Here is a 54,499-nt window from a genome sequence, read left to right as displayed (position 1 = left end):
TTTTTATGCCTGCCGTTTCGGTTGCAAGGAAATACTTATCAATTCAATACAATTTGCCCATTAGAACCTTTTAATAAGATTCGGTATCTTTCTCCCATCGCAAAACGGAGGAAGTACAGATGTCTTTAATTAATACAAAAATCAAACCATTCAAAAACAGCGCTTTTAAAAACGGTGAATTCATTGAAGTTACCGAGAAGGATGTAGAAGGCCGCTGGAGCGTTTTCTTCTTCTATCCAGCTGACTTTACTTTTGTTTGCCCAACCGAACTGGGCGATGTGGCTGACCACTACGAAGAATTCCAGAAACTGGGCGTGGATATCTACTCTGTTTCCACAGATACCCATTTCACTCACAAAGCGTGGCACAGCAGCTCTGACACCATCGCAAAAATCAAATATGCAATGATCGGTGACCCGACTGGCGCACTGACTCGTAACTTCGAGAACATGCGTGAAGACGAAGGCCTGGCAGACCGCGGTACCTTTATCGTTGACCCACAGGGCATCATTCAGGCTATCGAAGTGACTGCTGAAGGTATCGGCCGTGACGCATCTGACCTGCTGCGTAAAGTGAAAGCCGCTCAGTATGTGGCTTCTCACCCAGGTGAAGTTTGCCCGGCTAAATGGAAAGAAGGCGATGCGACTCTGGCTCCGTCTTTAGACCTGGTCGGTAAAATTTAACATACCCGTCGTATTTCTACTTTATCGGCTGCATTTGCAGCCGATTTTTCTTAAAACTTGCAAAGACTTACGCAATATCATTTAAGTCGCATCGCGGCGGCGACTGAGAGAATCCTCAGGAGCTTACTTAAGTAAGTGACTGGGGTGAACGAAGGCTGCCAACAACGAGGCGGCTTAAATGATGAAGCGTAAAACAGGGAGATTTACACATGCTCGACAACAACATGAAAACCCAGCTCAAAGCTTACCTTGAGAGATTAACCAAACCTGTTGAGTTGATTGCCACGCTGGACGACAGTGCAAAATCAACCGAGATAAAGGAACTGCTGGCAGAGATTGCGGAGTTATCTGACAAAGTTACTTTCAGCATTGATAACGACTTACCGGTGCGAAAACCGTCGTTTTTGATTACAAATCCAGGTTCCGATAAAGGTCCGCGTTTTGCTGGTTCCCCACTCGGCCACGAATTTACTTCTCTGGTACTGGCACTGTTGCAGACCGGGGGACATCCGTCGAAAGAGTCGCAAGATTTGCTTGAGCAGATCCGCGAGATCGACGGCGATTTCCATTTTGAAACCTATTACTCGCTCTCCTGCCACAACTGCCCGGATGTGGTACAGGCGCTGAACCTGATGGCGGTACTGAATCCGCGCATCAGCCACACCGCGATTGACGGTGGCGTTTACCAGAATGAGATTCAGGAACGCAACGTTATGGGCGTGCCTGCGGTATTCCTCAACGGCAAAGAGTTCGGTCAGGGGCGTATGACGCTTGCTGAAATCGTCGGTAAAATTGATACCGGCGCAGAAAAACGCGCGGCAGAAGCACTGAACAAACGTGAAGCTTACGATGTGCTGATTGTCGGCAGCGGCCCAGCGGGTGCGGCGGCGGCAGTTTATTCCGCACGTAAAGGCATTCGTACCGGTTTGATGGGCGAGCGTTTTGGCGGCCAGGTATTAGATACCGTTGATATCGAAAACTACATTTCCGTGCCGAAAACTGAAGGCCAAAAACTGGCGGGCGCACTGAAAGCCCACGTAGATGACTACGACGTGGATGTTATCGACACACAAAGTGCCAGCAAGTTGATTCCGGCTAAGACCGAAGGCGGCCTGCATCAGATTCAAACAGCTTCAGGCGCAACACTTAGCGCACGCAGCATCATCATTGCCACCGGAGCGAAATGGCGCAACATGAATGTGCCGGGCGAAGAACAATATCGCACCAAAGGCGTGACCTACTGCCCACACTGCGACGGCCCGCTGTTTAAAGGCAAACGCGTGGCGGTGATTGGCGGCGGTAACTCCGGTGTCGAAGCAGCAATTGACCTGGCGGGTATCGTAGAACACGTGACTTTGCTGGAGTTTGCTCCAGAAATGAAAGCCGACCAGGTATTGCAGAACAAAGTTCGCAGCCTGAAAAACGTCGACATTATACTTAATGCTCAAACGCTGGAAGTAAAAGGCGACGGCACGAAAGTGACCGGTTTGCAGTATAAAGATCGTGTCACTGAAAGCGTACATGATATTGAACTGGCAGGTATTTTCGTGCAAATCGGTTTGTTGCCAAATACCAACTGGCTGGAAGGCAGCGTTGAACGCAACCGCATGGGTGAAATTATTATTGATGCGAAGTGCGAAACCACAGTGAAAGGCGTATTTGCCGCAGGCGACTGCACAACGGTGCCGTACAAACAAATCATCATTGCGACGGGCGAAGGTGCAAAAGCTTCTCTGAGTGCGTTTGATTATTTGATTCGTAATTCGTAATAGAACCATCCATAAAAATGGCCCATCGCTGCTTGATGGGCCATTTTTAATACTCTTTTGGCAAATGCTTAATACCGATCAGTTTCCCGCGCTTAATCTCAATATAATCACCACGACGTAATTCCCCGAGAATTGCCATAATCGTGCTACGCGCTAATTGCGTACGTTCCTGAATAAAATCTGCCGCATTCATATCACGGCGTATATCAGCAGGTTGCAAATTTAGTTCGAGCAATTTACTGCGAATCATCACGTACGCCGGAACCCCTACCAGATGTTCATCACGTAAAGAGTACATCTGTAAAAACCAGGCAAGAAGAACAGATACGGACTCCCATAATTGCTGTCGGGTGAAGAGTTCAAATGCATGTTCAGCCGGGATAACCCGCGCCTTACATGCCTCTTCTACTTTCAAATACCAGCCGCCACGAGGCCGCAAACATTCAGCAATTCCATAAATAATCTTGCCCCTAACAGATGAAAGCACTAAGCCATCATTTGCACGAACAGCCGTGAAACGCCCCTCGGTGAACAGATACAGGAATTTCTCGTGCTGCTGAACTGCGTGAATTTCATCGTTTTGCTGGAAAGAGCGAACCGTCCCAAGCGTGGAAAGCGCTTCCTGGAGAGCATCTATCTCAGCGACTGGTCTGCATGGATAAAGAGTCGACAGCCCTGATTCACTGTTTTGATCATTTACGGTGGTCATGAATTAATCCTTTTTATTCCTCGCACCACAATCATAGTTGATAAAAAAAGCGGCTTACGCCGCTTTCTGTATAACAGACCGTATAAGGATTACTTTCTACGCCAGGTCGTGCCCTGCGGGCCATCTTCCAGCACGATGCCCATTTCATTCAGACGGTCGCGGGCCTGGTCTGCCAGCGCCCAGTCTTTTGATTGACGGGCATCGTTACGCTGTTTAATCAGCGCTTCGATTTCAGCGACTTCGCCATCATCGGCTTGTACGCTGCTTTGCAGGAAGACTTCGGGTTCTTGCTCAAGCAGGCCCAGGACGGCAGAAAGCTGGCGTAACGCAGCCGCCAGGCCATTTGCAGCAGCCAAATCTTCGGTTTTCAGGCGGTTCACTTCGCGCGCCATATCAAACAGCACGGAGTAAGCTTCTGGCGTGTTGAAGTCATCGTCCATCGCTTCACGGAAACGGGCTTCAAACGCTTCGCCGCCCGCAGGCTGCGCATTAGCGTCTGTGCCGCGCAGTGCTGTATACAAACGTTCCAGCGAAGTACGCGCCTGTTTCAGGTTTTCTTCGCTGTAGTTCAGTTGGCTGCGATAGTGGCCGGACATCAGGAAGTAGCGAATGGTTTCGGCATCGTAATATTTCAGCACGTCACGCACGGTGAAGAAGTTGCCCAGCGATTTAGACATTTTCTCACGGTCGACCATTACCATCCCGGAGTGCATCCAGGTGTTAACGTATTCGCCGCCGTGCGCACAGGTAGACTGGGCGATTTCGTTTTCGTGGTGCGGGAACATCAGGTCTGAACCGCCACCATGAATATCAAAATGGTTACCGAGCTGTTTGCAGTTCATCGCTGAACACTCAATGTGCCATCCTGGACGACCTTCGCCCCATGGGGATGACCAGCTTGGTTCGCCCGGCTTGGACATTTTCCACAGCACGAAATCCATTGGATTGCGCTTAACGTTCGCTTCTACTTCAACACGCGCACCAGCCTGCAATTGCTCCAGATCCTGGCGGGAAAGTTTGCCGTAATCAGCATCGGATTCAACCGAGAACATCACGTCACCATTGCTGGCAACATAGGCGTGGTTACGCTCGATAAGCTGTTCAACAATTTCGATGATATCTGGGATATGTTTGGTCGCACGTGGCTCGCTATCCGGGCGCAAAATATTCAGCGCGTCGAAATCGGTGTGCATTTCAGCCACCATACGGTCAACGAGAGCGACAAAATCTTCGCCGTTTTCGTTGGCGCGTTTGATAATTTTATCGTCGATATCGGTAATATTGCGCACGTACTTCAGGTTATAACCGAGATAACGCAGGTAACGTGCCACTACATCGAAGGCGACAAAAGTACGGCCATGACCGATATGACACAAATCGTAAACGGTGATACCACACACGTACATGCCAACATCCGGGGCATGAATAGGTTTGAATTCCTCTTTTTGGCGACTCATTGTATTAAAGATTTTTAACATCAGGGGATTCCATATAAGCGTGTGTAGTCGATATTGGGCTATATGTTACCTCAAAATTCCGTCAGGAAGCAGCACGCTTTGCAAGGTGATGATCATGCGCAGTTATGCTATAACAACCACCTTGTGTCGCGGCACCGTCTGCCGGAACACTGTCTGACTAATATAGGATGCACAGCATGGTTACTTTTCATACTAATCACGGCGATATCGTAATCAAAACTTTTGATGATAAAGCGCCGATTACTGTTAAAAACTTCCTCGAGTACTGCCGCGAAGGTTTCTACGCCAACACCATTTTCCACCGTGTGATCAATGGCTTTATGATCCAGGGCGGCGGTTTTGAACCGGGTATGAAGCAAAAAGAGACCAAAGACACCATCCAGAACGAAGCGAATAACGGCCTGAAAAACACTAAAGGTACGCTAGCAATGGCACGTACCCAGGCGCCACATTCTGCAAGTTCCCAGTTCTTCATTAACGTGGCTGACAACGATTTCCTGAACTTCAGCAGCGAAAGCATGCAAGGTTGGGGTTACTGCGTATTTGCTGAAGTTGTAGAAGGCATGGACGTTGTTGAGAAAATCAAAGGCGTGTCCACTGGTCGCAGCGGTATGCACCAGGACGTTCCTAAAGAAGACGTGGTTATCACAAGCGTAACCGTCAGCGAATAATTCGCCCCATGGCGACGCTGTTTATCGCAGATTTACATCTGTGTTCAGAAGAACCGGCGATTACCGCCGGTTTTCTGCGTTTTCTGGCGGGCACCGCTCGGGAAGCTGATGCGCTCTATATTCTTGGCGATCTGTTTGAAGCCTGGATTGGCGATGATGACCCCGAACCGCTGCACCGCCAAATCGCTTTAGCTATTAAAGACCTGGTGGATTCTGGTGTTCCCTGCTTCTTTATTCACGGCAACCGCGATTTCCTGCTCGGCAAACGTTTTGCCCGTTTAAGCGGAATGACGTTGCTGCCCGAAGAGCAAGTGCTCAATCTCTACGGCCGCAAAATCCTGGCCCTGCATGGCGACACACTTTGCACCGATGACCATGGTTATCAGGCCTTCCGCAAAAAAGTGCACCAGCCATGGCTTAAATGTTTATTCCTCGCCCTGCCGCTGTTTATCCGCAAACGCGTGGCCGCCAAAATGCGCGCCAACAGCAAAGCCTCTAACAGCAGCAAATCGATGGCGATTATGGATGTGAATCCGCAAGCCGTTATCGACGCTCTCGAACGCCACCAGGTGCAGTGGATGATCCACGGCCACACGCATCGCCCGGAAATTCACTCCCTTTCCGCCAACGGCAAACCGGCGTTTCGCTGCGTGCTGGGAGCGTGGCATACAGAAGGTTCGATGATTAAAGTCACTGCTGAAGACGTCGAACTAATTCCTTTCGAGTTTTAACTCGTCATACTTCGAGCCGCAGGGGTGTTGGCTGCACTCACAAACCCCAGTCACTTACTCAAGTAAGCTCCTGGGGATTTGCTCCCTTGCCGCCTACCTGCAACTCAAATTATTTAGAGTTAATAGCGTATAAAAATGGCTGTTTTCGCTACCAGATTAGCCACGCAACCGTTTTCCTTGCCCTTTCTTCATGCTATTCTCTGAGCCCTTCTGACCGTTCGAGCCACGTTCGGTGATGTTTGCTACCCACAGGAGTTTTGAGACGCATGTCCTCCAACCAGACCCCGGCGCGTATCGCCATTGTCATGGGTTCCAAAAGTGACTGGGCTACCATGCAGTTTGCCGCCGAAATCCTCACCGCACTTGATGTCCCGCACCACGTAGAAGTCGTTTCCGCGCACCGAACTCCCGATAAACTTTTCAGTTTTGCCGAACAGGCAGCCGACAACGGTTATCAGGTGATTATTGCGGGTGCGGGCGGTGCTGCGCATTTGCCAGGTATGATCGCGGCAAAAACCCTGGTTCCCGTGCTGGGTGTGCCAGTCCAGAGTGCTGCGTTAAGCGGCGTGGACAGTCTCTATTCCATCGTACAAATGCCGCGTGGTATTCCGGTTGGTACGCTGGCCATCGGTAAAGCAGGTGCAGCCAACGCCGCTTTGCTGGCAGCGCAAATCCTCGCTTTGCATGATAAAGAACTGAGCCAACGCCTGGAAAACTGGCGTCAGGCACAAACCAATGAAGTGCTGGATAACCCAGATCCTCGGGGTGATGCATGAAACGCGTTTGCGTGCTGGGCAATGGTCAACTTGGCAGAATGCTGCGTCAGGCGGGAGAGCCGTTGGGCATCGCGGTTTATCCAGTTGGTTTAGATGCAGAACCCGAAGCGGTGCCATTTGCACAAAGCGTTATCACCGCTGAAATTGAACGCTGGCCGGAAACGGCCCTCACCCGTGAACTGGCTCGTCACAACGCGTTCGTAAACCGTGACGTCTTCCCAATAATTGCCGACCGTCTGACGCAAAAACAGCTGTTCGATAAACTCGAGCTTGCGACCGCGCCGTGGCAGTTACTTTCCAGTCGCGACAAATGGGCCGGTGTGTTCCAGAACCTGGGCGAACTGGCGATAGTGAAACGCCGCGTCGGTGGCTATGACGGGCGCGGGCAGTGGCGCTTGCGCAGCCAAGAAACCGATCAGTTGCCGGATGAGTGCTACGGTGAGTGTATTGTCGAGCAAGGCATTAATTTTTCCGGTGAAGTATCGCTTGTCGGCGCGCGCGGGCATGACGGTACAACCGTGTTTTACCCGCTGACGCATAACCTGCATCAGGACGGCATTTTGCGTACCAGCGTCGTTTTCCCCCACGCAGACATTGAGCAACAGCAACAGGCAGAAGCGATGCTTTCTGCCATCATGCACGAGCTGAACTATGTCGGTGTGATGGCGATGGAATGCTTTATTACGCCTGAAGGATTGCTGATTAACGAACTCGCGCCACGCGTGCATAACAGCGGACACTGGACGCAAAACGGCGCATCCATCAGCCAGTTCGAATTACATCTGCGCGCGATTGTAGACCTGCCGTTGCCACAACCGGTGGTGAATTCACCCTCAGTCATGATCAACCTTATCGGCACCGATCTGAACTACGACTGGCTGAAACTACCGTTAGTCCATTTGCACTGGTACGACAAAGAGGTGCGTGAAGGTCGCAAAGTGGGCCATCTCAACCTCAACGACAGCGATACTGACCGACTGAGCGCAACACTTGAGGCTATCGTGCCGTTGTTGCCAGCGGATTACGCCAGCGGCATTGCCTGGGCGCAGAGCAAACTCGCTCATTAATCATAGTGGCGGCTCGCGTTTACGCGGGCCCGCCCTACACTCATTCCCCGCATAACTTTCTTTTCTTCGTTGCAAAGCGCACAATCCACGGCGTTTCGGCCACACACGCTCTAAGGTTTATGTATGCAAAACGCTCGTCCTGATACTCAAAATTATGAACATCTGCTGCGCGCCGGTATCCCGCTTATCGACGTGCGTGCTCCGGTGGAATTTAGCCAGGGGGCGATGCCTGCCGCGCTGAATTTGCCGCTGATGTCTGATGATGAGCGCGCGCAAGTGGGTACTTGCTACAAACAGCGTGGGCAGGAAGCGGCAGTGGAATTAGGCCATAGTCTGGTGAACGGCGAAGTTCGTGAAGCCCGTTTGCAAAAGTGGCTTGAGCAATGTCGCCAGAATCCTGAAGGATACCTGTGCTGCGCCAGAGGCGGCATGCGCTCTCACCTCGTTCAGGAATGGCTACGCGACGCGGGCGTTGACTATCCACTGGTCGAAGGTGGTTACAAAGCGCTGCGCCATTACGCGATGGACGTGATCGAATCCCGCTCGCGCTGGCCGATGATCCTCGTCAGCGGCAACACCGGCGGCGGCAAAACCATTCTGATTCGCTCGCTGCCAACCGGCGTCGATCTTGAAGGGCTGGCGCATCATCGCGGCTCGTCATTTGGCCGCACGATTGTGGAACAACCCTCGCAAACTAACTTCGAAAATAATCTGGCCGTAACGCTTTTAAAAAAAAGTGACGGCGCGGAAATGACGTGGGTTGTGGAAGATGAAGGCCGCATGATTGGCTCGCGCCATATTCCGGAATGCTTCAGAGAACAGATGTTACGCTCACCGATTGTGGTGATTGACGATCCGTTCGATCAGCGCTTAGAGCGGCTAAAAACCGAATATTTTGAGCAAATGAGCGCCGCGTTTTTGTCGGTCAGCGATGAAGAAACGGCGTGGCAAAATTACGGCGAGTATTTGCACCACGGCCTGTTCGCCATTCGCCGCCGTTTAGGGATGGAGCGTTTTACACAGTTCGCGGCGCATCTTGATAACGCGCTAGAATTGCAGCGTAAAACCGGTTCAGTCGAAGGCCACCTCGCCTGGCTTGCTCCGCTGCTTGAAGAGTATTACGACCCAATGTATCGCTATCAGCTGAGCAAAAAAGCAGACAACATCGTGTTTCGTGGCGATTACCAGCAGGTGGAGGAATGGCTGCGAAGCAATACCTGATATAGCCAGGCAGAATAGCCTGCTTGATTTCAGACAATATCGACGCTTGCTCACGAGAGTATCCTGGCTTTCATTTTCAGCATGACAAGGCCAATAGCGAAAATATTCTGGTCTTCAGGCATATACCGCGAGTGATCAAACTTTATCAGGAACACTTCAAAATGCGCAGGGAGTATGGTGTGCTCAATCAAAAAGGCGATCTTGCTTAAAACAGATAGATGATTATTTTCTTTGTGACTGCCTCTATGGAGAAAGAGAGGCAGTCAATGCATTGTTAATTTAGGTCATCATTATCCTTCAATCCCAACAATGCAGTTTTTCCCTTTTTGTTTAGCGGCATAGAGTAATTTATCTGCTTTTTCTAAAATTTGTTGTGGGGTTTCTCCGGCTTGCCATGTCGCCAGACCGCAACTGAATGATGTATAAAATTGTTTTTCTCGCCACTTACGGTTGTTGACCTTAAGTCTCCACTGATCCAAATGGTAATAGATTTCAGCATAGCTACCACCAGGGAATATCACTGCGATCTCTTCTCCACCAAACCTATAAAGCGTAGCAAAATGCTCTAGAGATTCTAAGCCGGATTGACTAACAAATTTTAATACTAAATCTCCTGTATGATGACCATACGTATCATTAATGCTCTTAAAGTTATCTAAATCTATCATAGCAAGATGAAAAGAATTATTATTTTCAATAATATCCTCAATGTCTCTATCAAACTTTCGCCGGGTACCGAGACCGGTAAGGCTGTCTGTAAGGGATATATTTTCTGCTATTTGAATTTCTTTATTTTTCTGAAGCATACTGTTTGTAAGACTTTCAAGAGTTGTACTTTCTTTTGATACGTCAATCCCATGAATGTTCATAAATAACATATGAAGCAGTTGTTTAAAATAAATCCTGCAAAGTAACATTATAATCAGGTAAATTACTATGCAAGTAGCAATGGCTGAGAAAAACAATAAAAATGAAGCGTTGAATATTTCATTGTGTGCATCCTGGCTGATCACAGTGAATGCTATCCAGCCTGGATTATTGTAACGCCTATAAAAAACATATTCTTTAGTGTTTTCATCAATAAAGTAACCAGAGGGTCTTATTGCCTTTTTTATCCAGGAGAGTGGAATAGTGTTAATAAATATTTCACTTGGATCTGAGTGCATAATTATGCTGCCATCCCTGGCCACAACTTCAAACACCCCATTGTAAGGGATTACTTTGTGCTGCAATATTTCACTCATTCTTACAAGATCAAGTTTTAAAGCCACATTACCTTTTAACTCACCTACATTATCAAAGATATTCATACTAACCGCGATGGATTTATTCGCTTCACTATTGTGCACATCTTTGGCAACACTTATATATGGGAGTGAAAAATAAAGTTCATCTTTTATTCCATATTTTGGATACCATGGCCTATCAATGGGATTGTAAGTGCTCTGTTCAATCATGTTTGGGTAAGAACGAAACCTGCCATTTAAATCTGAAATTATTGCGCCCTTAAAAAACACCGTTGAATTAACAAGCGAAGGTATGATTGTATTTATTTCATCATGCTTAAATGAAATATATTTATCTATATTATCGCCATCAATACTTGATGCCAGAAATTGAACAATGGACTTTATTTCAGAAACCTGATGCTCCACGCTCCCCTGAGCGGTGTTTTCATTAATGCGCGTAATAGTTGAAATGAAATTTTCTTCAACATTGTTTCTAATGTAGAAAAAAGTACAGGTAGCGAAAAGTAAAAAAGGTATAAGCATAATTAACATTAAAGTTGTTACTGCTTTATTTGTTGTAACTTTCATTAACTTATTTACCAAGAGTTCATGTAAAATTTATTGTGATAATGTTTCTTAATTTAATGCGTCGTGTGTTATTTTTGTGAAAGGCATGTCTTACTGAGTTTTTAGGTTGTGATGTTCCATCATTATACAGGGAGCTATAATGATTAATCTAAATTTATTGCTTATTGAAAATAATTAATTGCACGCGAATTTATTATGCATTTAATTATTAAGAATTTTTAATAAGTTGCTAATATCCCTTCACTCTCAGGTTGGTTGGGGAATTAAAATTTCTTTCCTATTACCTGTAAATTAAAAAGCTGTTTGCAATCCCCTAATCTAACTTAGATGGACTTCAGAATTTGCAGTAAACAGGGCGGAAAGCTCACGCGCTTCCCGCCACAGTTCGATGAAGAATCAGGCCACAAAGTGGCGGAATAGCGCTTTGCCTTTCAGCAAACGCACACCTAACCATCCGCCGCAAATCGACAGCAGCACCGCACCGCTTATCGGCAGAATCACCCACAGGCGCCAGTCTGGTTCCCATGGGAAATCAAACACGCGGGTTTGCAGCAGGCCAAGCGCCGTTTCAGCACCTATCGCGGCGACCAGCCCGGAAACCAGGCCCAGCACCGCAAACTCACACCACAGCGTGGTGCGCAGCAGGCGTTTTCCGGCACCCAGCGTGCGGTACACCACCAGTTCCTGATGCCGTTGCCGCATACCGACCTGAACCTGCGCCAGCAGCAGCAAAACGCCACAAGCGGTAACCAGCACGACCATCACTTCCAGCGCCCGGCTTACCTGCTCCAGCACCTGGCTGACCTGGCGCAAAATCGCGCCAATATCCAGCAAACTCACGGTTGGGAATTCGCGGTTAAGCTGCGTGAGTACGCCGTTTTTACCTTCCAGATGGAAACTGGTTAGCCAGCTTTGCGGCTGGTTATCCAGCGCCCCCGGCGGGAAGATGAAATAGAAGTTCGGGCGCAGGCTTTCCCAGTCGACTTTACGCATACTGGACACTTTTGCCGAGAAATCCTGGGTATCGCCCATAAACGTGACGGTATCGCCCAGTTTTATCTTCAGGCGTTTTGCCACGCCTTCGTCCATCGACACTTCGCCCGCTTTTGGCGGCCAGGTGCCCGCAAGGATTGGGTTATGCGTTGGCTTCTGGCTTTGCCATGTCAGGTTTAGTTCGCGGTTGAGCGCTTCATCCGGATTGCCTTCGGTGGATTTACCGTTTATCGCCGTCATGCGCACGCGCACAATCGGGTAGAAAGATTCCGGGATAATCTGGTGTTCCGCCAAAAACTCTTTCACTGGCTGAACCTGTTCAGTGGCGATGTTCAGCAGGAAATAGTTCGGGCTTTCTGGCGGGAGTTGTTGTTGCCAGCGGTCGAGAAGATCCCCGCGCAGCACCAGCAATAACGCCAGTAACATAAAGGAAAGCGAGAACGCGGCAAGCTGGCTTAGCGTTGCCCATGGCTGGCGCAACAGCCGGTTCACCGCCAGGCGCAGTGCGAGGTTTTTCAGCGTCAGCTTTTTCAGCAGCTTCAGCACGCCCCAGCCGACAACCCCACACAGCACCGCCAGCACCACCGCTCCTGCCAGCACCGCCCACAGCAGCGTGCTTCCGCCCATCAGCAGAGCTAGCAACGCCACCACCACTATCGCGATAATCGGCAGGTAGATTTTCAGCGGCCAGACGTTAGCCACCGCGTCACGACGCAACACGCGCAGCGGTTGAGTTGCCAGTAATAAACGATAAGGTCGTAAACCCACCAGCAGCGAAATCACCACCATCGACCCAACTGCCCAGACCCACGGCCACAGGCTTGCGGGTGGAAGTGCTGCGGGCAGAACCGGTTTTAGCAGGCGCATCAGCACCGCTTCAAATACCAGACCGGCGGCTCCGCCGGTAATTGCCGCCAGTGCCAGAACCATCAACCATTGGCCGATAATCAGCTTGCGCAGCGCGGCTCGCCCTGCCCCCAGCGTTTTTAGGATAGCGACTAAATCGTAGCGGCTGCGGCAATAGTGATTCATCGCCACCGCGACCGCCGCCACCGCCAGAAGCAGCGTCAGCAGTGCGGAAAGCAGCAGGAATTGTTGTGAGCGTTCAAGGGATTTCCCCAGCGCGCCGTCGTCTTGCTCCATGCCGTACCATTTTTGTTCCGGCTTGAGTTTGGGTAGCAGGTAGTTTTCGAATTTTTCGAGCTGCTGCGGCGTGCCGCCAAATTTGTAGCGCCAGGTTATGCGGCTCCCCGGCTGGACCGCACCGGTTTTTTCCACATCCGCCAGGTTCATCATTAAACGTGGGGCCATCTGGAACGGGTTAAACCCAGAATCCGGCTCCTGAACGACTTCGCCTGCAATGAGCAATGTGGTGTCGCCCACATCGAGCGTGTCGCCGACTTTAAGATTGAGCAGCGCCATTAAACGCGGGGCCAACAGCACGCTTCCCGGCTCAGGCTTTAACCCCGGCGGATTCGTGTCGAGCTGGCCGTACATCGGGTAAACGCCATCGACCGCTTTTACCGATGCCAGCTGCGGCGTGTCTCCGGCAAACGTCATGGTGGCGAACGTCAGTTGTTTACCGACTTTCAGGCCCTCTTTTTGCGCTTGATCCAGCCATTCTTGCGGCACTTCTCGCGCACTGCGCAATGCGCGGTCACCCGCCATAAAGTCGCGGCTTTGCTGGTTTAGCCCTTGTTCCATGCGGTCGCTGATATTGCCCAGCGCCAGTACGCATGCCACCGCCAGGCTCAACGCCAGCCAGACAATCAGTAACGATGGCGAGCGCCATTCGCGCCAGAACCAGCGGGCAATCATGCTTCCTCCCACAATTGACCTTCACGCAGACGTAAGCGGCGGTCGCAGCGGGCAGCGAGTTGTTCATCGTGCGTAACGAGGATGAGCGTGGTGGCAAAATCACGATTTAAGGAGAAGAGTAAATCGGCGATGCGATCGCCGGTCTGTCGGTCGAGGTTGCCGGTGGGTTCATCGGCGAATAATACGCCAGGGCGACCGTTAAATGCGCGAGCCAGCGCCACGCGCTGTTGTTCGCCACCCGAAAGCTGCGCCGGAAGGTGATCCAGACGTTTCCCCAAACCAAGCTGTTCAAGCAATGCTTTGGCCTGCGCGCGGCTGGATGAGTCGTTTTCGCCCCGCAGCAAAGCCGGGAGTTCGACGTTTTCCAGCGCGTTGAGCGTGGGAACCAACATGAATGACTGGAACACAAAGCCGACGTTTTTCGCCCGCAGCGCCGCTCGCGCTTCTTCATCCATGCTGTGCAACGGCTGGCCGCAGAGGTGAACTTCCCCTTCGCTGCCATCATCAAGCCCGGCCAGAATCGCCAGTAGTGTAGACTTCCCTGAACCTGATTCACCGATTAGCGCGATGGTCTGCGCCGGTTTGACAACCAGCTCAACTCCGGTAAGGATGGAGAGCTGGTGTTCCCCCGTTCCTACGGACTTACTAAGATGATGAACTTCAACAATGTTTTCCGCTGGCATTTGCCCTTCCTGTTTCTGGCTTTGTTGACCTGTCGCGCCGCTTTTGCGGACACGTTGTTGATTTTGGGCGATAGCCTGAGCGCCGGTTACCGGATGTCGGCAACGGCGGCCTGGCCCGCGTTGCTGGATGCAAAATGGCACCAGCAAAAGACGAAAGTCGTGAACGCCAGTATTAGTGGCGACACCGCGCCACAAGGGCTGGAGCGGTTACCGGCACTGCTGAAACAACATCAGCCTCGCTGGGTATTAATTGAACTGGGTGGCAACGACGGCCTGCGCGGTTTTCAGCCGCAGGCTATCGAAAAAAGTTTGCGCCAGATAATCAACGATGTGAAAGCGGCAAACGCTGAACCCCTGCTAATGCAAATACGTCTGCCCGCAAACTACGGGCGTCGTTATAATGAGGCGTTTAGCGCTATTTATCCGCAACTTGCCAAAGAGTTTTCAATTCCTCTGCTGCCATTTTTTATGGAAGAGGTCTATTTAAAACCGCAATGGATGCAGGATGACGGTATACATCCGAACAGTGATGCTCAACCGTTTATCGCCGACTGGATGTCTTCCCGTCTGGCGCCTTTAGTTAACCATAATAGTTAACCACGACTCATGAACAATCGGGGTCCCTCTCGGGTAAAGTTATGCAAAAATCCGTCTTAATTACAGGTTGTTCCAGCGGAATTGGCCTCGCCTGCGCCGAGGATTTAAAGCGCCAGGGTTATCGCGTGCTGGCTGCGTGTCGCAAGCCTGAAGATGTCGAACGTATGAATCAAAGCGGATTTACCGGCGTGTTGCTCGATCTCGACTCCCCGGAAAGCGTGAAAACCGCAGCGGCATACGTTATCGAGCTGACGGATAATCGCCTTTACGGGCTGTTTAATAATGGCGGATTTGGCGTGTATGGGCCGTTGCAAACGCTGTCCCGCGAACAGCTTGAGCAACAGTTTTCGACCAATTTGTTTGGCACCCACCAGCTCACCATGCTGCTGCTGCCCGCGATGTTGCCGCACCGTGAAGGGCGCATTGTAATGACCAGTTCGGTGATGGGCCTGGTTGCAACGCCAGGGCGCGGGGCTTACGCCGCCAGCAAATACGCGCTGGAAGCCTGGTCCGATGCGCTGCGCATGGAGCTGCATCACAGCGGCATTAAAGTCAGTTTGATTGAACCCGGCCCGATTCGTACGCAGTTTTCTCAAAACGTAAACCAGACGCAGGCAGATAAACCGGTAGAAAATCCGGGGATTGCCGCACGCTTTACGCTCGGCCCGGAAGCGGTAGTGGAAAAAGTGCGCCATGCTTTTGAAAGCCCGAAGCCGAAATTACGCTATCCGGTCACGCTGGTCGCACACGCTTTAAGCTGGTTGCGCCGCCTGTTGCCTGGTCGCATGCTGGATAAAATTTTACGTGGTTAGTTGAAGCGCCTCTGCTTGCCCCCATGTAAAGGCAAATCGTTATAAGGAATTGATTTATGTCTGCCCAATACAATATCGACATTACCGAAGCGAACCTACACCAGACGCTGGAACAGTCCGTTACTACGCCAATTCTGTTCTACTTCTGGTCTGCACGTAGCCAACATTGTGAGCAGTTGACACCGGTTCTGGATAAGCTCGCCGCGCAGTATCAGGGCCAGTTTATTCTTGCCAAAGTGGATTGTGATGCCGAGCAAATGGTCGCGTCACAGTTTGGTTTACGCAGCATTCCAACCGTTTACCTGTTCCAGAACGGGCAGCCAGTGGACGGTTTCCAGGGGCCACAGCCAGAAGAAGCGATTCGCGCGTTGCTGGAAAAGGTTTTGCCGCGTGAAGAAGAGCTGAAAGCGCAAGAAGCCATGATGCTGATGCAAGAAGGTAAACACGCAGAAGCGCTGCCGTTGCTGAAAGACGCGTGGCAACTTTCCAACCAGGCTAGCGAAATCGGCCTGCTGTTGGCGGAAGTGCAAATTGCGCTGAACCGTAGTGAAGATGCTGAAGCGGTACTGAAAACTATTCCGTTGCAGGATCAGGATACGCGTTATTTGGGCCTGGTGGCGCAGATCGATCTGCTCAAGCAAGCGGCTGATACTCCAGAGATCCAGTTGCTGCAACAGCAAGTTGAGCAAGATCCACAAAATGCCCTGTTAGCCAGCCAACTGGCGCTGCAACTGCATCAGGTAGGGCGTAATGAAGAAGCGCTGGAACTGCTGTTTACCCATCTGAAAAAAGATCTGGGTGCGGCAGACGGGCAAGTGCGTAAAATGATGATGGAAATTCTTGCCGCGCTCGGAACGGGCGATGCGTTGGCTTCTAAATATCGCCGCCAGCTTTATTCTTTGCTGTATTGATCTGTCTTTGGGAAGCGTCGGGTGGCGGCTTGCGCCTTACCCGACCTACGCCACGCCGGTTGCCATCCACCGTGTTTGAAATGAATAAATGAAACATTACAGAAAGGGAAGTCACTGAATGTTTCTGCGTTAAGGGGTAGACTTACATCAAATAAACAATGGAGGTTTTTTTGATGCTAATCGTCATTCCCGTACTGATCCTCGTGGCGCTAATTATCGTCGGCGCCGGGGTAAAAATCGTGCCGCAGGGCTACCAATGGACTGTGGAACGCTTCGGCCGTTACACCAAAACTCTGATGCCGGGCTTGAGCCTTGTGGTGCCGTTTATGGACCGCATTGGCCGCAAAATCAATATGATGGAGCAAGTCCTCGACATCCCATCCCAGGAAGTCATCTCTAAAGATAACGCCAACGTCGCCATCGACGCTGTGTGCTTTATTCAAGTCGTTGACGCCCCGCGCGCCGCTTATGAGGTCAGCAATCTTGAGCTGGCCATAATAAACCTCACCATGACGAATATTCGTACCGTTTTGGGCTCAATGGAGCTCGATGAAATGCTTTCGCAGCGCGACAACATCAATACCCGCCTGCTGCATATCGTTGATGAAGCCACCAATCCGTGGGGCATAAAAATCACCCGTATCGAGATTCGTGACGTGCGCCCACCGGCTGAACTGATTGACGCGATGAATGCGCAGATGAAAGCTGAACGTACCAAACGTGCGTATATTCTGGAAGCTGAAGGTATTCGTCAGGCGGAAATCGTCAAAGCCGAAGGCGACAAGCAGTCAAAAATCCTGAAAGCCGAAGGCGAGCGCCAGTCAGCATTCTTACAGGCAGAAGCCCGTGAACGTAGTGCGGAAGCGGAAGCCCGCGCGACGCAAATGGTGTCTGAGGCTATCGCTAAAGGGGATATCCAGGCCATTAACTACTTCGTTGCCCAGAAATATACCGATGCGCTGCAACAGATTGGTTCGGCCAATAACAGCAAAGTGGTGCTGATGCCGCTCGACGCCACCAGCCTGATGGGGTCGATTGCCGGGATTAGCGAACTTATCGCGCAAAGCGGTACCGAGCGTAAAAAATGATAGCCCTGCTGTTTGCTCACGCGCATATCTTCTGGCTGACACTTGGCGGCCTGTTGTTGGCAGCTGAAATGCTCGGTGCCAGCGGTTATTTGTTATGGAGCGGCGTTGCGGCTGTGCTGACGGGTTTGCTGGTGTGGATTGTGCCGTTAGGCTGGGAATGGCAAGGCGTTTGCTTTGCTATTCTGACGCTGGTTGCCGCCTTTTTGTGGTGGCGCTGGCTGTCGACACGCAAGCAGCAGGAACCTGGCGAAGTGCTTAATCAGCGCGGCCACCAGCTTATCGGCAGGCGTTTGCGTCTTGAAGCCCCGTTGGTAAATGGCCGCGGCCATGTGCGGGTTGCGGATAGCTCATGGCCGGTGATGGCAGATATCGATTTAGCGGCAGGTACCGAAGTGGTGGTGCTCGCCGTTGAAGGCATTACCTTGAAGGTGAAGGCACTTTAAACTTGCTACTGGCGGTGACAGCAGCCCGAAAGATTGTCGATGATTGGGCAATCAGAGCTGTCATCTCCGGGGCAAGATTCGGCAAGCGCGAGCAAATGCTGGCGCATCGCCTGCAATTCGCTGATGTGTTTATCAATATCGGCCACTTTTTGCAGCGTTCTGGTTTTCACATCTGCACTGTGTCGCGCCGGGTCATTGAACAAGTTGACCAGTTCGCGGCACTCTTCAAGATTAAACCCGACCTGTCGCGCCTGGCGCAGCAATGTCAGTTCATCAAGATGCTTTTGCGTATAGCTACGGTAGCCGTTTTCAGCACGAAGCGGCGCGGTCACCAGCCCTTTCTCTTCGTAAAAACGAATCGCTTTACTGGTTAAGCCGGTTTTTTTCGCGACATCACTGATGTTCATGTTTCCTCCTGATTTTGTCGGATGTCGCTTCGCTAATCCGACCTGCGAAAGTGGGTCATTCATATTAACGATCCTGACCCCAAAATCATATTAGAAGCGGATCTTCATACCCACCGCCATGCATAGTTTGGGTATGTTCCAGATAACAAACTGCACTGACAACACCTGAATAACTCCCGGCAAGCATCAACGCTGTCGCTAATAGCTTTCTGCTACCTCACCAACTCCTGCTGCCTTTTTTCCCTGCCCGAGAAATTTTGCCACAGCAATAAAACTGTTAGCAACATGGCTCCTCGCCAAGCGATATATATTATTCATAAGCAGTCTCTGCATAGCCAAAATAAGTAATAATGCGCTGATACATAAAGACAACGACAAACACCTGTCGAAAAACCTTGTGTAACATTAGTACATGGCTGTGCATTAAGAAGGGAATGGTAGAAAAGTATTGGTTAACTAATCCCTTTTCACATAATACTTTGAAAAATTAAAAATATTTTAAATGCGACATGGATGAATATTAACATTCTGCAAGTACTGCTAAGGAATTTTTATAAATTAAGAAAATAAACACACTGCAAATAGCAGGGGTAAATATCTCCGCCCAGAACGAACGGAGATATTAAGGTTTAATTATCAGGCATGTGAAGCAGCAAGAGTGCCGTTATTCACGTTGACTGGTAACGCAGCTGTTGTGAGCGCTGCCGAAGGAGGTGTACTCATTGCGGCCATCGCGTGAACGAGTTGCCCGGCAGCGTCAGATGTTCCAGTTGAGTTCACGATCGCAATACCGGTACTGTAGTTTCCTTTCTGCCACATTTGATCCATTGAGGCTTCAAATGTTCCCTGGACGCCGTCATTACGGAAAGCACCCCATGGGTTGGCAAGAATAAAATCATTCGTTACGTCGTCAAAACCGATAATTGCAAATGCGTGCCCATCAACGAGATTAGTTTGCCCAGTAACCGCATTTTGTGAGCTATCCCAACTGGAAAATTGTACAGGCTGACCGTTTAATACCGCGGTTTTCAATAGATCAAAGTCCGTGGTGTTCCATTTTTCCTCAGTTGTATATACCGCTCTGAACGTTGTGTATGCATCACCCGTAATTTCCCCCAGTTTCTCGTAGCCACCAGGCAAACTTGAGTAATCATTCACTTCATTCAAATAAGTCGCTTCAAAACCAACGTTCGCCCGTTCAACAATCGCCGCCCAACTCGAGGTTGCTGAATTTGTGCCACTGCTATAGGCATTGCCATCTACGGTGACCCAATGAGGCACACCGTCTTTGAAGAAACGTACACTGTAAGTATCATTCGGATTCTGAACAATCATCGACTTAATGAAATCAGGTGCAGTTTCTACAACTGCCTGAAGCGCGGAAAGAAGCGAACAATCCCCAATGTTACCTTGAGTGATGTCGTTAATTGACGGGCCACCTTTAGCGAAAAGTGGGCGCCCATCAACATTATCAGATGAGGAAGATTTCGGGTCGTTCGCACCATCAAACCAGGTAGAAATTAGCTGGTTAAATTGCGTGGCTGACGAGCCCTCACTCAAGCTGCCAATTCGCTCCCCGTCACCGGTAGCACTCCAGTAAACAGATGCGCCATTGGTGCCCATCAACCCGTTGAATAGCGAGTAGACTGCCGAGTCAGTCCCACAAACATTGCCAACTTGCTGCACATAATTTTTTATGTCGTTGTACTGGCTTTCGGTAAGATCACCTGTTAATTGAGAGGCTAAATCTTTAAGCACGGACTCAATCGTTGTAAAACTAAACAAAGACGAGTCGTTGGTCACTGCGTTATGCATGCTGGTTTTCAGTATCGGGTCATGCACACCGTCAACCAATGAGAATCCCGCATCCACAGATTTGTTAATTAACGCCTGCTGGCTTTCCGACAGCAGACCCTGTTGCTCGATAGATAGCATCGGAGAAAGCGTTAACAGCTGATCGGATGTGAACGACGACACCATATCAATAAAATCAGAGAAATTATTCAAAGCAAGGAAATGTCGATATTCCAGCCCAATAAATGCAACAGGAGTAAGGGTCTTAAGCTGTGATGGAGTGAGCGCACTCATTGCATCCAGACTCAGATTATTGAGGAATGTCGCGGAAAAACCTGATAAATCATTGCCAAACGCCTGCATTTGGGCGGTTGTAAAACCTTGAGTTGCAGCCGCTGAGATCCAACTAAGGTGCTGCAATCCCTGAATTTGCTCGGCACTTAATGAGCTAATTTGCTGCGCTGTCAGCCCCTGATATTGCGTTTTAGATAATTGCTTAATGGACGAAACTGGCAGTTCGGAAATATTTAAATGCCCAAATTGATCGCTAGTCAGTGCATTCAGATGCGGAGCAAATGCGACTTGTGCTGCCGTTAATGTAGCCAAATGGTCGTTATCCCAATGCTTAAAATTATCCGTCTGAATATGAGTAAACTGATCGGCAGTTATCCCTTTCATCGCATCCGGACTTAAACTGTTAAACCAGTCAGGAGAGAAGAAGTAAAAATTATAGATAATTCCGCCAACCTGGTCCGCGGTTAATTGGGCACGACGTTCAGCGTCCAACCCATTAAAGGCATCAAGGTACACCTGGCCCATCTGCTCAGGTTTGATTGCATGGAATGCTTCAGTCGTCAGGTTATTAAACCAGCCAGGGGAGAACCAGTAGAAATTCTGGGTGCAATTCTTAATCTGATCTGGCGTAAACCCGGAAGCAGCACCATCAGTCATCCATGCGGCATGGCCCATTGCGTTAATTTGTTCAGCGCTTAAGGAGGCAATTTGATTAGCTGTAAGCCCTTTATATTCGGTATCGCTTAAATTACTGATGACTGATGTTTGTATTTTGGAAAGATCTAACAAACCAAATTGCGTACTGTTCAGTTTGTCGAAATTATTCATGCCGCCGATCTGTTCTGCGGTAAAAGCATGCAGGTGCTCATTATCCAGAGCCGCAAGTGTGGTGGCGGAAATCTGGTTTGCCTGAACAGGTGTCATCGCCTGCAATGTTTCAATGCTCAGGTTGTTAAACCATCCTGCGCTAAACCAGTTCATACCGATATTAATGCTTCGTATCTGCTCCGGAGTAAAGGCGCTGGCCGTGGCATCAGATATCCATGACGTGTGGGCCATCGCATGGATTTGCTCAGAGCTTAAAGTAGCAATCTGCTCAGGAGTGAGCTTTTGATAAACCGCCTTACTCATTGCGCCAATAGTTGATGTTGAAAGCCTGGAAAGATTCAGTACATCAAATTTCTCGTTGCTAATCGCATCAAGCTGGCCGGCAGTCAGTGCGGAGTATTCATTTTCAGTCAGTTTTTCAAGCGTCGATACTGACAACGCAGAAATATTTAGTAGTCCAAATTGTGCACTGCTTAATGCACCAAGGTGTGCAATGGCACTGACCTGTTCTGCGGACAATGCTGAAAGATGAGAGTTATTAAGGCTACGGAGATTTTCATCAGTAATACTGGCAATTTGCGTTTTATCCAACGCGCCAAAGTTCGCAACCGTAATCTCATTAAGATGAGCGGCAGTAATGGCCTGAAATGCCTGGGTATTAAGATTGTTCAAGAAGGTTGAAGTTAGCCAATAATAAGTCGTACTCCAACTTGCTACCTGGGTCGCCGTCAATGCAGCGGCATGCGCACTATCGAGTTTAGAAAGATTAGTACTTGTAAGCCCGTTCAGTTGAGTGCCCGTTATCGCCTGTAATGCCGGAATACTCAGATTGTTCAACCATTCGTCGGTGAACCAATAAAAACTGGCCTGTATCGCCGAGACCTGTTCAGGTTTTAAGGCTGATAAATGGTTGGCATCCAGACCGCAAAGAGTCGTCGCAGTGAATTCCCCCATCTGTTTTTGAGTCAGTGCTTGTATTGCAGTTGTACTGAGGTTATTTAGCCATCCAGCACTGAACCAGTACATACTGATATTAATGCTCGTAACCATTTCAGGTGTAAATCCAGCCGCTGTAGCGTCCGGCATCCACGAGGTATGACTCATGGCATGAATTTGGTCTGCAGTCATCTTGCTAACAAAATCTGCGGTCAGTAGTTCGTAATCAGATTTGCTCCATGAACCAATTGAATTAAGGTCAGGCATGGGGGGGGTATTTTGTATGGAATCAGGCACAGTGTAACCTCTTACCGAAATGAATAATATTTATTAGAAATGAATAACCACCTGCAATATAAGTATCGTGGCAGGTAGTTAAAAGTTAATAGCTCACACATTCTTTAAGTGGTTGAAAGAAAAAGATGAGTTCATATAAATATTATCAATCAACATCATTACCAGCAGCTTTTATTTTTGCGGGGAATTTAATCACAACATATTAAATAGTGAAATTTCAAAATATGAAAATACTTACAAGCACTAACTCGCGCTTACCAAAACAAACAACTTTGTGTTTTTTACAACCAATTATCACCAATCAATGAGTTATAACTTCGAAAAATATATATTTATTTATCACTAAAGTTACAAGTAAAGCACTAATTCGCAACGTGCCAGCGGCTCAATAAAATTCTCAAATGTCTAATTTTACTTATTTTTTATGAATGTGGCACTTTGACAACCTTAAATGCCTGTGATATTTAATCGCGCATATTTTATAGCCGTAATACTTCAGGTTGCATGTGCGTTAGCGTTCCAGCAACTCAAGTGATTTTGGGCATATATCCTACAATAATGACTGGTTTGTTAATAAATATGACTTCTTTGCCGTCGGCGGTATCCCATGGATAGCGGTTTTTTTTGTTTGCAGGTAATTGGCTCCTTTCATCAGGTCGCTGTCGACAAAATAAACCTTCAGCATAAATTTGCCGGTCACCTTGAGATATCCCTCGACGGGCAGCCCGTGTTTGGCCAACGAGCAATTTTATTGGCGGCACAGGAGTTAGGACTTAAAACAAAGGTAGTGCGCCAGGATGTACGCCGAATGGATAAAGCTGCATTACCAGCCGTAGGACAGAATCGTGATGGGTGCTATTTTATCCTTGGGAAATATGACCCCGGCAGTAAAAATGGTAATCATATCGTCAAGCCTCGCTTGCTTATTCAATATGAAAACTGCCCTCCTGAGTTTATTTCCATCGATGAGTTAACCGAGGTTTGGACGGGTGAAGTTATTTACTTTGCAAGCAAAGTAAATTTCACAGGAACATTAGCTAAATTCGATTTCACCTGGTTTATTCCGGCATTGATTAAATACCGGCGAATTTTAGGGGAAATAATGCTCATTTCCCTGGTGTTGCAGTTAATCGGCTTAGCCACCCCACTATTCTTTCAGGTGGTGATGGATAAAGTTTTGGTTAACCATGCCATGAAAACCCTGCATGTGGTTGCCATTGGCCTGGTGGCAGCAAATATCTTTGAAGCTTTATTAAGCGGGATCCGCACCTGGGTATTTGCACATACCAGCAGCAAGCTTGATGTCGAACTCGGCGCGCGTCTATTCCGCCATATGCTTAACCTACCGATTGCTTATTTCCAGAGCCGCCGCGTTGGGGATTCGGTAGCGCGTGTGCGAGAGCTGGAAAATATCCGTTCGTTTCTGACGGGCAATGCCATCACAGTCGTACTCGATATTCTTTTCTCATTTGTCTTCCTCGCCGTAATGTTCAGCTACAGCGTTAAGTTGACACTTATCGTGATTGCATCGATCCCGCTCTATGTTTTTTTATCGCTGGTGTTCACACCCGTACTGCGCCGTCGGCTCAATGAAAAATTCAATAAATCGGCGGAAAACCAGTCGTTCCTTGTTGAGACCATCAGCAATATCGACACCGTCAAAGCCATGGCCGTTGAGCCGCGCTGGGTTAAGAACTGGGATGACCAACTGGCGGGTTACGTGACTTCCGGGCTTTCAGCCACCAATATCTCGACCATCGCCAACGGTGGAATTACGTTGATCAGTAAGCTGGTGACCGCCGCTATCATGTGGACAGGTGCAAGCCTGGTTATCGATAACCAACTGACCGTGGGGGCACTCGTAGCATTCAACATGCTCTCCGGCCAGGTGTCACAGCCCATTTTGCGTCTTGCACAGTTATGGAATGATTTTCAGCAAGTCGGTATTTCAATGAGTCGACTTGGCGATATTTTAAACACTCACCCTGAAGTTGTTGATCAGAAATCCCGGCTGCCACGACTGTCCGGGGCTATCGAGTTCGATAAGGTCTCATTCCGCTATCGACCCGATGCATCCGAAGTATTGCGCCAGGTGAGCCTCACGGTTAAACCCGGTGAAGTCATTGGTATTGTCGGCCGTTCAGGTTCAGGGAAGAGCACTCTTACCAAGCTGGTACAACGCTTATACATCCCCGAACGCGGGCGCGTGTTACTGGACGGGCACGATCTCGCAGTGATAAACACCACGTCTCTCCGGCATCAAATTGGTGTGGTGCAGCAAGAAAATAACCTGTTTAACCGCTCGATTCGCGCCAATATCGCGCTGACTAACCCGACGCTGCCGATTGAAGCAGTAATAGAAGCCGCCCAACTTGCCGGAGCACATGAGTTTATTTGTGAGTTACCGGAAGGCTACGACACCATGGTCGGCGAGCACGGCACCGGTTTGTCTGGCGGCCAGCGCCAGCGTATTGCCATTGCCCGCGCCTTAATCTCAAACCCACGTATTTTGATTTTTGATGAAGCCACCAGCGCGCTGGATTATGAGTCCGAAAAAATCATTCAGGATAATATGCGCCGCATCTGTGAAGGCCGAACAGTATTGATCATTGCGCATCGCCTCTCTGCGGTGCGTGAAGCCAACCGCATCGTGGTGATGGAGCGCGGAGAAATTGCCGAAGTCGGTCATCATGATGAACTGGTTCAACACGCCGATGGGATCTACGCGCATTTATATACTCTGCAGCAAGGTCCGGTAAGAGAGGCCTGCGTATGAGCCTCAAACTCCGCTACAGCGCCTGGTGCGAATTGATGAAATGCTACCGTTCTCACTTTGCTTTTTTCTGGAAACAGCGCCACTCACTCACCCCACCTGCTTTGATAGCAGACGAAGCAGAATTTCTTCCGGCGGCCCTGGCATTGCAGCTAGCCCCCATTTCACCAACTGCTCGCTGGACGGCGCGCCTGCTTATGGTGTTAATCGTTTTCCTGGTGCTATGGTCGGTATTGGGTAAGGTCGACATTATTGTTTCCGCCAGCGGGAAAATCATTCCTTCGAGTCACGCGAAAACTATTGCCTCTGTGGAAACCGCACGCGTTCAACATATCTTTGTTACCGATGGGCAAACCGTACATGCAGGTGAACCCCTGCTGCTGCTTGATACGCAAATTATCGACCATGAAATAATACGCGCGGAAGTTGGACAGGATAACGCAGCCTTGCAGGTTGCACGCTCACGTGCCTTGCTGGAATCCATCACCGCTCATCAATTTATTGGACTGAGCGATATAGAAAACATCACGCCAGAAAAGGTCGCTGACGCCCGTGAGCATCTTTCCAGCCAGTGGCAGAATGTAGAAAGCAGGCTAAGAGATCTGGATGGGGAAATTGCCCGTTACAGCCAGCAATTACCGATTGTTCGTGAGCGGGCACAAAATTATAAAGATTTGGCCCAAAACCATGACGTGTCGGTCACTTCATGGCAGGAAAAAGAGCAGGACAAAATTGAGTTGGAAGGCAAACTTGCCGATGCACGCCACCAACGCGATTCATTTATCGCTGATACGCGTAAGAAAACCGAGGATGAGCTCAATGACGGGTTACGCCAGCAGGCCGAAGCACATCAGGATGTGCAACGAGCCGACGCCCATAAAACTCAACTTCAGCTCACCGCCCCAGTTGACGGCACGGTACAACAATTAGTGGTACATACAGTTGGTGGCGTAGTAACGGCTGCCCAGCCGTTGATGGTCATCGTACCCAAGCAAAATCAGGTCGAGATCGAAGCAATCGTTGAAAACAAAGACATCGGTTTTGTACGCAAAGGCCAGCATGCCGCAGTGAAAATCGAGGCATTCGACTACACCAAATACGGCATGATGCAGGGTGAAGTGACTTATGTTTCACGCGATGCGATGAATGCAGGAACCAGCAATGCAGCCGAGAGCGCGCAATCAGGCCATAGCGATAACGCACAGAAACCGCAGAATTCTCAATACGCAATTCACATCAAACTTGACCACAAAACGATGGATATCGATGGAGAACCCTCGACACTGCGGCCGGGCATGATCGCCTCAATTGAAATAAAAACAGGTAGCCGTCGGGTTATTGAGTACTTCCTCTCCCCTCTGATTCAACACACTCATGAGAGCCTGAATGAACGCTAAAAGGTATTTAGTCTCTCTTTGCCTGCTGGCCTTGTGGGCGCAGCCCGCTGCTTTCGCTGAAGATAAAAGTGGTTTACTGGACGATCCGTTACTGGCGCAACCTGTGCAATTGCAGGACGGCGCGACGCTCCCTGATACCAGCCGGATTAATTGTGCAACGGCGGTAGATTTCACCCAACCACTGGCGCTGACCGATGCTGTTGATACTGCGCTGTGTAACAACCCGCAAATCCGCGCCACCTGGGCAGAAATTAAGGTGCAAAGCGGCGTGGTAGGTGAAGCCCGAGCCGCTTATCTGCCAACCATCACCGGCTCGGTTAGCCGACTCAAAGACACCACAACCTATTCCTCTGGTTCACAACAGCCCGCATCCACCAGTATCGGCAACCAGTATTATGGTTCATTAAACTGGCGCTTATTCGATTTTGGGGGACGCGCCGCAAACCGCGAAGTGGCGAATCAAATGCTTTTAGCCGCGATTGCCGGGCATGATGCAGCTTTGCAAAAAACCATGGCATCGGTGATTCAGGTTTACTTTGAGACGATGACCAGCCAGGCCGTAATGGAGGCTCGCATGCAGATTGCGCAGCTTGCCCAACAAACGTTGAGCGTTGCGAAACGGCGTGAGGAAAAAGGCGCAACCACTCAGGACGACACCTTACAGGCTGCAACCGCGCTGGCAAAAGCACAGCTTAATGCGATGCACAGTCGAGGGGATTTTGAAAAGAACCTTGCCCTGCTCAAGCAGGTCATGGGCATCAATCTTGAAATGTCCGTTAATTTACCAGCGCAACCCGACAACGTTATCCCTTCGGACATTCACGACCTAAACCAGTGGCTGAAACAGGCGCAAATCCGCCACCCGGCAATTATGCAGGCGCGGGCAAAATGGCAGGCCGACAAAGATAAAATTATCCAGGTTCGCTCGGATGGTTTACCAACGCTCGATATGACGGCGCATATTTCCCGCAATGGTTTCCCGAATCAGGGTCTATCGACTATTAACCAGACCGATAAAGATGTTGGCCTAACGGTTTCTATTCCATTGTTCGATGGCTTTAGTCGCCACTATAAAATTCTGGAAGCAAGAGCACAGGCCGAACAAAGCGAAGCTCAACTCGAAGATACCACCACACAGATTCTTACTGACGTAGTGAAAGCCTGGGCTGATGCTAAAACGGCGTTGGGTGTGCTGAGCGTAAGCCAACAATTGCTCGACGCCGCACAAGCCAGCGTTAATTCTTCACGCCGCCGTTACGATAAAGATGTGGCCGATATTCTTGAAGTTTTGAATGCTCAATCGGCACTGGCTGATGCACAACAACAACGTATTCAGGCTATTGCTGAATGGCAATCTGCGCGCTTAAGCCTGCTTGCGAATACCGGAATACTGAGTCAACTGCCCACAGGAACTGAATAATCTAACGGAGATATGCCCTAAATAGGTCGATGTGTTGGCTGCGCCGAGAAATATTTAGGGTATAGCTTGACCTTACCCTTGATGGAAGGTTTAGGCTTACCACAATCCCACATAAATGGAGTCTGATGATGTCTCACGTTATAGATTTAAATCTTGATGGCCTGACCTGCGGCCATTGCGTTAAACGCGTTAAAGAAAGCCTGGAGCAACGTCCTGACGTTGATACAGCCGAAGTCACGCAAACTCACGCCAGCGTAACCGGAACTGCTTCAGTTGATGAGTTAATCAACACCGTAAAACAAGCAGGATACGACGCGACGGCAGCCAGCCACCCAAAGTCTGATCCGCTGACAGAGTCATTAACCCCGTCGGAAGCACTGACAGCGGCATCCCCTTCGCTTCCGGCAGCCACCGTTGATGACGACGATAGCCAACAGTTGTTGATCAACGGGATGAGCTGCGCCAGTTGCGTGACCCGGGTACAAAGTGCGTTGCAAAACGTCCCTGGAGTCAGCCTGGCACGGGTAAACCTTGCCGAGCGCAGCGCCCTGATTATGGGCTCTGCCTCTGCCGAATCTTTAGTTAAAGCGGTGGAAAGCGTCGGATACGGGGCGGAAGCCATCGAAGATGATGCGATACGCCGCGAACGTCAGCAAGAGACCGCCAACGCCGCCGTTAAACGCTTCCGCTGGCAGGCGATTTTAGCCCTTGCCGTTGGTATTCCGGTGATGGTATGGGGCATGTTCGGCGACAACATGATGGTCACCGACGACAACCGTTCGTTGTGGCTGGCAATCGGTATTGTCACCCTCGGCGTGATGGTGTTCGCTGGCGGGCATTTCTATCGCAGCGCCTGGCGCAGTTTGCTCAATAAAACCGCCACCATGGATACGCTGGTCGCGCTGGGAACCGGTGCCGCGTGGATTTATTCCATCACCGTGAATATCTGGCCGCAGCACTTCCCGATGGAAGCTCGCCATCTCTATTACGAAGCCAGCGCGATGATTATCGGCCTGATAAATCTCGGGCATATGCTGGAACAACGTGCTCGCCAACGCTCTTCTAAAGCGCTGGAGCGCCTGCTGGATTTAACGCCACCGACTGCACGAGTCGTCACCGAAGAGGGTGAAAAAACGCTGCCGTTGGCTGAAGTGACCGCCGGAATGATCTTGCGTCTAACGACCGGGGATCGCATTCCCGTCGACGGCGAAATCACCCAGGGCGAAGCCTGGTTTGATGAAGCGATGCTGACCGGCGAGCCGGTGCCGCAGCAAAAATCCACTGATGAGCAGATTCATGCAGGGACTGTTGTGCAGGATGGCAGCGTGCTGTTCCGCGCCACAGCAACCGGCAACCACACCACGCTTTCGCGCATTATTCGTATGGTGCGCCAGGCACAAAGCAGCAAGCCTGAAATCGGCCAGCTTGCCGATAAAATTTCGGCGGTGTTTGTGCCGGTAGTGGTTCTGATTGCCCTGTTTAGCGCCGCCATCTGGTACTTCTTCGGCCCCGCGCCGCAAATCGTTTATACGCTGGTGATTGCCACCACGGTGCTGATCATCGCCTGTCCTTGTGCGCTAGGGCTGGCAACGCCGATGTCGATTATTTCTGGCGTGGGTCGCGCCGCTGAGTTTGGCGTATTAGTGCGTGATGCCGACGCACTGCAACGCGCCAGCACGCTTGATACTATTGTGTTTGATAAAACCGGCACGCTGACCGAAGGCAAACCGCAGGTGGTCGCAGTCGTAACCTATAACGACTGGTCCGAGGCTGATGCGTTAAGGCTGGCTGCAGTGCTGGAACAAGGATCAAGCCATCCACTCGCCCGCGCTATTCTTGATAAAGCAGACGGTGCTGAATTGCCGCAGGTGAATGCCTTCCGCACCTTGCGTGGCCTGGGTGTTAGCGGCGAAACCGAGGGCCGTCAATTGCTGCTCGGCAACAAAGCACTGCTTGATGAGCAAAATGTGGATACCGGCCCGATGGCGGCTGAAATAGAAGCGCAGGCAAGCCGTGGCGCAACGCCAGTGCTGCTGGCGGTCGACGGCAAACTGGTCGCCCTGCTCGCCATCCGCGACCCACTGCGTGCCGACAGTATCAGTGCGTTGCAACGCTTGCACCGTAACGGCTACCGTCTGGTGATGTTGACCGGCGATAACCCAACTACCGCAAACGCGATTGCTAAAGAAGCGGGCATCGACGAGGTGATTGCTGGCGTCTTGCCAGATGGCAAAGCCGAAGCGATTAAAAATCTGCAACAACAAGGGCGACAAGTTGCAATGGTTGGCGATGGTATCAACGATGCACCAGCTTTAGCACAAGCTGAAGTGGGTATCGCAATGGGTGGCGGCAGCGATGTTGCTATCGAAACTGCGGCGATTACGCTGATGCGTCACAGCCTGATCGGCGTCGCTGATGCGCTGGCAATATCTAAAGCGACTTTGCGGAACATGAAGCAGAACCTGGTCGGGGCGTTTATCTACAACACGCTGGGGATCCCGATTGCCGCGGGGATTTTATATCCGCTAACCGGAACACTGCTTAACCCAGTGGTTGCCGGGGCTGCGATGGCGCTGTCATCCATTACTGTGGTCAGTAACGCCAACCGTTTATTGCGTTTTAAACCAAAAGACTAACTCACCTTCCCCACGCACTCTCGCGTGGGGAAATTTGCACCAGACTCATCGCAGCGGTAGCATGACTTTTTAGCCAGGGAATCTGCAAATGGGTCTGCTATCGCGAATTACCGCATTATTTTCAAGCCTTTCGAACACCCAATATCCCTGGCCTGCTCTGGATATTGTACTACCCGGAGATCGCCATCTTCATCTTGTCGGCAGCATTCATATGGGTACGCGCGATATGGCGCCGCTGTCGAGCAAGCTTATCGATAAACTTAACAATTCCGATGCGCTTATTGTTGAAGCCGACATATCAGAAGGCGGTTCCCCGTTCCCGAATAATCCCGATGAACTCCCGCTTGAAGAGCGACTTTCCCCTGATAACTGGGCGCAGATTATGTCGTTAATCCAGGAGTTAGGTATTCCCCTGAGCCAAATCGATAATCAACCTGCCTGGCAAATTGCACTGGTGCTACAGGCCTACCAGGCGCAACGACTGGGATTACGAGCCGATTTTGGGATTGATTTTCAGTTGCTGGAAGCCGCGAAGGCGCAGGCAGTACCGATTATTGAACTGGAAGGTGCGCAGCATCAGGTGGATATTCTCACCCGCCTGCCTGATGGCGGCATGCCGTTATTAACCGATACGCTCACCCACTGGCACACCAATGCCCGTTTGCTGCAAACGATGATTAGCTGGTGGCTGGAGTCGCCACCGCAAAGTGGGAAAGTGCAGCTTCCCAATACATTTGGCGATGAGTTATACGATGTTCTTATGCATCAACGTAACCTTCAGTGGCTGCATTTCTTGCAGCAACTTCCAGCCGGACGCTACATTGTGGCAGTCGGAGCACTGCATCTTTACGGTGAGGGAAATTTGCCAGGGCTTCTGAAAAATCCCCCTAAATAATTCCAGTTACACCGAGGCGGCAAGTGAACGAAGCCCGATGAGCTTACTCCCGTAAGTGATTCGGGTGAGTGAGTGTAGCCAACAAATGGGTAACTGAAAGTATGACGGAGGATAAAAAAACGGCCAATATCGCTATTGGCCCGTCAAAGAGGAATTTATATATTGTTGTAATTATTCTGGCCGAATAAACGACCAGATAGAGAATTGTCGCTCAATGTAACGATTAACGCCAACACTATTACGTGTCATTATAATATTAGGAATACATATAACCCTGTTTATTAATTTGTGCGTATATCAGACAAATTCACTAAGAAGGTTCCATGACACCCGCCGTAAAACTTCTCGAAAAAAACCGTGTTCCATTTCAGATACATGCTTACGACCACGACCCAAGCGAAACAAACTTTGGTGATGAAGTGGTGCGCAAACTCGGCCTGAATGCCGAGCAGGTCTACAAAACGCTGCTTGTTGCTATCAACGGGGATATGAAACAGTTGGCGGTTGCTGTTACGCCAGTTTCCGGGCAACTGGACTTGAAAAAAGTGGCAAAAGCATTGGGTGCCAAAAAGGTGGATATGGCCGATCCTATGGTGGCGCAGCGCATTACCGGTTATCTGGTCGGTGGTATTAGTCCACTGGGGCAGAAGAAGCGCCTGCCAACAGTTATCGACGCCCCTGCACAATCGTTCACATCTATATATGTTTCCGGCGGTAAACGCGGGCTGGATATCGAACTGGCCGCCGCAGATCTCGCAAAATTGCTCAATGCCACTTTTGCAGAAATTGCCCGTCGCGATTAACAAAGATCCTTCCAAAAGAGCAATTTCAGTCAGGACTCTCTTTTATGTTACTGGCAAAGTGAAAGCCTTGAGGGAGGAGTGATGACGAGCGCAAGACACCAACTGTATGCCCAACGTTTTGAGCAAGTATTTGCCTGGATTGAACAGCATCTCGATAGCCCATTAACGGTCGAGCAACTGAGTGAAGTCGCCTGTTTTTCGCGTTTTCATTTTCACCGGCAATTTAGTCAGTTTTGCGGAATCAGCGTTAGCCGTTATATCACGCTGATGCGGCTAAAAAGGGCCTCTTTCCAGTTAGTGAAAAACCCGCAGGAAAGAGTGATTAACATTGCCCTGGATGCCGGGTTTGAAAACCCAGAATCATTTTCTCGAGCCTTTAAAAATACCTTCGGCCTGACACCCAGCGAGTTTCGTAAAGATCCTGTTTGGGTTGACTGGCATGTGCATTTTCAATTTCCCGGACGTGAAAACCAGCAGAGGTTAAAAAATATGGATGTGAAAATCATTACTGTCGAACCGATGGAAGTGGCGGTGCTTGAGCATCTTGGCGATCCTATGCTCGTCAATAATACGGTCGCGGCGTTTATTGAATGGCGCAAAGCATCAGGGCTTTCAGATTACAGTACACAAGGGACTTACGGTGTGCCGTGGAATGATCCCCACACGACACCAGGCGATGAATTTCGTTTTGATGTATGCGGTGAGCTAAACCCGGAGGCAAACGGCCAGGTTCCTGAAAACCCTCAGGGCGTTATCAGTAAAACACTACCCGGCGGGCGTTGTGCAGTGGTGCGCCACGTTGGCGCTTATGAACGCATCAGCGATAGCGTTTATTATCTTTACCGCCAGTGGCTACCAAACAGCGGTGAGGAGTTACGCGATTTTCCAGTCTATTTCCGCTACCTCGAGCTTGATAAAAACCACCCCGAGCATGCGCAGCAGACGGATATTTTACTGCCGTTGAAATAAAGAATAATGGATGTCGTTTCCGCTAATCGCCCTACAAAAGCGACCTTGTAGATTAGCGTAACGACATCCGACAAATGCTCTTACTGCCAGCTCACCTCACCTTTCGGTTCATAAGCATTCATATCAAGCGGAGAATTCTTCTCGATATATTGCTTCAGCACTTCTGCATCCACAAAACCAGTGTTCACATATCCCGGTTTTTTATCGATAGCAGGATAGCCATCACCGCCGGAGGCGTTAAAGTTTAACGTGGCCATACGGTAGGTTTTCGCAGGGTCAACCGGCTCACCTTTGATTTTCAGATCCTGCAAGCCGGCAGCTGTTGCCACAAAGCTGACATTCGCAAACTGCGGGTAAGCACCAGAATCTGGTTTCTTCTGCGCTACGGCACTGAGATATTCGGTGACTTCTTTGCCCGTCATATCGCTATAAACCACCGTGTTACCAAACGGCTGAACCTTCAGCACATCTTTGTAAGTGATATCGCCGGTTTCAATCGAATCACGAATACCACCACCGCTCATCACAGCAAAGTCGGCACCGGTCCGGTCCATTTGAGCAGCCAGCAACAGGCGCGCCAGGTTGGTTTGCACGAAGCGCACTTTGCTCCGATCCCCTTCCATGTGGCCATTTACGCTGCCGACTTTCACATTCAGCTGAGCCTGGCCTTTATTCTGGAATGGCGTAAGCAGTGAGAGCATTTGCTGGTTTTCTGGGATCTGTGGCGTGTAAAGTACGCGCTCACTTTCACCGTTATCGTAGGTGATTTTCTTCTTCAGGTTGATGGGGATGAGCTGATAATGCACCAGTTTCATCTCGCCATTACGGAATTCGAAATCAGCGCGGCCGACGTACTTGCCCCACTCATGTGCCTGCACAATCCAGATACCGTTTTGCTGATCCGGCGCACATGGCGTGCCAGGCACGTAATCCACCTGCTTTTTATTTTCTGCCGCCATGCAGACCGGATCTTGCGAGTGCCCGCCGACAATCATCGTCAACGCACCTGCGGGGAGGCTGCGAGCCATTTCCACATCGCCAGGCGCGTTAGAGCCGTGGTCGCCATTGTCATAGTGGCCCATATGGGTTGCCGCGATTAGCACGTCCGGTTTTTCAGTTGTTTGCAGTTCCTGAATCACCAGTTTGGCTTCGTCGGTAGGTTTACGGAATTCGATATCGGTGAAGTTTTCCGGGTTGCCAATTTTCGCGGTGTCGTCAGTGGTTAAACCGATAACCGCAATTTTAATGCCCTGTGGCTTAAAGATGGCCCAAGGCTTAAATAGACGCTCACCGGTGCTTTTCTGGTAAATGTTGGCCGAAAGCAGCGGGAATTTAGCCCACTTTTCTTGCTGGCGTAACACGGTCAGCGGTTTGTCGAATTCGTGGTTGCCGATTGCCATCGCGTCATAACCAATCAGATTCATGCCACGAAAATCAGGTTCTGCATCCTGTAAGTCTGATTCAGGTACACCAGTATTGATGTCGCCACCAGAAAGTAGCAGAACACTTCCGCCCTTTTCGGCAACCTCTTTACGAATGCTATCCACCAGAGTTTTCTGCGCAGCCAGGCCATATTCCGCGTGTTCATTGCGCCAGAAATGACCGTGGTGATCGTTAGTGTGTAGAATGGTGATGTTATAAGTTTTATCTTTTTCCCAGGCCAGCGCCGATGCACTGGTCAGACTGACTGCCATCAGCAGTGCTGTGGTCACCCCTTTCACGGCAAACTTCATTGCAAATCTCCATATTCAAAAAAATACTTCCGCACCAATAGCAGATACCAATTCGCATATACTCTAAATAATTCGAGTTGCAGCCAATGCCCCTGCAGCTTGAAGTATGACGAGTATAGACAAATAACTTTTCATGATTGTGACTTTATTCAACTCTTCCCAGAAGGTATGTTAGCTGGGTAATGATTTCCTACGGTTCCATCAGTGAACTGGGCTAAAAAAACAATCCATCTATTAATTACAGGTATTTATGGCAATCTCGGAACAAACTCTCGCATCGCCGGAGCCCAAAAAGGCTCGCACAGCGTTTGGCATTCTGGGGGCAATTAGCCTCTCCCATTTGCTCAACGATATGATTCAGTCACTTATTCTGGCGCTCTACCCGCTACTCCAGAGCGAGTTCTCTCTGAGCTTTGTGCAGATTGGGATGATAACGCTGACCTTCCAGGTGACCTCATCGCTCCTTCAACCGGTGGTAGGATACTACACCGACAAATACCCGATGCCGTGGTCGTTACCGATTGGTATGTGCTTCACACTTTGCGGGTTAGTTATTCTGGCAATGGCAGGCAGTTTCCCGATGGTGCTGCTGGCTGCCGGGCTTGTGGGAACCGGTTCTTCTGTTTTCCACCCGGAATCATCCCGTGTCGCGCGTATGGCGTCCGGTGGCCGTCACGGCCTGGCGCAGTCGCTGTTCCAGGTTGGTGGCAACTTTGGTAGCTCTTTAGGACCGTTGCTGGCTGCGCTGATTATCGCTCCGTACGGCAAAGGTAATGTCGGCTGGTTTGTGTTGGCCGCTCTGTTGGCAATTATCGTCTTGCTGCAAATTAGCCGTTGGTATGCCGCGCAACATCGCATGGCGAAAGGTAAAACGGCTGCACCTGTCGTTAACCCACTGCCGCGCAAAAAAGTCATTCAGGCGGTATCTGTATTGCTGGTACTCATTTTCTCCAAGTATTTTTATATGGCGAGTATTAGCAGCTATTACACCTTTTACCTGATGCACAAATTCGGTTTATCGGTGCAAAATGCCCAATTCCATCTATTTGCCTTCCTGTTTGCAGTAGCGGCCGGCACAGTAATTGGTGGGCCAGTGGGAGATAAAATTGGTCGCAAATACGTTATCTGGGGGTCAATCCTGGGTGTCGCGCCATTTACCCTTTTCCTGCCGTATGTTTCATTGTACTGGACCGGGATCCTGACCGTGATTATCGGCTTTATCCTTGCCTCCGCGTTTTCAGCGATTTTAGTTTACGCGCAAGAGCTGATGCCAGGGCGTATCGGCATGGTTTCCGGGCTATTTTTCGGTTTCGCCTTTGGGATGGGCGGACTGGGTGCTGCGGTTCTCGGACTCGTGGCTGACCATACAAGTATCGAATTAGTCTATAAAATATGTGCCTTCTTACCTCTACTGGGTATATTGACCATATTCCTCCCTGATAATCGCCACAAATCCTGATTTATCCAGGCCAATGCATTGTATTGGCCTGCTCTCATCCCCATATTCTGCTGCATTAGTTATCCATTAATTGTGTAAAACCCTTCTCAGGACAATTTATTTGTCCAAACGCGCCTTTTATAAAAAATTCACTTATTTTTTCCCCAACCAATTAAAAAATTGTCATAAACTGAAGTAGATAATTTGATTTATTGGACCTATTGCTTACGAAAGGAGACGGAATGCACCACGCCACCCCGCTTATCACCACCATTGTCGGCGGCCTTGTACTGGCCTTTTTGCTCGGTATGCTCGCTAACAAACTTCGCATATCACCCTTGGTGGGCTACTTACTAGCTGGGGTACTTGCCGGCCCTTTTACGCCAGGCTTTGTTGCAGATACTAAACTCGCACCTGAACTGGCAGAACTCGGTGTGATTCTGCTGATGTTTGGCGTAGGTTTGCATTTCTCTCTGAAGGATTTGATGGCGGTAAAGGCCATCGCCATCCCCGGAGCTATCGCCCAGATTGGTGTGGCGACGCTACTGGGAATGGCGCTTTCATCATTGATGGGCTGGTCGCTGATGACCGGCATCGTATTTGGACTATGTCTTTCCACCGCCAGTACCGTGGTGCTGTTACGCGCGCTTGAAGAACGGCAACTCATTGATAGCCAGCGCGGGCAAATCGCCATTGGCTGGCTGATTGTTGAAGACCTGGTAATGGTTTTAACGCTGGTTCTGCTGCCAGCTGTCGCCGGCATGATGGAAAAAGGTGACGTTGGCTTTGCGACTCTGACGCTCGATTTAGGTCTGACTATCGGTAAAGTCGTGGCGTTTATTGCCATTATGCTGATTGTTGGCCGCCGTGTGGTGCCGTGGATTCTGGCGCGTAGTGCCGCAACCGGTTCACGCGAACTATTCACACTGGCTGTTCTTGCGTTAGCGCTGGGCATCGCTTTTGGTGCCGTCGAACTGTTTGATGTTTCCTTTGCTTTAGGTGCGTTCTTTGCTGGCATGGTGCTCAATGAGTCTGAATTAAGCCATCGCGCAGCACACGACACGCTACCACTGCGTGATGCATTTGCCGTGCTGTTCTTTGTCTCCGTCGGCATGTTGTTCGACCCATTAATTCTCATTCAGGAACCGCTCGCGGTACTGGGCACGGTTGCGATCATCGTCTTTGGTAAATCGTTAGCCGCCTTCTTCCTGGTACGCCTGTTTGGCCACTCGCAACGCACGGCATTAACCATCGCCACAAGCCTTGCGCAGATTGGTGAGTTCGCCTTTATTCTTGCAGGTCTCGGCATGGCGCTAAATCTGCTGCCGCAGACCGGGCAAAATCTGGTACTGGCGGGAGCAATTCTGTCGATTATGCTCAATCCAATATTGTTTGCGGTACTTGAGCGCTACCTCGCAAAAACCGAAACGCTGGAAGAGCAGACGCTGGAAGAAGCTATCGAAGACGAGAAGCAAATTCCGGTCGATATTTGCCATCATGCGTTGCTGGTTGGTTTTGGGCGTGTAGGCAGCTTGCTGGGTGAGAAATTGCTGGCCCAGGGCATTCCGCTGGTGGTGATTGAAACATCTCGCAGCAGGGTCGATGAGCTACGTGAACGAGGGATTCGAGCCGTACTCGGCAATGCAGCCAATGAAGAGATCATGAATCTTGCCCACCTGGATTGCGCACGGTGGTTATTGCTAACGATTCCTAATGGCTACGAGGCGGGTGAAATCGTTGCCGCAGCGCGTGCAAAATGCCCGGATATCGAGATTATTGCCCGTGCTCATTATGACGACGAAGTGGAATACATCACCGAACGTGGTGCCAATCGGGTCGTGATGGGTGAACGTGAGATAGCCAATACCATGATGGGGTTGTTGGAAAAGCCAATAGTGCAGGAAACCGTGTCGGGGTAGTTGTTGTAGGGTGGGTTATCCACCCTACAAACTAAAGTTTTAACGCGCCCAATAAGACTCTTCGAGGCTATCTTCGCGTTCTGGCAAGCCACGCGTCAGGCGCGGAGAGTGCTGATTCAACACCTGGTAACTTACGCGGTTTGCGTATTTACACACTTGTGCCAGAGATGAATAGGTCAGCCACGTATGCTGGTGTTTGCTGGAGTTTGGCACGTTAGAACGGTGATAATTGTTCGCCGTAATATCGTGTAGCAATGCCGCCAACGCACCGTCGCCCGCACCATTGGTGTTCATGATTTTTTCAGGCCCGCCCATATATGGCGCGATGTGCGAGAAAATACGCATCGGGTTCTGGCAATCTTTATGGCGCATCGCGCGGCTAAATTCGTACTGGTTAAACTCGGCAATCGCACCCGGCAGCAGCGGATGTTGTGTCGTGCGTTTAGAGGACTCTTCCGTAAAGCCCGCCATATACAAGCCCACAGGCCCTGCGGTACACAGTACTAAATCAACCCAATCTAACGCTTTATCCGCCGCCAGCAATGGATCGCTTTCACCGGTCAGCGCCAGCCCTTCTTCTTCGTTCATCGCAAGAATGGAGACATGTTCTTTCAAGAACGCCTGCCACCATTGTGGGTTTTCTGCGATGACATATTTGGTGCCAAGCGTGAGCACAACAGGAACGTTGTATTTTTTCGCATATGCGATGGCCTGCATGGTCGCTTCTGGCATGGGTTCGCCATCTTTACAGCGCACTAAATATGAAGTCAGAACTAACGCCGAGGCCCCGGCAATCACCTCTTCAGGGATATTTTCGGCTCGTAACTGGTTCATGTGGCCTGGGCTTATCGCAAAGGTACGCTCACCTTGCTCACCAATAAGCGTAAAGCAGCGTCCGATTGGCCCATTAACACCTTGCAGGTAGTTGAGGTCGGTACGGCTGGAGGTATTGCAAAGGTAACGGTAGGCGTAGCTACCAATTTCGATATTGCTGCACATCACACCCAGCAGTACAGAACGGTCATCGGCCAAAACCGAATAGTTGTGCATGGTGTTGCCAATGGTGCCACCGGCAAACTGGTGGGTAATCAGATCTTCTTTCACCAATTCCTGATACAGCGCTTCCGCAACATCATCTTCAATAACCAGAGAGTGCCCGAAACTCAAACCGTAACGATGAACAAATGCATCATCGACTTTGGCTTCGATATCCACCAGCGTCTGGTCGATCCCGACTATCCAGGAAGTTCCTGTCTCGTTTTCAGGCTGAACCTGTTGCAGTAATGGATCACGCGCGTTTACAGGAAAGTAGTGTTTGGATTTTCGTTTGCCGGGAAATTTCATGATGTTGTTCGGAGTTTGCTAATCAGGCCGGAAATGGTAGCACATTAACGGCCCTAAGCGAGATCAGCGATATTTCTGCACCAGGTTCATCATCATTGCAATGTGGGCTGGGTCGTCATTAAGCGCAGGAATGTATTCATATTTTGTGCCACCTGCTTCGATGAAGACTTCACGGTTTTGCACCGCCATTTCTTCTAAAGTTTCGAGACAATCGGCAGAGAATCCTGGGCACATAACCTGAATGTGCTTCACCCCTTTCTCAGCCAACATTTTCAGTGTTTCATCGGTATACGGCATCAGCCATGGTTCGCGGCCAAAACGCGACTGATAAGTCATCATCACTTTTTCAGGAGGCAGCTCAAGCGCTGAAAGCAATTCACGGGTCGTATCACGGCAGCGTTGCGGGTAATCATCACCTTCGTTGGCATAACGCTGCGGAATACCGTGGTAGGAAAGCAGCAGAACGTCCGGCTCACCGTGCTGGGCAAAAGAGTGTTTTACTGAAGCCACCAACGCGTTGATATATGAAGTGTCTTCGGCATAATCGCGAATCAGTGAAATTGACGGCAATGAACGGTAATTGGCAAAAATACGCCCCAATTCATCCCAGACGGCCGCAACCGTTGAGCAAGAAAACTGCGGATAGAGCGGCAGCACCACAATATGGTCTACGTGATGCGTCATCAGTTCTTCCACAGCACTTTTCAGCGAGGGCGAACCATAACTCATCCCGAGTACAACCGGAGTGCCAGGTAACTGGGCAGCAAGTGCGGCCTGTTGACGGCGGCTATAGACCAGTAGCGGAGAACCTTCTTCCATCCATACCGACTGATACAGTTTGGCGACTCGAGCAGAACGCAGCGGCAAAATCACACCACGCAATAGCGGCCACCAAATTAGACGCGGTGTATCAACCACGCGTTTGTCGCTCAAAAACTGGCGTAAATAGCGTTTTACCGCAGCCGGAGTGGGAGCGTCAGGCGTGCCAAGGTTTGCCAGTAAGATACCCACTTTTTCCTGATTCATTTCCACTCCTTATCAACAGATTGCTGATAATTGTAACGTAAAAGTGCCTCAGGAGAACCGATTACAGCGAAAGGGCAAAATTTGGGTAAAAAAATACCAGGAACAAGTCCTGGTATTTTTATATACCCGGTGAATTAGCCGAGGATTTTAGCCAGCTCAGCACTCACTTCGGTCACTTTACGGGTGCCGTCGATTTTCACGTATTTGGTGTTACCGGCTTCTGCTTCTTTGCTGTAATAAGAGATCAGCGGAGCAGTCATCTGATGGTATTCCACCAGGCGCTTACGCACGGTCTCTTCCTGATCGTCTTTACGAGTAGTCAGCTCTTCGCCAGTCGCATCATCTTTGCCTTCCACTTTTGGTGGATTGAAGGTGACGTGATAAACGCGGCCAGATGGCGCGTGTACGCGACGGCCAACGATACGCTCAACAATCAGCTCGTCCGGTACGGCGAATTCCAGAACCACATCCACATTGATGCCCGCTTCTTTCATTGCATCAGCTTGTGGAATAGTGCGAGGGAAACCATCAAGCAGGAAACCGTTACGGCAATCTTCCTGGGTAATACGTTCTTTAACCAGAGCGATAACCAGTTCATCTGTAACCAGTTTACCGGCATCCATGATGTCTTTTGCTTGTTTGCCCAGCTCTGAGCCAGATTTCACTGCAGCACGCAGCATGTCACCAGTGGAGATTTGCGGAATGCCATATTTCTCCATGATGAACTGAGCCTGAGTTCCTTTACCTGCGCCCGGAGCGCCAAGCAGAATAATACGCATTGCGTAATTCCCCATTCGTTTGGATTTTTGATTATTTAAAGCAGAGGCGATGACCTTACCATTAAAGGCGTATTCACCTCAAGAATAGCGGGGCTTGTGAGCGCTGTTAGCGGCGTTTAGATGAAAAAAAACCTGCCGTTTTGGCAGGTTTTTGTCTTTTCTTGATAGTGGATGGCGAGTAAACGTAATCGCTACCCGCCCTCTGTCATTAAGAAACCAGCAACTGGTTCATACGACGAATAAACTGGTTTGGATCTTCCAGCGTACCGCGCTCAGCCAACAGAGCCTGGTCGAGCAGCAGCTCAACCCACTCGCCGAACTGCGCTTCATCTTGAGTATCCGCCACACGTTTTACGAGACCGTGATCCGGGTTCAGCTCAAAGATGTACTTCACTTCAGGCACTTCCTGGCCCGCAGCAGCAAACAGTTTTGCCATTTGCGTGCTCATGTCGTTGCTGTCGGTGGTCACGATAGCTGGCGTATCGGTCAAACGATGCGTCAGACGCACTTCTTTTACACGCTCGCCCAGCAGGGTTTTCACACGGTCAACAAACGGTTCAAGGGCTTTTTCCGCTTCTTTCGCTTCCGGCGTTTCTTCATCGGCCATTTTTTCCAGCGATTCGTCAGTTTTGCTGACTGACTGGAACATTTTGCCATCGAACTCGGTCAGGTAGCTCATCATCCACTCGTCGATGCGGTCAGAAAGCAGCAACACTTCGATGCCTTTCTTACGCAGCAATTCCAGATGCGGGCTGCTCTTCGCGGCTGCATAGCTGTCGGCGGTGATGTAGTAAATCTTCTCCTGCCCTTCTTTCATGCGTGACACGTACTCTTCAAGCGACACGGTTTGTGCAGCAGAATCGGTATGCGTGGTCGCAAAGCGCAGCAGTTTAGCGATAGCTTCCTGGTTTGCATTGTCTTCAGCAGGGCCTTCTTTCAGTACCAGGCCGAAGTTTTTCCAGAAGGTCTGGTATTTTTCACTGTCGTCTTTCGCCAGTTTTTCCAGCATCTGCAATACGCGTTTAGTCAGCGCACTACGCAGGTTCTGCGTTACGCGGCTGTCTTGCAGAATTTCACGCGACACGTTCAGCGGCAGATCGTTGGAATCTATCAGCCCGCGCACGAAACGCAGATAGTTCGGCATAAACTGTTCAGCGTCGTCCATGATGAACACGCGCTGCACGTACAGTTTCAGGCCGTGTTTGTGGTCACGGTTCCACATATCCCACGGTGCCTGAGACGGGATGTACAGCAGGCTGGTGTACTCTTGCTTCCCTTCCACGCGGTTATGGCTATAAGTCAGCGGGTCGGTGAAGTCATGAGCCACATGTTTGTAGAACTCGTTGTACTCTTCATCTTTAATTTCAGACTTGCTGCGGGTCCACAAAGCCTGGGCTTTGTTGATTTTTTCCCAGCCGAGAATGGTTTCACCGTCTTTTTCTTCACGGGTTTCAATCTCAACCGGCAAGGCGATATGGTCAGAGTATTTGCTGATGGTGGAACGCACGCGCCAGTCATCTAAGAACTCATCTTCACCTTCACGCAGGTGCAGAGTGATTTCGGTACCGCGATCGGCTTTGGTGATATCCGCAACGGTATATTCGCCAGCACCTTCAGATTCCCAGAACACAGCCTGATCAGCAGGTACACCTGCAGCACGGGTGCGCACGGTGACTTTGTCTGCCACGATAAACGCAGAGTAGAAGCCCACACCAAACTGGCCGATAAGCTGGCTGTCTTTCGCCTGGTCAGAACCCATAGATTCGAGGAACGCTTTGGTGCCTGATTTTGCAATCGTACCGAGGTGATCAATCGCTTCGTCGCGAGTCATACCGATGCCGTTGTCGGCAATGGTCAAAGTGCGTTTTTCTTTATCAAAAGAGACGCGCACACGCAGCTCACCATCACCTTCGTACAGGTCTGGCTGAGACAATGCGCGGAAGCGCAATTTGTCTGCCGCATCAGAGGCGTTGGAGATCAGCTCACGCAGGAAAATTTCTTTATTTGAATAGAGGGAGTGGATCATCAGGTGCAGAAGTTGTTTCACTTCAGACTGGAAGCCACGAGTCTCTTGTCCTTTCATGGTCATTGATACCTCAACAAAATCAAATTACGCAGGGGATTAAAACGTTGAGGGTGATATGAGGATAAGAAAGCAAGATTTCAAGCGGGGAAATGAATATCTCTTTTTCTTTACCCTAAATAATTGGAGTTGCATCAAGGCGGCAAGGAAGCAAATCTCCAGGAGCTTACTAAAGTAAGTGACTGGGGTTTGTGAGTGCAGCCAACGCAGATGCAGCTTCAAGTATGACGGGTAAAATTAGAAATTAATCTTGTGACGGCCAGCTAAAGAGTGCGAAAGCGTGGTGCCATCAACCATTTCCAGCTCGCCCCCCACCGGCACACCGTGCGCGATGCGGCTGGCATCCACGCCATATTGCCCGCATAGCTCGGCAATATAGTTGGCGGTGGCTTCACCTTCCACGGTAGGATTGGTGGCAAGAATAAGTTCTTTGATTGTCTCGCGCTCAAGACGCTGTTCGAGCCTGTCGAGACCAATATCTTGCGGGCCGATACCGTCAATCGGAGACAAATGCCCCATCAGCACAAAATAGCGCCCGGAAAACTGCCCGGTCGCTTCAATAGCGTGAATATCCGCAGGGGTTTCCACTACACAAATCTGACCGTTTTCCTGACGACGCGGATTGGCGCAGATTGCGCACACTTCCTGTTCGGTAAAGGTACGGCAATCAGCACAGTGGCCGATTTCAGACATCGCGCGGGTTAACGCTTGAGCAAGACGCATCCCACCGCTGCGGTCGCGTTGCAGGAGCGCGAACGCCATACGTTGGGCAGATTTTGGGCCAACACCTGGCAGGCAGCGCAAGGATTCCATAAGGGCGGTAAGTAAAGGACTGGTTTGCATCGCTCAGACTTCTGAAAAAAGAGTGGGCCATAGCCTAACATTAGCCCCGTGGAAGGACATAGAAAATAATCCCCTTGTGCGAGGTGCTGCGCAAGGGGAAAACTTTTAAGCGCGTTGGGAGTCGAGTTGCTCTTGATTGGTCACTACGTCTTGCGCTTTTTGGTAGCTTTCCATCAGCAAGCCATACTCAATAAACACACCACCCCACAGATTTGCCCACTCCATAGCATCGTCACGGTTCCAGGTGTGCTGGACTTCTGCTACTACGGCTGCGGTATCCATCGGTACAACCCCCGCCTGCACCACACGTGCCAAAGTCACTTCCTGGGCCATTTTGGAATAGGTACCTGAGGCATCAATTACCGCAAAGACTTTAAAACCTTCGGCCGCAGCACTGATCGCCGGGAAAGCCATGCATACGCTGGTTACAGTACCGGCAATAATCAGAGTTTTACGCCCGGTAGCTTTTACCGCAGCGACGAAATCGGGGTTGTCCCAGGCATTGATTTCACCTTTGCGCGGCACATATTGAGCATGCGGTGCGTACTGGTGGATTTCAGGGATCAGCGGGCCGTTCGGGCCTTGTGGCACAGAAGCGGTGGTGATCACCGGAATGTTGGCAAGCGTGGCAACTTTAGCAAGCACGGTGGCGTGAGTGCGTAAAGTTGGCATTGGCATATCGTGCACCAGTTGGAACAAACCACTTTGATGGTCGATAAGCAGCATGACCGCGTCGTTAGGGTCAATTGTAGGAATTTGTCCATTAAAGTTTGCAGGTGACATGTTTATATCCTCTTTTATTTACTAAATAAACTACTGAAAATTAACGGCTACCGGGACGATAGCCGTTTATGCTAGTTAAACTTTCTGGCCAAATTTTCCGCTGTTAAAATCGTCAATGGCCTCTTTGATTTCTTCACGAGTGTTCATCACAAATGGCCCATAACCGACCACTGGCTCATTAAGTGGCTCACCGCTCAACACCAACACAACGGCGTCGTTATTGGCTTCAAGCGTTACCGTCTCCCCTTTCGCATCCAGCACGACCAGTTGTGCTTCGCGAGCAATTTCCTGCCCATTGACCTGTACGGTGCCCTTGAGCACCACCAGCGCCGTGTTCCAGCCATCTGGCAGCGTCAGTTGCGTAGAACTGTGCGCATTGAGCCGCATATCCAGCACACGCAGCGGTGAAAACGTATGTGCCGGGCCTTTTGCGCCATCCATTTCGCCAGCGATGACTCGCACCTGGCCTGCGTTATCTGGCAGTGTCACGACCGGAATATCAGTGTCGGTAATGGACTGGTAGTTCGGTGGTGTCGATTTGTCTTTGGCTGGCAAGTTGACCCACAGCTGAACCATTTCAAGCGTACCGCCCTTCTCGCTAAATGCCGGTGAGTGGAACTCTTCATGCAAAATGCCACTACCTGCGGTCATCCACTGCACGTCACCCGGGCCAATCACCCCGCCGCTGCCGGTGGAGTCACGGTGCGCAACTTCACCTTTGTAGACGATGGTGACGGTTTCAAAACCACGGTGCGGGTGTACATCTACGCCACGCTGCCCTTTGTTGCTCGGCTTAAATTCCGCTGGGCCTGCGTAATCGAGCAGCAGGAACGGGCTGAGCTGTTTTTCAAATTTTGAGTAAGAAAACAGTGAGCGAACCGGGAAGCCATCGCCCACCCAGTGGGAAGCAGGTGCTGAATAAACGCCAAGAATTGATTTCATCGTTATCTCCATTGAGTGTCGATTTCTGTTGAGATAAAGCTTACTCATAAGACGAATTAGCCGGTAGACTCTCAAAATGAACTCAGTGTTCCATAAACAGGACAATGAAAATGCAAGACCTCAACGATCTATGGTATTTCGTGCAAGTGGTGGATAACGGAGGGTTTTCTCCTGCAAGCCGCGTTATCGGGATTCCAAAATCACGCTTGAGTCGCCGTATTGCGCTATTGGAAGAGAGCCTGGAGACACGCCTGATTCAACGTTCAACACGCAGTTTCACGGTAACCGAAGCCGGGCAGATTTTTTATCGCCACTGCAAGGCGATGATTATTGAAGCCGAAGCTGCGCAGGAAGCGATTAATTCGTTACGCGCAGAGCCTCGTGGGCTGATTCGCCTGAGCTGCCCAATTGCCCTGCTGCATGTGCATATCGGGGAGATGCTGGCGAAATTTATGGCCCTTTATCCGCAAGTCACCGTGCAGCTTGAAGAGACAAATCGCCAGGTTGATGTGCTCAATGAAAATGTCGACTTAGCGGTGCGGGTACGCCCATTGCCTCTGGACGATAGCGATCTGGTGATGCGTAAACTGGCAGATCGCGGCATGTGCCTGGTTGCCAGCCCCGAACTGGTTGAGCGCTTTACCACCCCAGCGTCACCGGCAGATCTTCAGCATTGGCCCAGCCTTGCGTTATCAAAACCACAGCAAGTTTATCGCTGGTGTCTGTTCGGCCCGGATAATCAGGAAGTGACGCTGCACCACAAACCACGCTTTGTGACCACCGATATGGATGCGCTACGAGCGGCTGCGCTGGCAGGTGTGGGTGTGGTTCAGTTACCAATACTAATGGTTAACAAGCAACTGGCAGACGGAAGCCTGGTACGTTTGTTACCAGAGTGGCGAGCGAGGCGTGAGGTTATTCATTTGGTGTTTCCTTCACGGCGCGGCCAGTTACCGGCGGTCAGGGCATTAATTGATTTTCTGGTGGAGAGTTATGCGGGGTTTGAGGAGGAGTGAGAATGTCATGTCGGGTGACGCTGCGCTTACCCGACCTACAAAAGACAAACAGCGTCAATCGTAGGGCGGATAAACGTATGCGTCATCCGCCAAACTGATCAAAACGGCATTTTGAAGCCTGGTGGCAACTGCATCCCGCTGGAAACACCCGCCATTTTTTCTTTCTGCGCTTCGCCAATACGGCGAGCGGCATCGTTGAAGGCCGCAGCAACCAAGTCTTCAACCATCTCTTTGTCGTCTTCCATCAGGCTTGGATCGATTTCCACGCGACGGCAGTTGTGAGCACCATTGATGGTCACTTTAACCAGACCCGCGCCAGATTCGCCAGTGACTTCCATTTGGGCGATTTCTTCCTGAACCTGGGCCATTTTTTCCTGCATCTGCTGGGCTTGCTTCATGATGTTGCCCAGACCGCCTTTTCCAAACATAGTCTTCTCTCTTTTGCTCGGGCCGACTAACCGCATCTACCCATCATCCTTCAAGCTGCCGGGGTGTTGGCTGCAGACGCTCACTCCAGTCACTTACTCAAGTAAGCTCCTGGAGATTCTCGTTCTGGCCGCCTACCCGCAACTCGAATGCTAGTGGGTATAACAATTAACGGCTATCAGGGTTTACAACAAACCAGCGTGGCTGGTCTGTCAAATAGGTCGAATACTGTCTTCATCCAGTTCCGCATCAAAGAAACGACGCAGTGTCTGAATGTTATTGTCAGTTCTCATTGATTCCCGCGCGTTCGCAAGCTTCTCTTCGTAGATAGCCTGACGCCACTCAAGCGGGGTACGTTGCGCAAGATTATCATCTTCAATAATAGTCAGCTCAACAGTTTCACCACTAAAAGTACTCATCGCGTCCGCCAGCGTTTTCTGTGCCGACGGTGAATTCAAATGCCTTAGTGCCGGACGCAAGTGCAAACAGACACGATTACCGTCCTGCTCTTTCCAGGCATTTAGTGCCAATTGCTGCACTAATTTCGGTAACACCAGCTGGCTAATTTCAGCCGACCAGCTATCACGCTCAATGGCCTCCAGAGCAAGCTTCTGCGCAAGCTCAGGTGTTTTCTCATGCTCCATCGCGCGCTTTAATGCTTTTGGTGTCGCAACGGGTTCTTCAACGACATCAGAAACAATTTGCGACTTCCAGCGATAAGCTTCGGGCTTAGGCTCAGGCTTTTCTTCTGTAAGCGCTGCGGGCCGGGACTGGATACGCTCGCTCACCGAGGCTAAACGTTCCAGAGCGGTGCTGTTCTTTGCCGGCCGCGCTAGATTTGGCGCTGCCGGCTCACTCTTTTTTGCTTTGTTGGCTCCCTGCTGGCGCATGAGCTGTGTTCGCGCTTGCAACACCTGACTGGTGGTGTCTGGCAGCGCAGACTCATTTGGCCGTGGCGCGGGTGCCATTTGTTGACGCACCGGAACAGGGTTCACCACCGGAATACTTTGTGCCTGCCGCGGTTGTTCGGGCTCCGGGAGTGGCTTGCGCGGGTGGAATGCCAGCGCGCGCAGCAGCGTCATTTCTATGCCCATGCGGCGATCTGGTGCCCAGGAAAGCTCTTTGCGGCCAATCAGCAAGGTTTGGTAATAAAGTTGGACTTCAGCAGGTGGCACGACGCGCGCCAGCTCACGCATACGCTGTTCAATCGCGGCCATGTCGCTGCCCAAAGCGGCAGGCGAAAGCTGAACCATTGCCACGCGGTGCAGCAAACTCAGCATTTCCACCAGCAACGCTTCCCACTCAACACCACGCCCGGCGGCTTCATTAAGCAAGTTCATCACTCGCTCACCATCAGCCTGCACCATCGCCTCTACTAGCGAAAGAGCCTGGTCGTCATCGAGCGTACCCAACATCGTGCTGACAGCGGCGGTTGTTACCTGCCCATCACCACTGGCAATCGCCTGGTCGGTAAGGCTTAGCGCATCACGCAGGCTGCCATCTGCAGCGCGAGCCAACAGTTGCAACGCACGGGTTTCGCTGGGGATTTTTTCTTCGCCAAGAATGTATTCCAGTTGATGGCGGATTTGTTCAACATCCAGCGCTTTCAGGTGGAATTGCAGACAACGCGAAAGAATCGTGACCGGCAATTTTTGCGGATCGGTAGTTGCCAGCAGGAATTTGACGTGCGATGGCGGCTCTTCCAGCGTCTTCAACAATGCGTTGAAGCTATGGCGGGAGAGCATATGCACTTCATCGATCAGATAGACTTTGAAACGGCCCCGCGCCGGGGCGTACTGAACGTTGTCCAGCAAGTCACGGGTATCTTCTACTTTGGTTCGCGAGGCGGCGTCGATTTCAATCAGGTCAACAAAGCGGCCTTGTTCGATTTCGCGGCAATTGTCGCACACACCACAAGGGGTGGCGGTAATGCCGGTTTCACAATTTAACCCTTTCGCCAGCAGGCGAGCGATAGATGTTTTACCCACGCCGCGCGTCCCCGAAAAGAGATAGGCGTGATGGATTCGGCCCATGGATAAGCCATTAGCCAGAGCAGTCAACACGTGTTGCTGGCCGACAACATCAGCAAAAGTTTGTGGCCGCCATTTGCGGGCTAAGACCTGGTAGCTCATACGAGATAGGCTCTACATCGCGGGTGTGAATTGGGGGGTAATGCTAACATAAGCCTCACCCATCGGGCGAGGCTTGAGATTGAAGAAGTGAGGCTGAACTCAGTGACCAGGGAAAAGGACGAGGCTGTAGCTTTTCACACCCATTTTTTCCAGGCGCTGTTCACCACCAATATCAAACAGATTGATGATAAACGCAGCGTCGGTCACTTCCCCACCCAAACGGCGGATAAGTTTCACTGTTGCTTCGATGGTGCCGCCAGTTGCCAGCAGATCGTCCACTACCAGAACTTTGTCGCCAGGCTCGATTGCATCAACGTGGATTTCCAGTTGATCGGTGCCGTATTCCAGTTCGTAATTTTCAGCGATAGTTTCACGCGGAAGTTTGCCAGGCTTGCGTACCGGGACGAAGCCGACACCCAGTTCCAGCGCAACCGGTGCACCAAATAAAAACCCACGCGCTTCAGTACCCACCACTTTAGTGATGCCGGCGTCTTTGAAGCGTGAGACTAATAACTCGATGCTGGTGGCGTAGGCTTTCGGATCTTCAAGCAAGCTGGTAACGTCACGGAATAAGATCCCAGGTTTTGGGTAGTCTGGAATACTTTTGATGCTATTTTTCAGATATTCAAGCTGCTGCGCAGTCGCGGTCATAATTAATGCCTGCTAAAAACATGGTTCTAACAAAGCACGGATCGGGTTAATTAATGAAGTATTGATGATTCATTAATCAGCCATACCATGCTCGAAAACGGTCGAATTTACTGGCTGGCACCAACAATTGCAACCACTGCAAATGCGGTTTATGGCTTTTGTTGCTTTTCATCAATTACCGGCATCCGCCACATAAAGAACAGCAGTGCGCACATCATCACTAATAATAGTAGTCTGACCCACAGAATATTGACCAGATAAAGGGACACCGCAAAGGTTAATACGATGAAAATCAGTGCTCTGGGTTTAGCTCCAGGCGGCAACGCACGATGGTCCTGCCAGTGGCGGATATAACTGCCGAACCATGAGCGGTACAGTAACCAGTGATGAAAGCGCGGCGAGGAACGGGCGAAGCACCAGGCCGCCAGCAGCAAAAATGGGGTTGTGGGAAGTAAAGGCAAGACAACACCCAGCGTCGCAAGGACTACCGCCAGCCAACCAATGATGATTAAAATGATCCGTTTCATTCATTATTCCGTACTTAAACACGTGCAACACTGGAGATTCATTTTGTGAAAACCGCCGCGCTGTTACAAGCTTTGGATGCTCGCGTCGCGGAACTCGCACAGGCCATTGCGCCTGTCTCGTTACAACGCGCATCGCAAGCACGCTTCGATCGTAAACTGTTTTCCACTCACAGCACACAGCTCAAAGATTATTTGACCGAAGTTCAGGCAAATCTCGCGCAGTTAGAGCTTAGCGTGAAAGTCGGCAAAGCGGAGCAAGTTGCTTATCTCGCCGAAAAACTCGTGGCACAGATTTCCGCGTTGCAGCGTGAACTGGCGACCTGGAAGATGCGTAAAAATGATCCACAACCGCCCGTGGTTGAAAACTTGTATGAGAAGCTCTCAACCCATCAGGATTATGAGCGCCGCATCCAGATTATGATTAGCGATCGTGAAAGCCAACTTTCGGTACAAGTCACGCTCGCCGGACAGCAAAAACTCCAGAAAGAACTAGCCGCTCTTGAAGGTCGTTTGCAGCGTTGTCGCCAGGCACTCACTCGTATAGAGCGTGCAATCGAAAGGCGAGAGCGTGGACTAAGCTAACTAGAGTCGGTGAATCTGGAGCAAAGCCATGGGACTTTTAGCCTGGGTAATAATCGGTGTGCTGGTCGCGGTAATAATGAAACTATTATGCCCAGCCAGAAGCGGCGTGTTTGCGATTGCGGTCGTGACGACCACCGCGGGAGCACTTATCGGCGGCTATATTTGCGCCGTGTTTAATATTGGTACATTGGCAACGCTTGATGTGCGCTCGCTGTTAGCTGCAGTGGCCGGATCGCTGCTTTTTCTCTTTTTATTTCGCAAACTACGGATCAACTAAATGTCGCTGGAAAACGCACCAGAAGAAGTGAAACTGGCTGTCGATTTGATAATGCTGCTGGAACAACATGAAATCCCGACGGAAACCGCGCTCGCAGCGCTTGAGATTGTCCGTCAGGATTTTTTGCGTAAACGGGAAGAGAACACCTCCCGCTAATTTTTACTGGGCAGGAACGATGTCACCACCGTTTGATTTGCCATTATTATCGCGTTTCACTTCTGTCAGTTCATCGCCTTTATCATTACGCAGATGCACTTCGAGTTGGTTGAAGGCGATATTAATGCCGTTCTCACGACATAGACGATCGATGGTCCGGTTTAGCTCATCGACGGTGTAGCTGCGGTCACGCAGTTCACGCACATACAGGCGCAGTTCGTGATCCAACGTGCTGGCCCCGAAGGTGGTGAAGAACACCGTTGGCTCAGGGTCGTGCATCACTTTCGGATGCTCATGTGCAGCTTTCAGTAAGATCTCACGTACTTTATCCAGATCAGACCCGTAAGCCACACCGAGGCGGATAACTACGCGAGTGATCGTGTCGGTAAGCGACCAGTTGATCAGTCGTTCCGTCACAAACGCTTTGTTCGGGATGATCACCTCTTTGCGGTCAAAGTCAGTAATCGTGGTGGCTCGAATACGAATTTTGCTGACGCTACCGGAAAAGGTGCCAATCGTGACGGTATCGCCGATACGCACCGGGCGCTCGAAGAGGATAATCAGGCCGGAAACGAAGTTACCGAATATCTCCTGCAAACCAAAACCTAAGCCCACCGACAGCGCGGCTGCCAGCCATTGCAACTTATCCCACGACACACCGAGAGAGCCGAAGATAGTCATCGCCCCTACCGCAGTAATGACGTAGTTAAGAATCGTGGTGATGGCATATGAAGCCCCCTGACGCATTTGCAGACGCGAAAGTACCAGTACTTCAAGCAGGCCCGGTAAGTTGCGAATCAGCACCCAGGCAACAGCAAAAGCAATCGCGGCAAATAACAGGCTGCCCATGGTGACGTTTTTCACTACTGCCACACCAGCTTCGGAAGCGCTATAACTCCAGAGCTGGATGCTGTCCAGATATCCGAATACCCCGAACAAATCAGACCAAATGGTGTAGAACACCAGAGCAAATAGAGCGAACAGGGCAATGATAGCCAGACGCATGGTCTGTTGGTTGATTTGGTCCAAAGCCAACGGTGGCTCTTCTACCGGCTCGCCCCCTTCAGCCCCCTCTTTCACCAGATTCTCACGGCGCGCAACGGCACGGCGATAAGCCATACGACGCGCCGCAACACTTAATCCGCGCAAGACGGTCTGATAGACCAGGTTCCAGACGAGTATCAGATAGATAGTTTCAATCCAACGACCAGCAAGGCGAAGTGTCGTATAAAAATACCCCATTGCTGTCAGCACGATTAACACCGCAGGCACCACGCCCATCATCGTGACAGTAAACAACTGCATGGTGTGGTTGTTTTTGTTGCGCCAGTTTTCACGGCACATTGGGAAGACCAGTGCGGTGATAAGCAACAAGTTGAAGAAGATAATCAGTTGCCCCAACGCATCTTCAACCAGATGTAGCGGCGAACGTTCACCCAGCACCGACCAGAATAGCAATGGTAATAGAGCACAACCTATACGCACTAATTGGCGGCGATAATGGCTGCACAATTGCGGTTGCATATTAAAGTGGCTAACAGCAACACCATTTTTAGACAGCACCTGGTAAGTTAAGCCGAAGACTAACCAGAACAAGGAGAGCTGTTTGCAAAATGCCAGCATCGATTCGCTGATGTTCATCTGCAAGCCAGCAAACACCAGGCCAATTGAGTAGATAACCAGCGCGCCAGGCAAAACTTTAACCAGCGTCAGAGCAATGGCTTTCGGGGTCAGCATTTGGCTGTCGTTACGCAGTTGCCCAACACGGCTCGCCTGCTTTTCCAGATAGCGGTCTATCGCTTTAAAGCGCCAGCGTATAACGCCTGCCAACAACAAAGCCGGAATCATCAGTAGCAGGATGGCGAGAATTTTAAGCGAGTTTTCTGGCCCTTTAAAATTGAGGCTGGCGTTTTTAAACTGATCGCGCAGCGAAGAAGGCAATGATTTCAGCCAGTCCCAATCCATCGGCTTATTACTGGTTACCCAGAAAATTTGCTCAGTCAGGATCTGGTCGAGTGATTTCGTGACGTTTTGCAGTTGCTGCTGGTTGTTCTGCAAATTAATGGCCAGCATTAACTGCATACCAAGCTGTTTATTGAGCTGGTCGAGCAATTCACGGCGAGTAT

45 protein-coding genes and 1 other annotated feature (1 of these 46 only partly in view) are annotated in these 54,499 nt (G+C 50.3%); of the genes, 25 read left to right on the top strand and 20 right to left on the bottom strand.

Annotated features, from left to right (window positions below; all coding sequences use genetic code 11):
• The first annotated feature begins 119 nt into the window (after positions 1-119).
• Together ahpC and ahpF are read left to right on the top strand one after the other, a co-directional pair.
• Complete coding sequence (gene ahpC, locus M979_RS01075; protein ID WP_034458146.1) at positions 120-683, top strand: alkyl hydroperoxide reductase subunit C; 564 nt, start codon at positions 120-122, stop codon at positions 681-683.
• Between the two features lie 209 nt (positions 684-892).
• Positions 893-2,452 carry an alkyl hydroperoxide reductase subunit F gene (gene ahpF / locus M979_RS01070; protein WP_064553161.1) on the top strand — a complete coding sequence of 520 codons (1,560 nt, stop codon included), beginning with the start codon at positions 893-895 and terminating at the stop codon, positions 2,450-2,452.
• Positions 2,453-2,498: 46 nt separating this feature from the next.
• Here the strand turns inward: ahpF and M979_RS01065 are convergent, their stop codons facing one another.
• Together M979_RS01065 and cysS are read right to left on the bottom strand one after the other, a co-directional pair.
• A complete protein-coding gene (locus M979_RS01065; protein ID WP_064553158.1) occupies positions 2,499-3,161 on the bottom strand; it encodes a helix-turn-helix domain-containing protein in 663 nt (220 codons plus the stop codon).
• A gap of 89 nt (positions 3,162-3,250) precedes the next feature.
• The gene (cysS, locus tag M979_RS01060; protein WP_064553156.1) at positions 3,251-4,639 is read right to left on the bottom strand and encodes a cysteine--tRNA ligase; all 1,389 of its coding nucleotides are present in this window, start codon (positions 4,637-4,639) and stop codon (positions 3,251-3,253) included.
• A 176-nt stretch (positions 4,640-4,815) separates the two neighbouring features.
• On the opposite strand from cysS, the gene ppiB reads away from it, so the two are divergent.
• The 5 genes from ppiB (at position 4,816) to mnmH (ending at position 9,105) form a co-directional block, all read left to right on the top strand.
• On the top strand, positions 4,816-5,310 hold the full coding sequence (gene ppiB, locus M979_RS01055) for a peptidylprolyl isomerase B (protein WP_034460004.1): 495 nt from the start codon (positions 4,816-4,818) through the stop codon (positions 5,308-5,310).
• An 8-nt stretch (positions 5,311-5,318) separates the two neighbouring features.
• On the top strand, positions 5,319-6,041 hold the full coding sequence (gene lpxH, locus M979_RS01050; RefSeq protein WP_064553153.1) for a UDP-2,3-diacylglucosamine diphosphatase: 723 nt from the start codon (positions 5,319-5,321) through the stop codon (positions 6,039-6,041).
• 266 nt (positions 6,042-6,307) lie between these two features.
• Positions 6,308-6,817, top strand: a complete 510-nt coding sequence (gene purE, locus M979_RS01045) for a 5-(carboxyamino)imidazole ribonucleotide mutase (RefSeq protein WP_064553151.1) — start codon at positions 6,308-6,310, stop codon at positions 6,815-6,817.
• Positions 6,814-7,884 carry a 5-(carboxyamino)imidazole ribonucleotide synthase gene (gene purK, locus M979_RS01040; protein ID WP_064553149.1) on the top strand — a complete coding sequence of 357 codons (1,071 nt, stop codon included), beginning with the start codon at positions 6,814-6,816 and terminating at the stop codon, positions 7,882-7,884. The genes purE and purK overlap by 4 nt, the downstream gene beginning before the upstream one ends.
• Positions 7,885-8,007: 123 nt before the next feature.
• Entirely contained in the window at positions 8,008-9,105 is a 1,098-nt protein-coding gene (gene mnmH / locus M979_RS01035; protein ID WP_064553147.1) for a tRNA 2-selenouridine(34) synthase MnmH, read from the top strand.
• A gap of 290 nt (positions 9,106-9,395) precedes the next feature.
• On the opposite strand, the gene M979_RS01030 is transcribed toward mnmH, so the two are convergent.
• The 3 genes from M979_RS01030 to ybbA form a co-directional block, all read right to left on the bottom strand.
• Positions 9,396-10,922: a sensor domain-containing diguanylate cyclase gene (locus M979_RS01030; protein ID WP_083963876.1), complete on the bottom strand. Its 1,527-nt coding sequence runs from the start codon at positions 10,920-10,922 to the stop codon at positions 9,396-9,398.
• A gap of 396 nt (positions 10,923-11,318) precedes the next feature.
• A complete protein-coding gene (ybbP, locus tag M979_RS01025; RefSeq protein ID WP_064553143.1) occupies positions 11,319-13,733 on the bottom strand; it encodes a putative ABC transporter permease subunit YbbP in 2,415 nt (804 codons plus the stop codon).
• The gene (ybbA, locus tag M979_RS01020; protein WP_064553182.1) at positions 13,730-14,416 is read right to left on the bottom strand and encodes a putative ABC transporter ATP-binding protein YbbA; all 687 of its coding nucleotides are present in this window, start codon (positions 14,414-14,416) and stop codon (positions 13,730-13,732) included. Before ybbA ends, ybbP begins: the two co-directional genes overlap by 4 nt.
• On the opposite strand from ybbA, the gene tesA reads away from it, so the two are divergent.
• From tesA to M979_RS00995, 5 genes are all read left to right on the top strand, one after another.
• Positions 14,384-15,013 carry a multifunctional acyl-CoA thioesterase I/protease I/lysophospholipase L1 gene (tesA, locus tag M979_RS01015; RefSeq protein ID WP_074388615.1) on the top strand — a complete coding sequence of 210 codons (630 nt, stop codon included), beginning with the start codon at positions 14,384-14,386 and terminating at the stop codon, positions 15,011-15,013. The genes ybbA and tesA overlap by 33 nt on opposite strands.
• Before the next feature lie 41 nt (positions 15,014-15,054).
• Positions 15,055-15,825 carry an SDR family oxidoreductase gene (locus M979_RS01010; protein WP_064553139.1) on the top strand — a complete coding sequence of 257 codons (771 nt, stop codon included), beginning with the start codon at positions 15,055-15,057 and terminating at the stop codon, positions 15,823-15,825.
• A 56-nt stretch (positions 15,826-15,881) separates the two neighbouring features.
• Positions 15,882-16,736 (top strand): co-chaperone YbbN, encoded by an 855-nt coding sequence (locus tag M979_RS01005; RefSeq protein WP_064553137.1) that lies wholly within the window; start codon positions 15,882-15,884, stop codon positions 16,734-16,736.
• A gap of 173 nt (positions 16,737-16,909) precedes the next feature.
• Positions 16,910-17,824: an SPFH domain-containing protein gene (locus M979_RS01000; protein WP_034459995.1), complete on the top strand. Its 915-nt coding sequence runs from the start codon at positions 16,910-16,912 to the stop codon at positions 17,822-17,824.
• On the top strand, positions 17,821-18,267 hold the full coding sequence (locus M979_RS00995; protein ID WP_064553135.1) for an NfeD family protein: 447 nt from the start codon (positions 17,821-17,823) through the stop codon (positions 18,265-18,267). The genes M979_RS01000 and M979_RS00995 overlap by 4 nt, the downstream gene beginning before the upstream one ends.
• Before the next feature lie 5 nt (positions 18,268-18,272).
• Here the strand turns inward: M979_RS00995 and cueR are convergent, their stop codons facing one another.
• Together cueR and M979_RS00985 are read right to left on the bottom strand one after the other, a co-directional pair.
• Positions 18,273-18,674, bottom strand: coding sequence for a Cu(I)-responsive transcriptional regulator (gene cueR, locus M979_RS00990; RefSeq protein WP_064553133.1), 402 nt, complete (start codon positions 18,672-18,674; stop codon positions 18,273-18,275).
• Between the two features lie 636 nt (positions 18,675-19,310).
• Complete coding sequence (locus tag M979_RS00985; RefSeq protein WP_064553131.1) at positions 19,311-22,793, bottom strand: C2 family cysteine protease; 3,483 nt, start codon at positions 22,791-22,793, stop codon at positions 19,311-19,313.
• Positions 22,794-23,430: 637 nt separating this feature from the next.
• On the opposite strand from M979_RS00985, the gene M979_RS00980 reads away from it, so the two are divergent.
• From M979_RS00980 to M979_RS00950, 7 genes are all read left to right on the top strand, one after another.
• Positions 23,431-25,599, top strand: coding sequence for a type I secretion system permease/ATPase (locus tag M979_RS00980; protein ID WP_064553129.1), 2,169 nt, complete (start codon positions 23,431-23,433; stop codon positions 25,597-25,599).
• The gene (locus M979_RS00975; protein WP_064553127.1) at positions 25,596-26,993 is read left to right on the top strand and encodes a beta-barrel domain-containing protein; all 1,398 of its coding nucleotides are present in this window, start codon (positions 25,596-25,598) and stop codon (positions 26,991-26,993) included. The genes M979_RS00980 and M979_RS00975 overlap by 4 nt, the downstream gene beginning before the upstream one ends.
• The gene (locus tag M979_RS00970; protein ID WP_209439620.1) at positions 26,983-28,413 is read left to right on the top strand and encodes a TolC family protein; all 1,431 of its coding nucleotides are present in this window, start codon (positions 26,983-26,985) and stop codon (positions 28,411-28,413) included. The genes M979_RS00975 and M979_RS00970 overlap by 11 nt, the downstream gene beginning before the upstream one ends.
• Before the next feature lie 128 nt (positions 28,414-28,541).
• Positions 28,542-31,049, top strand: coding sequence for a copper-exporting P-type ATPase CopA (gene copA, locus M979_RS00965; RefSeq protein ID WP_064553125.1), 2,508 nt, complete (start codon positions 28,542-28,544; stop codon positions 31,047-31,049).
• An 88-nt stretch (positions 31,050-31,137) separates the two neighbouring features.
• The gene (locus tag M979_RS00960) at positions 31,138-31,944 is read left to right on the top strand and encodes a TraB/GumN family protein (RefSeq protein ID WP_034458115.1); all 807 of its coding nucleotides are present in this window, start codon (positions 31,138-31,140) and stop codon (positions 31,942-31,944) included.
• A 323-nt stretch (positions 31,945-32,267) separates the two neighbouring features.
• Positions 32,268-32,747, top strand: coding sequence for a Cys-tRNA(Pro)/Cys-tRNA(Cys) deacylase YbaK (gene ybaK, locus M979_RS00955; protein WP_034458114.1), 480 nt, complete (start codon positions 32,268-32,270; stop codon positions 32,745-32,747).
• Between the two features lie 81 nt (positions 32,748-32,828).
• Positions 32,829-33,716 (top strand): AraC family transcriptional regulator, encoded by an 888-nt coding sequence (locus M979_RS00950; RefSeq protein ID WP_064553124.1) that lies wholly within the window; start codon positions 32,829-32,831, stop codon positions 33,714-33,716.
• A gap of 80 nt (positions 33,717-33,796) precedes the next feature.
• Here M979_RS00950 and ushA read toward each other — a convergent pair whose 3' ends face one another.
• Complete coding sequence (ushA, locus tag M979_RS00945; protein ID WP_064553122.1) at positions 33,797-35,449, bottom strand: bifunctional UDP-sugar hydrolase/5'-nucleotidase UshA; 1,653 nt, start codon at positions 35,447-35,449, stop codon at positions 33,797-33,799.
• A gap of 250 nt (positions 35,450-35,699) precedes the next feature.
• Here ushA and M979_RS00940 point away from each other — a divergent pair, with 250 nt between their 5' ends.
• Both M979_RS00940 and ybaL read left to right on the top strand, forming a co-directional pair.
• The gene (locus M979_RS00940) at positions 35,700-36,908 is read left to right on the top strand and encodes an MFS transporter (protein WP_034458108.1); all 1,209 of its coding nucleotides are present in this window, start codon (positions 35,700-35,702) and stop codon (positions 36,906-36,908) included.
• 221 nt (positions 36,909-37,129) lie between these two features.
• Positions 37,130-38,806: a YbaL family putative K(+) efflux transporter gene (ybaL, locus tag M979_RS00935; protein WP_064553120.1), complete on the top strand. Its 1,677-nt coding sequence runs from the start codon at positions 37,130-37,132 to the stop codon at positions 38,804-38,806.
• Positions 38,807-38,845: 39 nt separating this feature from the next.
• Here the strand turns inward: ybaL and M979_RS00930 are convergent, their stop codons facing one another.
• The 7 genes from M979_RS00930 to M979_RS00900 all read right to left on the bottom strand — a co-directional run bounded on the left by M979_RS00930 (position 38,846) and on the right by M979_RS00900 (position 46,606).
• Positions 38,846-40,150 (bottom strand): inosine/guanosine kinase, encoded by a 1,305-nt coding sequence (locus M979_RS00930; protein ID WP_034458101.1) that lies wholly within the window; start codon positions 40,148-40,150, stop codon positions 38,846-38,848.
• 63 nt (positions 40,151-40,213) lie between these two features.
• Entirely contained in the window at positions 40,214-41,176 is a 963-nt protein-coding gene (gene hemH, locus M979_RS00925) for a ferrochelatase (RefSeq protein ID WP_064553118.1), read from the bottom strand.
• A gap of 134 nt (positions 41,177-41,310) precedes the next feature.
• Positions 41,311-41,955 carry an adenylate kinase gene (gene adk, locus M979_RS00920; protein WP_034458097.1) on the bottom strand — a complete coding sequence of 215 codons (645 nt, stop codon included), beginning with the start codon at positions 41,953-41,955 and terminating at the stop codon, positions 41,311-41,313.
• Between the two features lie 208 nt (positions 41,956-42,163).
• Positions 42,164-44,038: a molecular chaperone HtpG gene (gene htpG, locus M979_RS00915; protein ID WP_064553177.1), complete on the bottom strand. Its 1,875-nt coding sequence runs from the start codon at positions 44,036-44,038 to the stop codon at positions 42,164-42,166.
• Between the two features lie 237 nt (positions 44,039-44,275).
• Positions 44,276-44,881 carry a recombination mediator RecR gene (gene recR, locus M979_RS00910; RefSeq protein WP_034458095.1) on the bottom strand — a complete coding sequence of 202 codons (606 nt, stop codon included), beginning with the start codon at positions 44,879-44,881 and terminating at the stop codon, positions 44,276-44,278.
• A 105-nt stretch (positions 44,882-44,986) separates the two neighbouring features.
• Complete coding sequence (locus tag M979_RS00905; RefSeq protein ID WP_034458093.1) at positions 44,987-45,664, bottom strand: isochorismatase family protein; 678 nt, start codon at positions 45,662-45,664, stop codon at positions 44,987-44,989.
• Between the two features lie 75 nt (positions 45,665-45,739).
• The gene (locus tag M979_RS00900) at positions 45,740-46,606 is read right to left on the bottom strand and encodes a pirin family protein (protein ID WP_064553116.1); all 867 of its coding nucleotides are present in this window, start codon (positions 46,604-46,606) and stop codon (positions 45,740-45,742) included.
• Between the two features lie 104 nt (positions 46,607-46,710).
• Between M979_RS00900 and M979_RS00895 the strand changes: the two genes are divergently transcribed.
• Positions 46,711-47,622, top strand: a complete 912-nt coding sequence (locus M979_RS00895) for a LysR family transcriptional regulator (RefSeq protein WP_245164610.1) — start codon at positions 46,711-46,713, stop codon at positions 47,620-47,622.
• Between the two features lie 98 nt (positions 47,623-47,720).
• Here the strand turns inward: M979_RS00895 and M979_RS00890 are convergent, their stop codons facing one another.
• The 4 genes from M979_RS00890 to M979_RS00875 all read right to left on the bottom strand — a co-directional run bounded on the left by M979_RS00890 (position 47,721) and on the right by M979_RS00875 (position 51,358).
• Positions 47,721-48,050 carry a YbaB/EbfC family nucleoid-associated protein gene (locus tag M979_RS00890; protein ID WP_034458087.1) on the bottom strand — a complete coding sequence of 110 codons (330 nt, stop codon included), beginning with the start codon at positions 48,048-48,050 and terminating at the stop codon, positions 47,721-47,723.
• A gap of 210 nt (positions 48,051-48,260) precedes the next feature.
• Positions 48,261-50,180: a DNA polymerase III subunit gamma/tau gene (gene dnaX, locus M979_RS00885; RefSeq protein WP_064553110.1), complete on the bottom strand. Its 1,920-nt coding sequence runs from the start codon at positions 50,178-50,180 to the stop codon at positions 48,261-48,263.
• Positions 48,867-48,931, bottom strand: a sequence feature (DnaX frameshifting element). (Overlaps the previous gene by 65 nt.)
• A gap of 99 nt (positions 50,181-50,279) precedes the next feature.
• Positions 50,280-50,831, bottom strand: coding sequence for an adenine phosphoribosyltransferase (gene apt, locus M979_RS00880; protein ID WP_034458083.1), 552 nt, complete (start codon positions 50,829-50,831; stop codon positions 50,280-50,282).
• Between the two features lie 149 nt (positions 50,832-50,980).
• Positions 50,981-51,358 carry a DUF454 family protein gene (locus tag M979_RS00875; protein ID WP_034458081.1) on the bottom strand — a complete coding sequence of 126 codons (378 nt, stop codon included), beginning with the start codon at positions 51,356-51,358 and terminating at the stop codon, positions 50,981-50,983.
• Between the two features lie 45 nt (positions 51,359-51,403).
• Here M979_RS00875 and priC point away from each other — a divergent pair, with 45 nt between their 5' ends.
• From priC to rsmS, 3 genes are read left to right on the top strand one after another with little or no spacing between them, the layout of a single operon-like run.
• Positions 51,404-51,940: a primosomal replication protein PriC gene (priC, locus tag M979_RS00870; RefSeq protein ID WP_034458079.1), complete on the top strand. Its 537-nt coding sequence runs from the start codon at positions 51,404-51,406 to the stop codon at positions 51,938-51,940.
• 28 nt (positions 51,941-51,968) lie between these two features.
• Positions 51,969-52,217: a GlsB/YeaQ/YmgE family stress response membrane protein gene (locus M979_RS00865; protein ID WP_064553108.1), complete on the top strand. Its 249-nt coding sequence runs from the start codon at positions 51,969-51,971 to the stop codon at positions 52,215-52,217.
• Complete coding sequence (gene rsmS, locus M979_RS00860; protein ID WP_064516707.1) at positions 52,218-52,373, top strand: pleiotropic regulatory protein RsmS; 156 nt, start codon at positions 52,218-52,220, stop codon at positions 52,371-52,373.
• 3 nt (positions 52,374-52,376) lie between these two features.
• Here the strand turns inward: rsmS and mscK are convergent, their stop codons facing one another.
• A protein-coding gene (mscK, locus tag M979_RS00855) for a mechanosensitive channel MscK (RefSeq protein WP_034458075.1) crosses the window boundary here: on the bottom strand, positions 52,377-54,499 show its 3' portion. The gene runs 1,258 nt beyond the window's last position; 2,123 of the gene's 3,381 nt are visible here — the last part of the coding sequence; the start codon falls outside the window, past its right edge — the gene reads right to left on this strand; it ends in the stop codon at positions 52,377-52,379.

Source organism: Buttiauxella noackiae ATCC 51607 (assembly GCF_001654865.1).
GTDB lineage: Bacteria > Pseudomonadota > Gammaproteobacteria > Enterobacterales > Enterobacteriaceae > Buttiauxella > Buttiauxella noackiae.
Note: the sequence above shows the minus strand (reverse complement) of the source record. Positions and strands in the feature narration are given on the sequence as shown.

Bases quoted from the DNA above. Each gene is read 5' to 3' on its own strand.
- ahpC (WP_034458146.1), top strand. From the start codon at position 120: ATGTCTTTAATTAATACAAAAATCAAACCATTCAAAAACAGCGCTTTT.
- ahpF (WP_064553161.1), top strand. From the start codon at position 893: ATGCTCGACAACAACATGAAAACCCAGCTCAAAGCTTACCTTGAGAGA.
- M979_RS01065 (WP_064553158.1), bottom strand. From the start codon at position 3,161: ATGACCACCGTAAATGATCAAAACAGTGAATCAGGGCTGTCGACTCTT.
- cysS (WP_064553156.1), bottom strand. From the start codon at position 4,639: ATGTTAAAAATCTTTAATACAATGAGTCGCCAAAAAGAGGAATTCAAA.
- ppiB (WP_034460004.1), top strand. From the start codon at position 4,816: ATGGTTACTTTTCATACTAATCACGGCGATATCGTAATCAAAACTTTT.
- lpxH (WP_064553153.1), top strand. From the start codon at position 5,319: ATGGCGACGCTGTTTATCGCAGATTTACATCTGTGTTCAGAAGAACCG.
- purE (WP_064553151.1), top strand. From the start codon at position 6,308: ATGTCCTCCAACCAGACCCCGGCGCGTATCGCCATTGTCATGGGTTCC.
- purK (WP_064553149.1), top strand. From the start codon at position 6,814: ATGAAACGCGTTTGCGTGCTGGGCAATGGTCAACTTGGCAGAATGCTG.
- mnmH (WP_064553147.1), top strand. From the start codon at position 8,008: ATGCAAAACGCTCGTCCTGATACTCAAAATTATGAACATCTGCTGCGC.
- M979_RS01030 (WP_083963876.1), bottom strand. From the start codon at position 10,922: ATGAAAGTTACAACAAATAAAGCAGTAACAACTTTAATGTTAATTATG.
- ybbP (WP_064553143.1), bottom strand. From the start codon at position 13,733: ATGATTGCCCGCTGGTTCTGGCGCGAATGGCGCTCGCCATCGTTACTG.
- tesA (WP_074388615.1), top strand. From the start codon at position 14,384: ATGATGAACTTCAACAATGTTTTCCGCTGGCATTTGCCCTTCCTGTTT.
- ybbA (WP_064553182.1), bottom strand. From the start codon at position 14,416: ATGCCAGCGGAAAACATTGTTGAAGTTCATCATCTTAGTAAGTCCGTA.
- M979_RS01010 (WP_064553139.1), top strand. From the start codon at position 15,055: ATGCAAAAATCCGTCTTAATTACAGGTTGTTCCAGCGGAATTGGCCTC.
- M979_RS01005 (WP_064553137.1), top strand. From the start codon at position 15,882: ATGTCTGCCCAATACAATATCGACATTACCGAAGCGAACCTACACCAG.
- M979_RS01000 (WP_034459995.1), top strand. From the start codon at position 16,910: ATGCTAATCGTCATTCCCGTACTGATCCTCGTGGCGCTAATTATCGTC.
- M979_RS00995 (WP_064553135.1), top strand. From the start codon at position 17,821: ATGATAGCCCTGCTGTTTGCTCACGCGCATATCTTCTGGCTGACACTT.
- cueR (WP_064553133.1), bottom strand. From the start codon at position 18,674: ATGAACATCAGTGATGTCGCGAAAAAAACCGGCTTAACCAGTAAAGCG.
- M979_RS00985 (WP_064553131.1), bottom strand. From the start codon at position 22,793: ATGCCTGACCTTAATTCAATTGGTTCATGGAGCAAATCTGATTACGAA.
- M979_RS00980 (WP_064553129.1), top strand. From the start codon at position 23,431: ATGGATAGCGGTTTTTTTTGTTTGCAGGTAATTGGCTCCTTTCATCAG.
- M979_RS00975 (WP_064553127.1), top strand. From the start codon at position 25,596: ATGAGCCTCAAACTCCGCTACAGCGCCTGGTGCGAATTGATGAAATGC.
- M979_RS00970 (WP_209439620.1), top strand. From the start codon at position 26,983: ATGAACGCTAAAAGGTATTTAGTCTCTCTTTGCCTGCTGGCCTTGTGG.
- copA (WP_064553125.1), top strand. From the start codon at position 28,542: ATGTCTCACGTTATAGATTTAAATCTTGATGGCCTGACCTGCGGCCAT.
- M979_RS00960 (WP_034458115.1), top strand. From the start codon at position 31,138: ATGGGTCTGCTATCGCGAATTACCGCATTATTTTCAAGCCTTTCGAAC.
- ybaK (WP_034458114.1), top strand. From the start codon at position 32,268: ATGACACCCGCCGTAAAACTTCTCGAAAAAAACCGTGTTCCATTTCAG.
- M979_RS00950 (WP_064553124.1), top strand. From the start codon at position 32,829: ATGACGAGCGCAAGACACCAACTGTATGCCCAACGTTTTGAGCAAGTA.
- ushA (WP_064553122.1), bottom strand. From the start codon at position 35,449: ATGAAGTTTGCCGTGAAAGGGGTGACCACAGCACTGCTGATGGCAGTC.
- M979_RS00940 (WP_034458108.1), top strand. From the start codon at position 35,700: ATGGCAATCTCGGAACAAACTCTCGCATCGCCGGAGCCCAAAAAGGCT.
- ybaL (WP_064553120.1), top strand. From the start codon at position 37,130: ATGCACCACGCCACCCCGCTTATCACCACCATTGTCGGCGGCCTTGTA.
- M979_RS00930 (WP_034458101.1), bottom strand. From the start codon at position 40,150: ATGAAATTTCCCGGCAAACGAAAATCCAAACACTACTTTCCTGTAAAC.
- hemH (WP_064553118.1), bottom strand. From the start codon at position 41,176: ATGAATCAGGAAAAAGTGGGTATCTTACTGGCAAACCTTGGCACGCCT.
- adk (WP_034458097.1), bottom strand. From the start codon at position 41,955: ATGCGTATTATTCTGCTTGGCGCTCCGGGCGCAGGTAAAGGAACTCAG.
- htpG (WP_064553177.1), bottom strand. From the start codon at position 44,038: ATGAAAGGACAAGAGACTCGTGGCTTCCAGTCTGAAGTGAAACAACTT.
- recR (WP_034458095.1), bottom strand. From the start codon at position 44,881: ATGCAAACCAGTCCTTTACTTACCGCCCTTATGGAATCCTTGCGCTGC.
- M979_RS00905 (WP_034458093.1), bottom strand. From the start codon at position 45,664: ATGTCACCTGCAAACTTTAATGGACAAATTCCTACAATTGACCCTAAC.
- M979_RS00900 (WP_064553116.1), bottom strand. From the start codon at position 46,606: ATGAAATCAATTCTTGGCGTTTATTCAGCACCTGCTTCCCACTGGGTG.
- M979_RS00895 (WP_245164610.1), top strand. From the start codon at position 46,711: ATGAAAATGCAAGACCTCAACGATCTATGGTATTTCGTGCAAGTGGTG.
- M979_RS00890 (WP_034458087.1), bottom strand. From the start codon at position 48,050: ATGTTTGGAAAAGGCGGTCTGGGCAACATCATGAAGCAAGCCCAGCAG.
- dnaX (WP_064553110.1), bottom strand. From the start codon at position 50,180: ATGAGCTACCAGGTCTTAGCCCGCAAATGGCGGCCACAAACTTTTGCT.
- apt (WP_034458083.1), bottom strand. From the start codon at position 50,831: ATGACCGCGACTGCGCAGCAGCTTGAATATCTGAAAAATAGCATCAAA.
- M979_RS00875 (WP_034458081.1), bottom strand. From the start codon at position 51,358: ATGAAACGGATCATTTTAATCATCATTGGTTGGCTGGCGGTAGTCCTT.
- M979_RS00865 (WP_064553108.1), top strand. From the start codon at position 51,969: ATGGGACTTTTAGCCTGGGTAATAATCGGTGTGCTGGTCGCGGTAATA.
- rsmS (WP_064516707.1), top strand. From the start codon at position 52,218: ATGTCGCTGGAAAACGCACCAGAAGAAGTGAAACTGGCTGTCGATTTG.